The sequence below is a fragment of the Pseudomonas sp. NPDC086251 genome (genome assembly GCF_044746405.1).
In the GTDB taxonomy this organism is placed as follows: domain Bacteria; phylum Pseudomonadota; class Gammaproteobacteria; order Pseudomonadales; family Pseudomonadaceae; genus Aquipseudomonas.
Map to the genome: position 1 here is coordinate 56,635 of NZ_JBIVBY010000001.1, position 55,319 is coordinate 111,953.

The window sequence follows — 55,319 nt, forward strand, 5'->3', positions numbered from 1 at the left end:
ATAGCTGCTCGTCAGTCAGATCGACATCGCTGTCGATTAGGTAGTCACGCAGGCTGTCTTCATCAAAAAAATATCGGTCGCTGTCGATGATCACCAGCGGTACGCCGGCCCACTCTTTGATCGACATCGCTGCGAACTTCTTGACGCCTTTCCTGACGACACACCTTGCAGTAGCTTTTTTACTGCATAAATCTGATGTTCAGGGTTGGCATCGCGGCGGCGATGGGTAGCACCACAATAACGAGCGAGGTTTTCATCGTTCCCGAAGAAGCGGCCCTCTGCGGAATCAAGCCGGTCACCGTTTGGAGGCTGGCTGCTACCGGGCCGTCGAACATAATGATTGGCTTTTGTGCAATCATGACTTTTTCCTTGCCGCTATAGCGGCTGACTTTTTAGATCAGCGCAGAGCACAGGAGAGCATCATGCCTTACAGACCGGACTTATGTCGCGGCGATAGCTGCGGCGAGGGATGGATTACCGGAGTAACCAATCGTCAGTTGGCGCCCAAATTAATTGCGACGATGTCACAATGATGTCACAGCAACCCTTAAACCATATGTGACGTCATGCCTTCGATTGATGATTTTCGTTTCACCGCACATCACCGCCTCCTTGATATCGACGAATCTACAAACCGCCTGATGATGCTCGTTGTGTCCCGCGAAGTTTCGGGCAGTCGTTGGGAAGAAGCAGTGTCCCTCCATAAACGTGCATATGAGGCATGGGCTGCCATTCTCTCCTCCGTTGAAATTGACCCGATGCCGATTCTTGACGGTCGTCCTGTTGAAAGTTCTGTTCACCTTTCTGATTAATCAGCTTCAGCTTGTGGCCTCCCGGGCTTCTTTAGGCTCGCGGATCAACCCAAGACGAACGCCTTCATCGCGGACCATCAGGATGTCTTCTCCATAGCTCCACGGGTTCTCAAATTCGTTGTCCATTTTGCATTGAAAGTAGCCGTCGCGCATTGTCTTGCCATGATGCCAATTGAGGACAGCGAACTTTTGAGCGTGCCGCCATTCAAAAACCGCTTCCCAGCGCGCCTCTTTGGCGACGTTGATGCGCGCACCTGCATAGTCGTTGTGCAACCAGACGATGTACCGCGGCTGTTCATCGACAAATATGCATCGTGACCGGCGCCCGTATTGCGGAAGAAGAACCGACCGCAGTTAGAGATGACCCGCATGAACTCGTTCGCATTGATGATTCGTTCCAAGCGCTGCTGGCTGAGAGTTTCCTTTTCTGTGGGCATGGGGCGTGCTATGCCGGGTCATGCCCGGGCAGTGGCGTGACTCGAGTTTATGGGCTATTGCTAGTTGGCCCGGCATGGAGCCGGATCAAGGAGCGGATATGTCGAACAAATATTGGCAATCAGAGCTTTGGGGTGAAGATCCTTCGGATGTATGCCAAAAGCACGATGCGGAGCGAGGTTTCGTCATCACAGTGAGGGTCAGGCGTCAGAGCAGGCATGAAGGAATAATGTTGACCCAGCTGTTTCATCCAAGCGGTGCGAAACACTCGGAGCATGTTTTCGATATTTCGGACGATTCTGACTATCATGCGATTCAGCACGGTATCGGTCATGGTGAATGGTTAGCTCGCGGAACTCGGCCGAAGTAATCGTTAAGCCCGCTGCAATAGGTGAGGATGAGTCACGCCGCGAGGCGCTGGTAAAGTTCGATGATGTCGGCGGCGTTGGCGCTGACCAATGCCTCCGCCTCATCCGGGCAAACGCTATTGCCGATCAGTCGGACCTGGTCCGTTTTGTCGATGTCGCGCCATTCATCGGCGCCAGTGATCGGGTCGACGAACAAGCCCCGATCGATGATGTAGTCCTTGTCGAAGCCCTGCGCAGCCTTCAGGTCAAGTGTTGGAGCATGCGCAGGGTGCTGCCCACCAGCACATAGCCACCGACCAGGATCTAATCGGACGGGTCATTGAAGTGTTCCGGCAGATACTCATGCATTAAGGCTGCGCAGTGGCGGGCGCATCCCATCTGCTCCGGAGTTAGGGTGTCGGGCACCTGCACAACCTCTACCAGCGCGACACGGTCCTTCGTAGACGGTGTGCATCGGCTTAGTCTGCGAGATGCTGTCCTTCTCGTTGCCTTAATACTTCACTAGATAGGCGTTGACCAGCCGTTGGTTGGCACCGGACGGGCGGATGGTCCATCTCGGGTCATAGGCCGATCAGCTGTCGCCTTTGTAGCATCCGCCGTCCGCCTGCTCGAAGAATGCGGCTGACTCAGCATGGTGGCCGGTGCTGGTAGCGACCACGCCGAGGGGGTTGTCGACATCAGCGCCAACCGAACCTTTTCGCAGATTGACCATGTTTGCCGCGGCCAGCGCGAAGTGTCCGCCTTTGACGTGGGCGAATTGCGTACGCAGCGGCTCGACAGCGCTAAAGTTGCGCTGCGCTGAGCCATAGGCACACTCAGTGAGGAATGGGGCTGCCAATGGTTGCACCAGCGCGTTATGCGTAAGCCGGCGCTGATGGTCGACATTGCTTCGTCCGTACCATGGGTGCTGGTATGCGAATCCGGATGTTCCGCGCATCGGGACAATGAACGGCTTCGCGCTGGTGAGCACATGACGCCCGCAGCCTTTGGCTACTCGGCGCATTGTGTTCACTGCCATCGGCCTTTCGCGGAAGATCGTGCGGCCGAGGTTGATCCAATCAATGCACTCCGCGGTGGTGCCCCATTAGGCTCGGCATCTTCTAATCAACCAGTAATGAGATGCGTCTCTCCAACTTCCTCCAGCGCGCTGTATTGCCCACGCAACTTTCTTAGCTCTTTTGTTCCCATTTTATCCAGGCACAACGAGGCATTTTGCGCTTGATTGCTGGAGCGAATGAGTTCGTCGATTTTTGAGATGCAAAATATCGTTGTCGCGGTTTTGCGTGTTCTGGATCAAGAACACCATCAGGAGCGTGATGATGGTCGTCGAGGTGTTGATGATCAGTTGCCAGGTGACGTTGTAGTGAAAATACTGCCCGGTGAAGGCCCACACCGTGATCAATCCGACGGCGGTGCGGAAAGTTTTCGAACTCCCAGCCCAGTGAGAAAGCGATTGGCAAAATTTTGAGAATTTCATGAGGGCGGTCTCCTGGATGGTTTGGGATAGACCGCCTCCATGCTCTGAATTTTTTTTACGATTGTTCTGTAAGTTCCGATGCGTGCGCGGTGACAAGTGAAATTGCGAAAAGTAAAAACGAGATAACCCCGCGCGGGCCATCTCGCCTCTCTATCACATTTAATCACTGCGCAATTACGGCGTCATCGTCATGGGGCACCGCGAGTGTGTTATCACCGGGTGTGAGTATGACCTTCATGCAATCTTCTTCCTTTTTGTCGAATATCTTGTAGCCCTCAGCCGCCTGTTCCAAACCCAGTCGATGGCTGATGATGACCTCGGGGAAGAGTCGACCGGTTCTCGATATGTTCAAGCAGTTCTGGCAGGAAGCGCTGAACGTGATTTTGACCCATCTTGAAAGTGAGGCCCTTGTCGAAGCATCGCCAAACAGGAATCCGTGAATGAAGCTGAATACACACCAGGCACACTCACCACGCCACCGCGTCTGACCAATGCAATACACTGGCGCAACGCTTTACCGCTACTGCCTTCCAGTTTGAGCGTAGCCAGCACGGTCTCGGTGGTACTGCCTTTGGCTTCAAATCCTACCGCGTCCACGACACCATCGACACCGCGCATCCCTTTGGTCTGGCGAATGATCGTGTTAGCGGGGTCATCGTCTTCATGGAAGTTACCGGTATCACGCCATAGGTTTTCTGTGCTTAAGCCAGACGGTAGGGATGGTGATCGACCATGAAAATCTGCTCGGCACCGAGCATTCTTGCACAGGCGGCACTCAACAAACCGACAGGGCCGGCGCCATAGATGGCGATGCTTGAACCGTTGCCGATACCGGTGTTCGTCACGGCCTGAAAGGCGGTCGGCAAAATGTCCGAGAGGAACAAGACCTTTTCGTCTGACAGGGTGCCCGGCACCTTGAATGGCCCGGTGTTGGCTTTGGGCACACGCACGTATTCGGCTTGCCCGCCAGGTATACCGCCATACATGTGGCTGAAGCCAAACAGGGCGGCGCCCGATGGTATGGCTTTCTTATTCAGTATCGCTCCGCGACCGGTATTAGTGGTTTCACACGCCGCGAACAAATCCATTTGGCAGAAAAAGCAGCTCCCACAAGTGATCACGAACGGGATCACCACCCGGTCACCTGGTTGAACGGCGGAGATCGCGGAACCCGCTTCTTCAACGATCCCCATAAACTCATGACCGAAGATATCGCCATGGTCAACAGTGGGAATCTTTCCGCGATAGAGGTGAAGGTCGGAGCCACAGATCGCCGTGGCCGTGAAGCAGAATGATGTCGTCGCTTTCCTCCATGACCGGATCGGGGACTGTGTCGACTTGGACGCTGTGCGCGCCGTGGTAGGTAAGTGCTCTCATGACCAACAGCCCCTTTCAATTGATGGTAAGTGGGAGAGGGGCAAAGACGGATCTAAGTTCAGAGTGATGGAGAAAAGGCGAGACTGGCGGTCAGAAATTGTCTGCTATGGAGACGTTGGCACCTTCTTTCTTTGAACGTTGCAGCTGGTCTTCTTCTAAGCAGGTACGAGCTGGATTGCTCGTGTGAGTGACCTCATTGCCCGCATGGAGTGCGGGCTCTTCTTGAGCATAAAAACGCCCGGCGTGAGCCGGGCCCCTCTACGTCCTTCAGGCCGCGAGACTTGGATTCGAAAGCGCTTTTTTGTACAGCGCTTTCATTTCTTCCATCTGCTGTCCCAACTCGTTCAGCTTGGTTTTTCCAAGGAGTTTGGTCGCTTGAGGAAACATTTCGGTTTCCTCTTCCTCGATGTGATGTTCCAGCAATTCTTTAACCACTTTCACGCGACCAGAGAACTCTGGCGTACCAGGGGATGTTTGCTTCAAGTCCGGCAGCACAAGGGAGTCCACAGTGCGATGCTCCTCCTTTGCTTCGTAATACATCACGTCCTGTTCTTTACCCCCAGCTTCTTTGAATGCGGGGTAGAGGATTTCTTCCTCTAGCTTGGTATGGATCGTGATCTCCATTTCCAGTTTGGCGAGAAGGTCAGTGCGTTTTTTGACACCGCGCTCGGTCGACTCGCTGAGCTGGGTCAGGATGGCTTTCACGCGCTCGTGGTCTGCTTTCAAGAGGTCAATGGCATTCATGGTGTAATCCTTCGGTCATCACAGTAGACGCGCGTCGATCAACGTGCCAACGCTGCAGGAGTAACCTTCATTGCACTGTCTGTGCCACGCCACGCGCCGATAAATATATGTTTTAAAACAATGGGTTATATATTTAATGGCTAAGCTTATATCGGGTCTTTTGCACGAGTGATTGAAAACCAGCTTGCAGATCGCCGCGAGCAACCAGCAGGTCAGAAGGATGTCACCTCCACAGCGTCAGCTGTGCGCCATTTCGCGTTGGCCGTCATCCGAGAAATTGATTAAACCTCGCTAACAGTCGAAGCGTCGAAAGACATGAACACCATGTAATCCGAAATTCGGTGGTGTGCTATTAGTCCTGGCTCAGGATTGGCGTTCAATCTTGGGGCGCAGGGGCCGCGTTGCGATTCATGTTATCCGGAGTATATCCCCATGAGCAAAACCATCACCGCACGGGATCTGCAGATCAACCTGGAGGCGTTGAACGAAGACGGCTTATTCAAATGGCTGATCGCCAGTTTTTTGATGGGTAAACGTATCCAGGGCGAGATTGCGGTTCGAGCTTATCGAGTGATTGTCGGCAAACATCAGCACGATACACCCAGGAAGCTTGCAGGGTGCTCACATCGCCAGCTTGTAGCGATGTTGGGGGAGGCGCATTACGTGCGTTACGACGAATCGACAGCGCAGCGTCTGTTGGCGTTGGCCAACAAACTCAATCTGGAATACGCGGGGAGGGTGATGAACATGCTGGAGGCAAGCGCCAACCTCAGCGAGTTCGAAAAGCGATTGGCATCCTTTGAGGGCATTGGCCCCAAGACTGTTGAGATCTTCATGCGGGAAGCGGTGAGAGTGATTTCGTGATCAGACCGCCTATTTCGTAGATGTGACTACTTGATAATCGAGGTATGGCCATGTTCCTGATCGAGCTCTTCCTACCACTCAATACGAACGAAGGCGCATGCCAACCTTCCGGGCTGCTGTGTGCTGTGCGTGAGCAGTTAATTGGTGAGTTCGGAGGAGTGACGGCCTTCACGCGTAATCCCGCTAGAGGAACATCACTGCTGGAAGACAATGAAAGATCGGAGGATGACATTGTTGTGTATGAGGTCATGGTGGCAGCGGTGGATCGACTGTGGTGGCAAAACTACAAGCGTGATCTTGAAAGACGCTTTCAGCAGGAAGAGATTTTGATTCGGGTTTGCGAAGTTGAATTGATTTGCTGATCTTTACCCTTGAATTGGAGCTGTAGGCCTTGCAAGAGGTGCGTGCTTGGCAGCATATAGATGCAGCAATCCCAAAGCTAAAAATCACTTGATAGCAATTCAGCTCTGATGAGTGATAGGTAGGATTACTCGGAAAATTGTGCCCAACTCCAGCGTCGATTCGACTTCAATTGTTCCACTATGGCCCTCGACAATTTGAGCGGCGATGAACAACCCCAGCCCTAATCCAGAAGACGCTTTAGGTTCACCCTCAGAGTACCTGGAGTACCGTCCTTCTGGGTCGAATAGAGTGGGCAATGCGCTTGGGGGGATGGGGGCTCCGTGATTTTGCACACAAAAGGTGGCCGTCGTACCATCTCCATCCAACGAGACATTAATGGGGAATTTGGAGTTGCCGTGTCGCACGGCGTTGCCGATGAGGTTCGAGAAAACCTGTGCCATGCGCGAGGAATCGTACTGGCCCATCATTGAGCCTGTATGGGTGAACTTGATTTGCGCTTCGGGATGCGCGGTAGCGAGTTCGTCGACGACGGATTGGCAGACAGCTGTCAGATCCGTTCTTTCCAGTTGTACCGGGATACCGGTACCGAGGTTACACCGAGCCAGGTCGAGTAGGTCAGCCACCATCTCGTTGGCGCTTTGCACGCTGGTGGAAATCTGAGCAATGATTCTTTTGCCACGGCTGCCCAATTCTTCCGTCTGTTTCAGCAAATCCGCACCCAGCGTCACGGCGCTCAACGGAGTACGAAGGTCGTGGCCCAATACGCCCAAAACCGTTTTTCGGGTGTTTTCCACCGCTTGCCCGTAGGACGCAATCGATTCGACCAGCGCTTGATCTATCGCTTCGTTAAAACGAATCACGTCCACAATCTGCTCTTCGTCTCTGGAGAATTCCTGCGCCAACCAGAGTCTGAGTACACTCGACCTTAAAGCTCGGTATTCAGAGACCATCTGATCAAGTGTGAAACCCGCCATCAGCCGCGTAATGGCGTGGCTTTGAGCGGCAGAGTCATCCGCTGCGACAGGCCCATGTCCCTGGGATTTGTCGATTTGCTCTTGAGGGGTTTGGGAGGTGCACATATCCAGCGCGACAGTCCGCAAAATGTATTCGGCATGGTTTCTCAACCCCGGCGGATCCATCGCTGGCATCGGGGTCTCTACCGTCCTGGCGAATTCCTCCCACGCCTGCAAAATAGGCTCAAGGTTTTTGAATATAAAATCTGAAAGTCGCATAGCAATCCTATCCAGTCCCGCGTTCCATTTATGGTAAAGGCATCGGCCAGACCAATTTGTTCGACAGAATCAGACTAGCGGAATACCGAATATCGGCAATTGATTTAGGCAGCACCGCTCGTCTGATGATGGAAACGCCCGGGCGTGCACTAACACTAAATGGTGACTGGATTGGAATCTATGTCATGGCTCATACAGTGCTCATCGTAGAAGATAACGAGATATTTCGCTCAATGATGGCTGAGGCGATTTCGCTACTGGGCGTCAACATCAGTGACTGCGCCACAGCCGATGAAGCTGTCTCCATTCTGGAAAACACGTCTTCGGTAGCGCTGGTGATTACCGACATCTGCATGCCCGGCAGTATGGATGGGCTAGAGCTGGCTAAGTTGATCTGGTTACGTTGGCCTCGGCTCCCCGTCATCATCACCTCTGGCACTCGGATAGTTCCCGACGAATTGTTGCCGTCTCACGCATTGTTTTTGAGTAAACCATGGTCGCTCAAAAGGTTGCATCAAGCGATCAAAGCATTCCTACCGAGTAATGCTCCGGAGTAATGATGGCATTAGCCAAGATCGGGCAATAATCGAGGGCCGCTTATTGAGAAGCAGAGCAGCACCCTTGGTCAGTTTGCGTGAACCGGAAGCGTAGGGGTTTTCCACCTAGAAAACAGGGACACTTCGATGAAAGTCTTCAAAGATCTGCTCACGCCGGAAGAAGAAAACCGACTTCAGGCGTTGGACAACTGGCATCGCACTTTTGAAGACAAGAGGTTGCGGATGGAATGTCCAGATGCTTACCACGAAGAACTGCTTAGACAATCTGACGAAATGGATCGCAGAAGGATTGTAACTTGGGTTGAGTGGCGAGACCTGAGATGCGCAGCGGATCAGGCGTATCTGCAAGCTATCGCCGGCGGAGACTACCACTAAGCCTCACGCTGCTATGTGTGCTCTTGAGCACTAGCCTTACCGTCACACCTCCAATCCTGCCGCGCCTTTTAGTGCTGCAAAAAGAATCTGGAATGATCAGCCTTCCCCAAGGTCAACCGAGCATCAAGCTAGAGGTGCCTCCCATGTCCATTGCTGAGGATACTGTTGATTATCTTCGTGGGCATTCGTTGATTCTGACCACTGCCGAATCCTGCACTGCGGGCAAAATTGTGACGTTGCTCTCCGAGGTCGAAGGCAGTGGTGAATTAATCGAATCCGGCTATGTCGTCTATTCACCTCAAGCGAAGCGACGCCTTTTGCATGTCAGTCCCCTCACCATCGAAGCGTTCAATCTGACCAGCGTTGAAGTCGCTCGCGAAATGGCGCTCGGGGCCCTTCGTGATAGCACTGCGAATGTCGCAGTCGCCACAACAGGTATTCTTGGCCCAGATGACGTCGACGGCATTCCTGCGGGCACGGTTTGTTTTGCATGGGCGTTTCAGTCACAAGTGCGCTGCGTGTTCACCCGCGAACATCGTTTTCTCGGCTCCAGATGCCAGGTACAGGCAGAAGCCTCTGACTACGCTTTGAAATGGCTTCCACACTTCCATCGTCATGCACTGCTAGGTGAACGAGGTTTGGTCTGATGAACGATAACGTCGAGCATTCGGATTTGCGCAGCCGTGGATATCCCATTCGCGAAGACATGTCGTACCAGTTAAAGGTCTGGCGTTTCGAACGGTGCGGTTGGTACTTACTGGTGCTGGTAGTCGTACTGTCTCTGGCGGGTTTGTTTTCCCGGGGCATGCTTAGCTCAAGGGATGTGAGCAGCGTGGATGGCAAACTCAGAGTGGAATACGAAGTTTTTCACCGCAACGGCTCCACCAATTCGATGACAATCAGCTTGCGCGGAGCCCCAGGTACTCCGCTCGAATTTGAGTTGGTGGGTGAGCTTTTGGAGGGCTTCAGTATTGAGACGGTACAACCTCAGCCTATTCGCACCCGCAGTTCCGCAAAAGGCATCCGGTTGTGGGTGCAAGCCGATAACGAAGGGCTTGCCGTTGTTTATTTCACCCTGCGCGGCGACGGGTTAGGCTTGTTCCGCAGCAGCATCGCCTCGCCCGGCTCTAGCAGGGTGAACCTCGATCAATTCATTTACCCTTAGGTGACCTATGGATTCGGTACTGCGGGCTGCGGCAATGTATGTGGCGCTCTTGGTGCTATTCAAAATTGCCGGTCGACGCTCGTTAGCGGAGCTGACAACCTTTGATTTCATTCTGTTGATGATCATCGGTGAGGCGACCCAGCAAGCATTGCTGGGTGATGATTTTTCATTGACGAACTCGATGTTGGTCATCGTGACGCTGATTGCCATCGATGTCGGGCTGTCCCTGCTCAAGCAACGCTCGGGATGGGTGTCACGGCTAATCGACGGTGAGCCTACGGTGATCGTCGAAAACGGCAGGCTGCTTCAACGACGAATGCGATTAGCCCGATTAGTGGAAGCCGATGTCATGGAAGCGGCGCGCTCCAGTCAAGGAATCGAAACCCTGGATGAAATTAAGTTTGCGATCATCGAGCGTAACGGCAAGATATCGATCATTCCCCGTGAAACCTGATCTGTGCACTGCGTCTCGCCGCATGCCGAAATGATTTGAACGCCTTCGTTCTCTGCAGACCTAAGCTATAACGGTCTTTGGAGTTACGATCATGACGGAAGCAACCAGTTATTTCGCGATTGCCATGGCAGTCATCATTTTGCTTGTCGATCTATGGGCAATGATTAGCGTGTTTCGTAGCGACAAACCTGTAGGCGTCAAGGCGGCCTGGGCCATTGGCCTTGTCATCTTTCCCGTGCTGGGCTTGATTGTGTGGGGCGTTGCAGGCCCTCGTGGCATCAAGGAAGGGCCAACGTCACCGGAACACAGCAAGGGGTAATGATGGTGCTTCGTCATCTATGCCAGTGCCAAAACACAGGCGGACTACATCCGTCCGAATTGTGTCGAGATATGAGGCGTTGAGCGGTGAGGAGTGCGACGATCAATCAGATGACTGGCAAACAGAAGCTAGTGCCTACAGGAGGACGAAATGATCGACGACTCATCCATTCGTGAACGTGCCTACGCACTGTGGGAAAAGGACGCATGCCCCGAAGGAGCTGCGGGCTTTTATTGGCAACTGGCTCGTGCTCAACTGGAAGCCCAAGAACAATCAAAGAAGGCGGATAGTTGCGTTGTGGAATTCGTTGGGAGGAAGAGCGAGCTCCATCCTATTTTCGTCTCATTGAAATCTAAAACGCATAAAGCGACTTTCTCTGCGAAAGCCGCATCAGTTCTAAAGAGTGTCTAGGGTACCGAATTCCAAGCTCATGTGTAGCGTGCACGCCTTTCGGCGTGACATGCTTCAGGCATTTTTTGTGTGTTCAAAGCACAACCTCCAAAATATCGACGAAGATAATCATCACGCCAGTCGCATAAGTCGCGGAGCCTAATAAAAACGATGGATGCGACATCAGGCTAGTGAATGATCCAAATCTGCTGCTTCGTGGAAATGACATTGTCTGTATCTCCTATTACTGGCTAAAACTTTCAGGGATGTGCAGAACGACGTTTTGTGCCCGCCGAGCATTATCCAAACCCCTTGAAAAATTGGTGGTCTGCCTTGACTCTCCGCTGTGAACCGTATCGGGTTTACTACGACTACCAATCCATTGGTAATCATTTTGTTGAGGGGATAAGTTGTTTGGCAGAATTGTACCAATGCCGAAAACATTGACGGCCATACTCACTCTTAAGCCCCTACAGGCTTGTCTGCAATCGAGCTCAAAGCCCGCGCTTGCCTCGGCCATGACGCTTTGAAATAAATCGAGGTCTGGTGATTTAAAAGATTTTTTTCCCATGTCCATCACTCCTGAGCAAGGGAGCGACCCCATCATTGGGGCCGCTGTGGCGACGTTATGCATTTTTACCCTGAACAAAACCTGATCCCAGATCCGCGCCAGTCACGGGCTCACTCGAGGGGTCTGATGCGGTGCGAGATTTCATCGCTTCGAGCACATCCAGATCTTCTGGCGAAAGGTTTACGCTGGCCAGGCCATCACCGCCATCAACTGCCGGCTCTGGACTTTCAACGTATTCCCATTCACCACCTTCATTCCATGGGCCACGCACATTAGGCTCGCCAGACATATTGAAATACTTGTGGGTGAACTCTGGCATTCCTGGAAGTTTGCCCTGCGGGAAGTTCGGTTGAATGGAGTGCAACGCTTTTTCAAAAGAGAGTTGATGAGCGATTTCTCGGGTCATTAGAAAGCCGAGCGCTTCTTTCACACCGGGATCACCGGTGAGATTCATCAATCGCTCGTAGACGATTTTTGCGCGCGCCTCGGCGGCAATATTGGAGCGCATATCCGCTGTGGGTTCGCCGATGGTATCGACGTAGGCCGCCGACCAAGGCACGCCAGCCGAGTTGGTAAGTGGCGCTCCAGCGCCGTATAACAAGCTGGTGATGTGTGAATCGTTACCCGCGCCATTGATGGCCCGATACAGTTCGCCTTCTTCTTCCACACCTTCAGCCAATTGGCCTTTGGCGCCTTTGTTCAGCATCACGATAATCGATCCGACGATCTCAAGATGACTGAGCTCCTCGGTAGCGATGTCCATCAGTAAATCCTTCCTTCCAGAATCTTCTTCTGCCAGCGCTTGAGTGAAATATCTCGAAGCGGCGGCTAATTCGCCTTGTGCTCCGCCAAATTGCTCAAGTAAAAGATTGGCCAAACCAGGATTGGGTTGGGCCACGCGCACGGTGTACTGAAGTCGCTTGTTATGTAAGAACATTTTAATTTTCCTCAGGTTAACTAAAGGCGCAATTCACCGTTGCGGGAGTTAGCGCATGCATAAGCTGTGAGGGGTATACCCAGCAGAAATTCTTTTTTTGTTGCTAGCCCAGACCGACGGCACAGCCCTGATAGTTCAAAGAGTTTCTTAGCTGGAGCGGAGTCTTATAGGCGCGGTTATTGGCTGATTTTCGCTTCAAGGTTAATCAAAGTTATAATCCACACCTTTCGCTACCACACGTCGACGCCAGTGAACACCACGCTTGTTCCGTGGTTCTACCGGATACACATGCCTTGGGAATCGTCATCATGTACGAAGATCTAAAAGCGAAAGCGCTTGAGCAATGGCGGTCATTGCTGGCAACGCCTGAGATTCGAATGACTGCTCAAGAGCAATACGAAGAGCTGCTTAGCCTTGCCGAAAAATATTTGAAGCAGGGCCTTATCAACCGTGATGAACGTAAGGTTTTGGTGACCGAGGCGACCCTGAGGTATGCCAAAGCGGTGGAAGGGATTGGCCAAGGAACGTAGCGTATTTCTAAGGCTGCGATTTTTTGATGGGCTACTTCAGCCGGAACTGTATTAGCTTGTGCATACATCGTCTAAAATAACGGACCATGGCATATCCTTATCCAGTAGCACTGACCTGATGCTCACATCGGATAACTTCGGCGACGTAGTACTATTAGTCGCATTTGAGAGTAGGGCGGGGAAACGCCTACAACCACTGCTGCGCCGCGCTGACGAGCAGTTTGATATTCAGCATCACGATAATTGCTGAAATACCCCATGCAATCACTGCCAGCCAGCGTCCAACCACCAGCGAGCCCATTTTTGACGAATCGGTGACGAAGCGTACAAGTGGGATAACTGCCATTGGCAGCTGCATCGATAGAATGACTTGGCTGAACACCAGAAGCTTTGCCGCGCCGTGCTCACCATACAGTGCTGTCACGATCACCACGGGTACGATTGCTAGGCACCGTGTGGTCAGCCGACGCATCCAGCCGGGGATTCGCAAGTGCAAAAAACCCTCCATCACGATTTGTCCCGCGAGCGTTGCGGTGACTGTCGAGTTCACTCCGGAGGCGAGTAGCGCAATAGCGAAAAGTGTGGAAGCAATGCCGACGCCTAACATTGGTGAGAGAAGTTCATGGGCCTTTTCGATCTCCACGACATCTGTTCGCCCTGCGGAATGAAACACCGCCGCCGCAGTGATCAAAATAGCGGTGTTCACGAACAGCGCCAGGCAAAGAGCAATCGTACTGTCAGTGACCGCCCAACGAAGCCCCGAGCGTTTACCGGTTTCACTGCGCTCGTAAGCCCTGGTCTGCACGATAGAAGAATGCAGGTACAGGTTGTGTGGCATCACGGTCGCACCAATGATGCCAATGGCTATGTAAAGCGCGGCGGGGTTAGTGACGATTTCGGACTGCGGGACGAACCCTGACAATACTGCGTTCAGCTCTGGTTGAGACATCACTATCTGGGCAGCAAAGCACGCGGCGATCAGCATAAGCAGTGCGCCCACAAATGCTTCGAGCCAACGGAAGCCCCAACGCATCAACATTAAAATTAAAAAGACATCGGCGGCGCTTAAAATAGCGCCCCATAGCAGTGGGATCCCGAACAGCAATTTGAGCGCAATCGCCGTCCCGATAACTTCTGCCAAATCGCAGGCTATGATCGCCAACTCGCACGCCAGCCACAGGAAAATACGTACAGGCCCGCTGTAATGTGCGCGGCAGGCCTGGGCTAAATCCAGGCCGGTCGCGATTCCCAACCGGGCCGCCAGCGCTTGTAGAACGATGGCCATCAAGTTCGATAACAAGATAACCGAGAGCAGCATATAACCGAATTGCGACCCGCCAGCGAGATCAGTGGCCCAGTTGCCCGGATCCATGTACCCAACGGCGACCATGTATCCGGGGCCTGTGAATGCAAGCAACTGTCGGAACCACCCGCCTTTGCGCGGCACCCTGACGCTTGCGTTTAAATCACCCAAGCTGGGGATCGCACCTGCGCCTTTATGGCCAATTAAGGACGAATCACCATCATTGAAGGTGAAGTTGGCACGGCGTTGAGGCTCCATCAGCGTTAGCTCCCGAGGCGAAATGACTTGCACAGGATTTTGAGCTCGCATTACTTCGGGGTGTTCAGATCAGAACGTTGATACCGATGAGTGGCATTCGGACAATGCAGACAATTTCACAACTTCTAAGTCTTCAGGCTCCTTCAGGACGACCATCCCTTTCCCATAATTCATAAGCTCTTTCCCGTATTTGCGATTCTTCAGTCATCTCCTTTCTCCTATGCTAAGAAAAGACACACGAAAAAAAGCCCGCGCATAGCGCGGGCAACAGGAGTTTTGCATGAGCGGCCTGATGAGGACCTATTATTTGGAGCAGGGCGGTCAGCTGCCGTTCGGTTTATTTATCATGATGACTGAGTGTCGGACAGACGGTCCGTGTTTCCCAAACGCCATCTAACACATGTTTGTCTGAATCGACTAAGACCATGTATTTCGGCCGTCGCGGACGCAGGCTTATTTTTTTGCTTCCAGCTCCGGATCTGCTGAGCGGATGATAAACGCTTGGGTGAGTTCCGGCAGGTGCTGCAGGAGCCATTCGGCCATGGCAATTTCTTGGGGGAGAATCGTTTCGCAGGCCGCTTTTGTTTCCCTGTCCCCCGCCGCTTCCGCTGCCGCAATAAGCACTGTATAGCTTGCAATCTCTACGTTTTCGAACACATAGCCAGCCATCGCGCCTTTTATCACTTCGTCACTCATCAACGAGCCTCCGACGGCCTGTCCGAAGGCCATCAGTTTGCCCGTCATATCTTTTAACGTGGAGGAACTACCCCCCAGACGCTTCAAGCAGCCGTCGACGAGCGCCTGCTGACTCAGCGTTTCTTCAATGTGTCGGTCTATCCGTGCTTTGAGTTTGGGGTAATGCTCCAGCCGTTCTGACTGAGCCCGTAACATTTTCTCGGCCTGCTGCTCCATCGCATGAGCATCCCGCAGCCAGTCCAGTAGATTCTCTTGTGGGGTTGCCATTTCTCAGTCCTCATGGGGTAGGTAAAGAATAGAAATTAAGGCTGCGTCATGAGTTCAGACAATTTGAGGGAGAGTTGCGACCCCTTCAAACAGTAGCCGCTATGGGATGTGAGAATTCCGAAACTCAAATTTCAGTCATGTCAGTCACTGGCCCAGACTGGTTCAGGGTTTTGGTCCACCGGTATGCGCCCTTCATCGGCTGGGGGCAAACGCTTTGAACGCTGGCGTGACGGCGTGTCTCCAAAACCATAGAAGCGCGCAGAACGTGACAACGGGTCACCGGGATCGCCTTTCGACCGCATGAGTTAGCGTCGGAGCCAGATGGTTTTACTGTGCTTCAGATTCTGTTTTGGTAAGTAATGGCCAGCAAGGAAAGATTATGAATCTTCTAGAACAACCTGACTCGCAGTTGACCCCCACGTCCCTCCAGCCTGATCCACAGCTTGCACTGTCCATACGCCCGCTTCTGTTGTGCCTGTCGCATTTGCGCTGGGGCTTTGTCTATCAGCGCCCGCAACATGTGATGTCGCGGCTGGCGAGAAATTACGATGTACTGTTTTTCGAAGAACCGGTTCACGATGCCGGCGACACGCCCTGGCTCGAACAGACCACGCCTACTGAAGGCGTGACCGTGTTGGTGCCGCATATCGCCGGCGGGCTCGATCCGCAACAGATTAACGCGGCGCAGCGTCAGTTGCTCGACGACTATCTGGCTATCCAGGCGCCAGCGCAACTGCTGCTGTGGTATTTCACCCCAATGAGCCTGGATTTCACCTCGCACCTCGAAGGGCAGGTCACGATCTTCGACTGCATGGACGAACTCTCGGCGTTCAAAGGTGCACCCAAGGCGCTGGTGGAAAAAGAGCGGCAGTTGATGAATCGGGCGGACGTTGTCTTCACCGGCGGCTACAGCCTTTGGGAAGCCAAACGCAAACTTCACGTCAATGCTCACGCGGTGCCCAGCAGTGTCGATCGCAACCACTTCGGTGCCGCGCGTCAGGCGCTCCCGGAGCCGGCCGATCAGGCTGACATCGCCCATCCTCGGCTTGGATTTTTTGGCGTCATCGACGAGCGCTTCGACATCGAACTCGTCAGCGAACTCGCGCGCCAGCGTCCACAGTGGCAGATCGTGCTGATTGGGCCAGTGGTAAAAATCGACCCGGCGATGCTGCCGCGTCACCCCAATATCCATTACCTCGGCAGCAAAGACTACGCGCAATTGCCGGCGTACCTGGCCGGCTGGGACGTCGCCTTGATGCCCTTCGCGCGGAATGAGTCGACACGTTTCATCAGCCCTACCAAGACCCCGGAATACTTGGCCGGTGGCTGCGCGGTAGTGTCGACCCCGATTACCGATGTGGTGCGCACCTACGGTGACAGTGGGGTGGTGAAAATTGCCGCGTCGGCCGACGCGTTCATTGGCGCGATCGAGAACATTCTGGCCGACGATCGGGATGCGCTTGCCTTCACTCAGCGCATTGATGCCGTGCTCGACGGCATGTCCTGGGACAAGACGTGCGCGGTGATGAAGGAGCAAATCGAATGCCTCAGATAACCCTGGAATCAGCGGTCTCTGGTTCAACCGCGGCGCGCTACGATTACCTGATCGTCGGTGCCGGATTCGCCGGCAGCGTGTTGGCTGAACGTTTGTCCGCGGGACTGGGCAAACGCGTCCTGCTGATTGACCGCCGTGAGCACATCGGCGGCAATGCCTACGATCATTTTAACGAAGCGGGCATCATGGTCCATCGATATGGCCCACACATTTTCCACACCAATGCCGAGCGCATCGTTCAGTACCTTTCGAGGTTCACCGAATGGCGCCCGTACGAGCACCGCGTGCTGGCGCAAGTGGCCGAGCACCTTGTACCGATTCCGATCAACCTCACCACGATGAATACTTTGTATGGTTTGCAAATGACCGAAGCGCAAGCGGCCGAATTTCTCGCCAGCCGCGCGCAACCAGTGGACAACGTCCGTACCTCGGAAGATATCGTCATCAATCAGGTTGGCCGGGAACTCTACGAACTGTTTTTCCGCGGCTACACGCGCAAACAATGGGGCCTCGATCCGTCGGAACTGGACAAATCGGTGACCTCGCGCGTGCCAACCCGCACAAACGGCGACGACCGTTACTTCGGCGACACCTTCCAGATGATGCCGCTCGACGGCTACACGCGAATGTTCGAGCGCATGCTGGATCAGCCGAACATCGATATCCTCCTGGAAACCGATTTTGTCGATGTTCGTGAGCAGGTGAACTACGGCCATCTGGTGTACAGCGGCCCGATTGATGAGTATTACGACTACTGCTTTGGCAAGCTGCCGTACCGCTCGTTGAAGTTCCAGCACGAGACCCTCAACCAGGCGCAGTTCCAACCGGTGTCGGTGGTCAATTACCCGGACGAAGCAGTGCCGTACACGCGCATCACCGAGTACAAATACCTGACCGGCCAGACCCATCCACTGACCAGCATCAGCTACGAGTTTCCCTGCGCAGACGGTGACCCATATTACCCGGTGCCGCGCGCAGAAAACGCAGAGCTGTACAAACGCTACAAGGCACTGGCCGACAGTGCACCGAACGTCTCCTTCCTTGGGCGGCTCGGCACCTACAAGTACTACAACATGGATCAGGTGGTGGGTCAGGCGTTGGCGCTTTATCAGCGCATTGCCGAAGCGGCGGCCGACGCCAACGCGTCCGCTTGTGGAGCGTCCTCATGATCATCGCCGGCGCGGTCCAGGTTCCATGAGTGCACCGGGGATGTTCAGCAGTTTTCTGTTGGCGGGTTACGAATGCTCATCCCATCGACGCAACGACGGTCGTCGCCTCGACCTGGCCGCCAGCACCGGTCACGCGCGTTGGGTGGAGGGTGATTATCGGCAGCTCGCGGCGACCGGCATTCGCAGCGTTCGCGATGGCCTGCGCTGGCACCTAATCGAAACGCGCCCGGGGCACTATGACTGGAGCAGTTTCCTGCCGATGCTGCGTGCTGCCCGCAGCTGCAATCTGCAGGTGATCTGGGACCTTTGCCATTACGGTTACCCCGACGATCTGGACATCTGGCGGCCGGCGTTCGTTGAGCGCTTCGGCAGATTTTGCGCGGCCGTGGCCCGGCTATTGCGCGAGGAGGGGATCGAGGTGCCGATCTATTCGCCCCTCAATGAAATTTCGTTCTGGAGTTGGGCGGGCGGCGCAGTCGGTTACTTCAATCCATCGGCGCAAGGGCGAGGGCTGGAGCTCAAGCATCAATTGGTGCGGGCGAGTATTGCCGCGATCGAGGCCATTCGCGAGCAGGCGCCGGCCGCTAGGTTTGTGCAGTGCGAACCCTTGATCAATGTCATTGCCGGTACGCACCGGGTCGATCAGGTTAACGCCGCCGAGAATTATCGCCAGTCTCAATTTGACGCCTGGGAATTGCTCACCGGCCGCCAATGGCCAGGGTTGGGGGGGCAGGAGTCCTATCTGGACATCATTGGCGTCAATTACTACCCGCATAATCAGTGGTTCATCAACGGTCCGAAAATTCTCCGCGGTGCCCGTGAATATAGACCGTTGGCAGGCATGCTCAGCGAAGTGCACCAGCGTTACGGACGACCCATGTTTATTTCAGAAACCGGCGCCGAAGGCGATGAGCGGGTGCCGTGGCTGGCTTATATCGGCGACCAGGTAGAATTGGCCAGGCGCCGCGGCGTGCCGATCGAGGGTATTTGTTGGTACCCGATCCTCGATTATCCCGGCTGGGACAACGACCGCTATTGCCCGGCGGGCCTGTTCGGTTACGCCGACGGCGAAGGCCAGCGCGCACCGTGCCATCCGCTCGGAACGGCGATGCAGCAACTGACGCAACGGTTCTCGCCCCCCTGCAGCGCATCCACTTCCGATACCGATCGCCATGGACAGTGAAGAGCACGATCAGGAGCCGACCTTACCCGACCAGCCAATAGCATTTCTCTGGCGCTACGTGCTACGGCGTCCCTGGCATTTCAGCGGCATGCTGTTTCTGGTGGTTGGCGCGGCGAGCTGCGCGGTGGCCGTGCAATACGGCATGAAATTGCTGGTGGATGTCATGACTGTGGGCGATCGCGCCACCGACCATATCTGGGTGCCGTTCTCGCTGTTCATCGGCTTGATCGTGTTGGAGAACATTTTCTGGCGTCTGGGCGGATGGCTCGGTTGTCGCACGGTGGTCGCCAGTTGCGCCGATCTACGCGTCGACCTGTTCAGTCACCTGACGGGCCATCCCATGCGCTATTTCTCGCAGCATTTCGCCGGTGCGTTGGCCAACCGGATTTCTTCGGCAGGGGCGGCCGCGGGCTCGATATACGGCGGGCTGGCGTGGAAAATCATTCCGCCGTGCGTGGACTTTCTCGGTGCAGTGATCGTCCTGTGCACGGTCAGTATCGGCATGGCCGGAGCCTTAATCGCCTGTATGTTTGTGGTTGGTCTGCTGATCACCTTTTTCGGCATTCGCGGGCGCAAACGGCACATCGATTTTGCGTCGCAGTCGGCCCGGGTCGGCGGCGAAATTGTCGACCTGGTGTCGAATGTCTGGACGATTAAAGCGTTTTCCGCGCGCAACCGCGAACGGCAACGACTGGAACGGGCTATCGGCGTCGAGGCCAAGGCGCAGCGCCGCAGCTGGATTTACCTGGAAAAGGCCCGCGTATTGCACGATATCTTTCTCTCGGTGATGGCGGGCGGCATGCTCATCTGGGCCATCAGCCTGTGGCGTTAAGCGGGCATTACGGCGGGCGACGTGGTGATGATCAGTGCGCTGACCTTTCGCATTTTGCACGGTTCACGGGATCTGGCGTTGGCCCTGGTCGACACTTCGCAGCAGCTGGGCGACATTTCCGAAACCTTGCGCATCATCGTCCAGCCCCATGCGTTGTCGGACGAAACGGAAGAAATGCAGGCGCCCCGCGGAGCGATCAAGTTCATCGACGTCAGCTACAACTACCCGGACGGTCGCGAGGTGTTCAAGCATCTGTTCCTCGACATTCCGGCGGGGCAGACCGTGGGCATTGTCGGTTCATCCGGCGCGGGCAAATCGACCCTGATCAATTTGCTGCAACGCCTCGATGACGTGCGCAGCGGCATCATCCTGATCGACGACCGCGACATTCGTTCGGTGAGCCAGGACAGCCTGCGCCGACAGATTGCCGTGGTTCCGCAGGAAGCGGCGCTGTTCAATCGCAGCATCTTCGAGAACATCGCTTACGGACAGCCGAAAGCCACCAATCAACAAGTCATGGACGCGGCGAAACAGGCGTATTGCGATGTGTTCATTCGCGCCTTGCCACACGGTTACGGCACGTTGATTGGTGAACGCGGTGCGATGCTGTCCGGCGGTCAACGACAACGCCTCGGCTTGGCCCGGGCGTTTCTCAAGAACGCGCCGATCCTGGTGCTGGATGAAGCGACCTCAGCGCTCGACTCGCAAACCGAGTCGGTCATTCGCACGGCACTCACGGCATTGATGCGCGGGCGCACGGTAGTCGCGATTGCGCATCGGATGTCCACCGTGGCCAATTTCGACCGGGTCATCGTCCTGCACGAGGGGCAGATTGTCGAAGACGGCATTCCGGACGATCTGCTCAAACGCGATGGGCCGTTCAAAGCGCTGTGGAAAGCGCAGGCGATGGCTACCTGAGGGTTACACGGTCGGCTGTAAAAGTTCGTTCAGCATTAACTAGGGATTACCCTACTGATCGTCAATTACTCGGACCACCAACCTTTCTCTGCTTGTCCATAGTGTGAACCACTGAACCAGCTTTCTAGCTGTACGTCCAAGGTGGTGATTAATGCCAGACTCTCCTGCAGAGGATCCAGGCGATCAGCCTGCTTGCGAGCCCAATCGATCCAGGGCTGTACCATCTTTGGATCTGCTAACGGGGCAATATTCAGCCGATCTTCCACCGCTTTTATGAAGGCTCGTAAGCGCTCGGCGCGCTCCCATTGCTCTGTATGTTTAACGAGGCTTCGTCTGAGGCGACGTTGAGTTTCTGATGTGCGGGCACGTTCAAGACGTCGTCTTTCATCTTCAGCCCATTCACGGTCTCTTGCCTCCTCTTTCTCTCGGAGGACCTTGATAGAAACTGATGCGGAACTCAAGCCCGCCAGGATGCTAGAGAGTTTTTTCTCGAGCGGTGCGGTCTTAGTGTCCTTCCAGTTTTTCCGCTCTCCGTAATCCATCCGCGCTTCGATTTGAAACGTCAATTCACCCGTTGAGGTCCATTCAAACTGTGGGCTTCGCAGGGACATGAAATTAGGCTCCCAAGGAGCACCGGGGCGGCGTTTTGGGGGAGGCGGTGGTGGTAACGCGCGTTTGTCTAATCGCTCTATGAGTCTCAGCCATGGTCTCGCCGTTAACAGTGGTAATGGTTTTTCCTTCAGCGTTGATCTTCCATGAATAACCTTCAGCCTCACCCTCTTTGATCAGTGCATCAAAAAGGATTGCGCAGCGTTCTATCAATGTCGAGGAGATCATCACATTCAAGACACGCTTGCCTGCGTAATCGAGGTAGCCGTCCTTGAACTTCGACGTTTTTGCGCTCTTTAGCCATTGACTCACTAGCACGTGAGGCTCGGATAATTGATAGGGGGCTTCGATCTTCCGCCGGACTATAGGTGAGTTCAAATCAGTGCCAGTCGCGACGAGCGAGTTGTCACGGTCGAGCACTTGGAATCGGACATTGCCTTCGACCTGAGGAGGTTTGGGTTTGCGTTGTCGCTGCTTCTCCGATTTGGCCCAGTGGCCACGCCCAGGGAGAGGGATGCCGGCTTTGCGACAAGCTTTGGCGACGGCGACGTCGGAAACACCAATGTCGTGGGCCAGTTTGACCATGGGCATTTGCCATACTTTTTCGAACAGTTCCGCAGCGGTGAAGCTCACGAATGTGTACATGCAGTCGGTCCCCTTTGCGCATCGCGAATGTAAGGCCACAATATTGGTTGTCGTGGATCTTAAATTCCGGGGAGCGCTGGGTGCAACCGCCTATGAGGGTGTCTGCATCTCTGTCGCCGCGTACGCTGGAAAGGACAACATCGATGTGTTTGGCGTGTGCTCGTAGGTCGAGGACAGCACGGCGCTGAGTCGATCACCCAACAGGTTCCAGGCACACTTCTTCTCTTCGGCATACTCGTGATGTAGGTAATGGCGTCTCACCCGGGAGCCAGCCAATACATGATTTTGGCAGCGATCGATGACGTCCAGGCTGACCCCCAAAGCCTGCATCATGGTCGCGCCCGTGCGGCGCAGGTCATGTGGTGTCCAGTCGCCGTGTTGGCCGTCGGCCAGGACTAGGGTGTCGTCGTGACGCCGTCTGGAGAGGGCCTTACGGTTTTTGAACCGAGCCTGACGATCGCCCACCTGTTTGCTCACCACTTTCACATCCACATGCCCATCATCCTGCTTGTTGGGAAAGCACCATTCAGAGTTTCCCGTCAGCGTCTTGAGTTCCTGAAAGAAATGCAGGGCGAAGGGGGAGAGGAAGACATGGTGGTCCTGTTTCTTGCCGCGCGTACCTTTGACGTTTTCACTGGGGAGGAACCAGGTCTGCTGGTCCAGATCGACATTTTTCCATTCGGCCTGCAGCAACTCGCCAATCCGGCACAAGGTACCCAGGCTGATCCAGAGCGCGAGTTGCGTTTCTTTCTTTAACGGCCGAATGCCCTCGTATTTTTGCCCGGCGGGGAGGGCGTCGTAATCGGTCGTCATTTGCTGGAAGCGGTTGTGCAGTTCCAACAGCTCAGCCGGGGAAAGGATGCGGCTTCTTTCGACTTCGTAGTCGGCAGGAATCAATGGAGTAATATCGACCAGTTCCGTCGGATCGCCCTCGACCAACAAGGCCCGCCAGGGCTGGCGTTTTCTGGCCCAGCCGAACATCTGGGTGAGGTCGGCGAAAAAGCTGATGGCTTGACGGTGAGCGCCGCGGTTGACCACGGTACGGATCAGCGCCGCACATCGTGTTCGGAGACGCTGCTCACCGCGGTCTTGCCGAGTGCCGGAAAAAGGTCCTTGTTAAAACGGCGCTGCAATTCAGCATTGCCATCTTTGCGCGCCACGCCATCCAACAGCCACGCCTTGGCCAGATCCAGGACGGTGAGCGTTTGCACCTTCGTCGTTTATACTTGTTCGGCCTCTACGTTAGCCGCGGCGTATGCCTGTGCCTTGGCGGTTTTCTTGTGCTCGTTAGGATTGATCTGCTCATCAATGAGTGCCCGGGCCTGGTTACGCGCCTTGCGGATGTTCGTCAGGGATTTGCGTGGCCAGGTTCCGCAGGCGTACTCTTTGTTCTGGTCGCCCCAGCGATACCGATAGAAAAAGCTGACCGACACACCGTCCTTACGGACTGAGATTCGACCGGCCAGATTGCCATCCTCCCGGAGGATTCGGCCGGCATCGTTGGTGGTCAGCGACTCGAGTTCTTTGATGGTGATTTTGGCCATGAAACGGACTCCCCCTACTTTTACCCCCACAAAAACGTCGGCTCTTGGTGGACGTTACTGGACTCTCGTAGAGCAGAACACCCCTGGAGCTCAAGTAAATACTAGCTCAGAAAAATCCAGAGTAAAATTTTGGAAGCTTTCAAGAAGTATGAAAAAGGAGATGCGGTGCTAGGGGTCGAGTGTTCGAATCACTCCGTCCCGACCATATAAATCAAGGGGTTGCGAGATATTATTTCGCGCCCCCTTTTTATTTTCTATCGTTTTTACCCCTACAAAACGACTGGCTCTTGGTGGAATCTTCAGTTGATACCAAGGCCAGAGTTCGGGCACAAGCAGTACGTCAATGCGTCCAGCCAGAGCTTGGGGCTGTGGGGCAACGACGGATCGCTCCAGTTAACCTGTTCATCGCCCGGTATGCCGCGCTGCCGAATCGCACCTGCATCGATGATGCTCTGGCGTCCACGGAAAATCCTTCGCTCTTGACCAGGCCAGTGTCATTGGACAACCAGCGAAATAGATATCTGCCCCAAAAACGGCCGTGTCGATTTTTGGAGAACGTCGAATGATTGGGTACTTCATCTTCAAGGCTCAACCGGCAGAACCAGCGATACGCCAGGTTCAAATGGGCCTCTTCGCACAATCGCCGTTCTGAGCGAAGGCCGTAGCAATAGCCCACGATCAGCATGTGGATCATTAGTTCAGGATCAATCGAGCGACGGCCAATCGGGCTATAGAAATCGGGGAGGTAATGGCGCAGGTCGCTCAATCGATACACTGATCAATGCTGCGCAGAAGGTGATTTGCCGGGATGTGATCTTCAAGGTTGAACGAGTAAAACAGTCGCTCCTGCCCACTCGATAACTGTCTCGTCATGCTGCGTGCTTCCCTGGTGGCCAATGCGAAGATTTTGCCGCAGGCCAGACAGCCGATTGCTTCCTGCCGCGAAGGGTCGCAACCGACCCATACTGTGAGAAAACGTTTCAGAGCAAGTTTGACAGTCAGGGCTAGAGCGTAAATCGCGTTCCTACACAAATCTCCGGCCTGCTGATTAACCAACCGCTGGCAGATTTTACGTAGTAACGCGGACTTCAAAGCGGCGCATGCGTTTTCACACAGACTGGACCCAAAGCTGACGATCAAAGCATCAAGCGCCAACTATGATTTACCCTGTTGGCCTCACGCGTAATGGCCTTGCCACCTCCGAAGGATCGCTACTCCCTCCGAGGTGGTCAACACTCAGCCAGTCACACAACCCTGCGGTACTTTCCCGGCAAAACTGTCCACTAGACTCGCCACTACCATCTCGCCCATTCGCGTTCGGGTCTGCAGAGTCGCGCTAGCGCGGTGTGGCTGCAGCACCACTTGCTCATTACCGAACAGCGCTTCGGGCACGTTCGGCTCATCGACAAATACATCCAGCGCCGCACCTGCGATCTCACCGGCAGCAAGTGCAGACACCAGGTCGACCTCGTTGACCAGCTTGCCTCGCGCTACGTTGATCAGATACCCACCTGTGCCCAACGCTTGCAGCACCTCGGCATTGATGATGGCTTCAGCCTTGTCGGCGGCGGCCGCGAGAATCAGCGCATCACTGTCGCTGGCCAGCTGCTTCAGATCGGCGATGAAGGTGTGGTTCACATCGCTCATCGGCTGCAGATCGGTGTAACTGATCGGGCACCCGAATGCCGCGGCGCGGGTCGCCACCGCGCGGCCGACCCGGCCCATGCCGACGATGCCGATGCGCATGCCGGACACCTGACGCGCCAACGGCAACGGGGCCAACGGTGTCGGGCTATGGGGCCATTGCCCCGAACGCACATAACGATCACTGGTGCACAGACCCCGGCACACGGCAATCAACAATCCCATGGCCAGGTCGGCGACGTCTTCGGTCAGCGCTCCGATGGTTGCGGTCACGCGAATTCCGCGATCCCGGGCGTACGCCAGATCCACCGCATCGGTACCCACGCCGTTGACCGCCACCACTTCCAGTTTGGGCAGTTGCGCCATCAGTGCGTGGCTGATCCCGGTATGCCCGCCGGTGATCACCCCGCGAATGTTCGCGCCGTGTTCCTGCAAATAAGCCTGCTTTTCGGCCTGCTGGAAGTAACGTCTGACGCTAAACAGTTCATCGAGCCGCGCGTTGATTTCAGGGATCAGGATCGGGCTGAGCTGCAAGACTTCTGGCTTCATGTAAACCTCGCGTAACGGAATAAAAAGGCCGGTTTAACCGCGACCGGCAAACGGCATGGCACTGGCCATGACGGTCATGTTCAGGACGTTCGCCTCCAGCGGTAGGCCTGCGATGTAACGCACGGCATCGGCCACATGTTTGACGTCCACCATCGGCTCCACGGCGATGGTGCCGTTGGCCTGGCGCACGCCTTTGGTCATGCGCACCGACATTTCGGTCAGGGCGTTGCCAATGTCGATCTGGCTGCAGGCGATGTTGAATTCGCGCCCGTCCAGGGCCAAGGATTTGGTCAGCCCCAGCACCGCATGTTTGCTGGCGGTGTAGGCGCTGCTGAAGGGGCGTGGGGTATGCGCCGAGATCGAGCCGTTATTGATGATGCGTCCGCCCTGTGGCTGTTGCCGGCGCATCAGTCCGAAGGCACCACGGGCACAGAGGAAAACGCCGTTGAGGTTGGTGTCAATCACGTTTCGCCACTGCTCGAATGTCAGCTCATCGAGCGGAACGGCAGGGGCGTTGACCCCGGCGTTGTTAAACACCACGTCGAGGCGTCCGTATACCTCGGTGATAGCGGCAAACAGCGCATCGACACTGGCCGGATCGCGCACATCAGTAGGCACCGCCAGCGCTTCGTGTCCTTCGCTGAGCGCCAATTCGACCAAGGCCTGCAACGGCTCCGGCCGACGTCCGGCCAATACCAGAGTGAATCCGTCGGCCATCAGAGCCAGCGCCACGGCGCGGCCGATTCCGCTACCGGCGCCGGTGACCAGGGCCACTTTCAAAGGACTGGACATGTTGTTATCTCCTTTTTTCAATTCACGAGCGCGTATGTCAGGTTCAAGGTCGCTGACCGACGCGCATTTCCAGTTGGCCGATGCCGTCGATCCCGGCGTTAATGATGTCGCCCGGTTGCAGCACATCGACGCCTGCCGGGCTGCCGGTCATGATCAAGTCACCGGCCCGCAGCGCCACCGACTGCGAGATACGGCTGATGATTTCACTGACTGACCAGATCTGGCTGTCGAGGCTGTCGCGTTGGCGCTCTTCGCCGTTGACGTTCAGCCACAAATCGCCGTTCGGGTGTCCGGCGCGAGTCACCGGCACGATGGCGGTCATCGGTGCGGCGCCGTCGAACACCTTGGCGCCTTCCCAAGGCAAGCCATTGCTCTTGGCCAGGCGCTGGACGTCACGTCGGGTCAGATCAAGACCGGCGGCGTAGCCCCAGACATACGCCAGCGCCTGGCTTTCCGGAATGTTGGCGCCGCCTTCACCGATGGCCACGACCAGTTCGACTTCATGAACGAACTCTTCGGTCAACGGCGGGAACGCCACTTCACCGAGGGCATCGACCACGCTGCTCGCCGGCTTCATGAAGAACACTGGCGGCTGACGGGATTGGCCTTGGGTGTCTGGCCAGGGGTAGTTGCGGCCGACGCAAAATACCCGGCCGACGGGAAAGCGTTGCTCACTTGCGGCAACCGGCAAGGTCACAGGCAGATCCGGGGTAAAGACGTATTCGGTCATGTTCATCCTGGTAAAAATCCTGATTGAAGCGTCAGCGTACGGCGGCAATCTTTGGTGAAGTTGGAGAAATACCGCCTCGTGTTGGAGAAAAACGCTTTTCTGAGCTCAGCGCACCTTGAGTTCAATGCGATACAGGCGGCCCAGCAGCAGCGAATAGGACAGGGTGCCGATCAACGCCACGCCGCCGATGAACCAGAAGGCCCAGGCAAACGAACCGGTGGTGTGAACGATGGCGCCAATGACGATCGGGGTGACGATGCCGCCGATATTCGCCGCCAGGCTGGTGACCCCACCGGTCAGGCCGATCAGTTCCTTGGGCGCCACTTCCGACACCGCCGCCCACGACGACGAGGCGATGCCCTGGGCGAAGAAGGCTATGGTCAGCACGGCAATGCAGATCACGTTCGAGTCGGTGAAATTTACCAGCACGATCGACATGCCCAGCATCGAGCCGACCACCAATGGCAACTTGCGGGCAAACGACATGGAGTAGCCACGGCGGATCAGCAGGTCGGAGACGATGCCGGCTAGCAGGATGCCGACGGTGGCGCCCACGAACGGCAGCACCGCGAAGATCCCGGCCTTGATCATGGTCAACTTGCGCTCTTCGATCAGGTAGGTCGGGAACCAGGTGAGGAAAAAATACAGCGCCGAGGTGCTGGCGAACTTGCCGATGCAAATCGCCCAGATCTGACGATAGCTGAACAGCTCGGCGATCTGCCGCCAGTTGAAGCGGGTGCGCTCCTGACTGCTTTTGACCAGCCCGCCGCCGGCTTCGATGTACTTCAGTTCTTCCTTGCTGACTTTCTTGCAGTTCAGCGGATCGCGGTACAGCCACAGCCAGAGCACACCGAAAACAATGCCCAGGCCGCCGGTGCTGTAAAACACGTGGCGCCAGTCATAGGTGGTGGCCAGCCATAACAGCGCGCCGGTAAACAGCGCCGTACCCAAGTATTGGCCGCACACGTAAATGCTGCTGGCCAGGCCCCGTTCGCGGGCCGGAAACCACACCGTGACCGCGCGGCTGTTGGCCGGAAAGGCCGGCGCTTCCATTGCACCGACAGCCAGGCGCAGACCGAACAGGGAAGCGAATCCCGTGGCCAGGCCCTGACAAACGGTGACGGTCGACCAACTGATCAGCGACACCCCATAGGTGAACCGCGAGCCGAATCGGTCAGCGATAAACCCGGCCGGCACCAGGGCGAGGGCGTAGGTCCAGGCGAATGCGGAAAAGATCAGGCCCATTTCGATTTTGTCCAGGCCCAGATCTTTGGCCAGGAAGGGGGCGGCAATCGAGATGTTCACCCGGTCGATGTAGTTGATGATCGTCGCAATCAGCAGCAACGACAGCATGAACCAGCGCCGACGCGAGGGCAGACGCTGGGGCAGCACGGCGTCCTGGACGCCGGCACTGAACGGTGGCGCGGTGGACGGGGAGGTTTGCGAGTTCGACATGGATAGACCTCGTTATTGTTAGAAGAATCGAGATGTTTGCGCGCAGCCGAACCCGTTGCCCCTGATGCCGAGGGCTGAGCAATCGCTACTTGAGTTGGCGGCGCGAAGGGCCGGTGTCAGGCGTTCAGAGGCGCCTGTTGCGGGACCGACCGGGAGGGAAGTCGGAAGGGCCAGCGAGGAAAGCGAACAGATTCATGACGTGCGCACCTATGATTGTTTTTGGAGGGGTGGGGCTGCATTGGCTGTAACAGTGGTCGTACAACATTACAAAATCAACGGATGGGTTAGATCGTTTTTTCTCTTCAATTCATCGCTCAATGCATCTGTCCAAAGAAATTCAGTCGGTAATTTTCCAGGTAATTGCCTAGTTAATTTTTAACCTTTTGATTTATAAAGATTAACTATTTTTATAATCGAACGATTTTTTGGACAAGCGATCTTGCGCACGGCGATACAAATAATTCTCCGTATTTTAATGTCATCCTATGACCTGTTGAGATCGGCGTACTTCGCCTTCACAATCAGCCCTATCGCCGCCTTCTTCGCGAGTGCGGCCACAACCTGTCCATGCGCCTGCCGAGGATCTTCAGGAGATGCCTTCACCGAGCCAAGTCCCCACCTATGTCATGCAGCAACGCAGCGAGCTGACGGACTTCTACATCCGCGACAAAAAGGGACGAAAGGCCGAAACCAGTCCGCATCGACACGAGTACTTCCAGATCCAGGTCAACCTCGGCGGCGATACCGTGCAGCACATCGGTAATGTCGAGCGCCCGTTTCCGCGCAACACCCTGGCCTTCATCCTGCCGCATCGGGTGCACGTGATTCCGCACCCGGCCGACAGCAGTTTCATAGTGATCAACTTTTCCCAGACCTTTCTGCTGCCGCACTTGCAGTGCGACCCGATGGACCTGGAGGAAGTCTCGATTTTGCTGGCGCCCGAGTTGTCGCCGTTTCGCTGTCAGGAACACCTGGATTTCATTCTCGGCGACGAGGATTTCGCCAGGGTCTGTGCCTTGATCGAACAGATGCGCGTGCTGGATGAAAACCGTCAGTTCGGCACCCGCGAGATACTCAAGGGCTTGCTGCTGCAATTGGTGGGCAGCGTCTGTGCCTTGTATGCCGAGCCACTCAAGCGCCTGGCCGAAGAGAATGCCTCCGAAGTCAGCCGACGCGATGCGCTGAGCAGGATGTCCGAATACTTGCGCAAGAATATTGCCGACCCCGATCTCAACCTGATCAAGGTGGCTGCTGCGACTTACCTGTCACCGACGTATCTGACACACTGGTTGCGCAAGGAAATCGGCAAGACTTTCACTGAGCTGGTGCTCGAGCGCAGGATGCACGCGGCACGCAATTATTTGCTCAATGGAACGCGGCCGGTGGGGGAAGTGGCGAGATTGTGTGGCTTCGCCGACGAGGCCTATTTTTCGCGACGCTTCCGTCAGATCCACGGCCAGCCTCCAGGGCAATTCAGGCGTCAGCAACTCAATCCTGATACGCCGCAATCGCCGTCCAACACGTGATTGTTCATCGCTTACATTGCAGCGCAAACTCGACGGCGCTCAGAAGGGCATCGCCACTGAAGGGTTTACGCAAGCATTCGATGGGCTCATAGCGGCTGGATTCGGCCAGTGTCGCTTCATCCCAGTGTGCCGACATGCAAATCACTGGGAATTTTCTGTCCTTGAGCGTCAACGCGCGCATTACGTCCAGCCCAGACAGGCCGTTCATTTTTAAATCCAGCAGCAGACACGCGACATCATCAAAGTTTTCGAGGGCCAGGAATTCGTTGCCCGAGGCGAATACCCGAGAACGGTATCCAGCCGACCGGAGCAGGTTGGCCAGGCTTTTGCGCACGGACGCATCGTCGTCCACGATGCAGACGATGATCATGGCGCTACGGGATGATTCGTGTGGGGCGCAGCCAGTCTCCATAGTCATGAAGAACCCTGCATGCCAAACGCTGGCTCCGTGCTGATCAAGCCATACAGCTTGACCAGATTGACCAGCGAGCGCGTCTGCATCTTCTCCATGATGTGTTTGCGATGGACCTTGGCGGTGACTTCACTGGTGCCCAGCTGGTTGGCGATGTGCTTGTTGGACAGACCCGCGACGATCAGCGGCAGCACTTCGCGCTCACGGGGGGTCAACAGGGCGGCCCTTTGACGGGCACTCTGTATGCATTGCCATTGCTCGAACGCCGTCGCTGCACGCTGACGGGTGGTGCGCAGGGTGTCCAGCAACTGGTCGTCGTTGAATGGTTTGGTCAGGAACTCCACCGCACCTGCTTTCATGGCCTGCACCGACATCGAGATGGTGCCGAAACCGGTCATGAAAATGACCGGCCACGGATGCCCGCGCTGTCCGAGCGCCGATTGAAGTTCCAGGCCTGTTGCCTCGGGCAGACTGACGTCAAGCAACAGGCAAGCGGGGCCGATGTCGAGGTCAGCGTTGAGAAATTCTTCGGCCGAGGCGAATATCCGGTGCGCGATGCCTTCGGCCCGCAGCAGTCGGCTGAGTGCTGTACGCACGGTCGCTTCATCATCCACGATGAACACCGGCACGCTGTCAGGATCGATCGTCTCCTGAACTTCGGACGCCAAAGGGCCCGGTGCCACCGGATGGAACAGGGGCAGGGGCGGTTCACGTTCTTTCAATAATCGGTAACCTCGGCGCGAGACCGTCTGGATGAGTTCTTTTTCTCCGAGCAACTTGCGCAGTGAGGAAATCTGCACCTGCAGATTGTTTTCCTCGACGACGGTGTCGGGCCAGACCTGTGTGATCAATTCATCTTTACTGACAATCCGGCCATCGGCCCGCATCAGCACCGAGAGGATTTCGAACGCGCGGCCCCCGACACGCAGCGGCCGTCCATCAAGAAAGGCTTCACGTCGCTCCAAGGAAATAGTGGCTTGGCCGAGTCGGATCATACGTTCCTCTGCACTGCGTTGATGGGGAGTGACGCCGGAACGTCGTTTCATCAGGGCTACACGCTAGGGGACGGCCTCGCATAATGCAATTATCCCGAGGGATAACACGCAGCGATTTCAGTGCGCAAAAACCACAGGCCGCGGGGGCCCTCAACTGCCATCCTGGTGTCGATAACGGACAGGATTGCTCAAGCGCAGCCATCGGGCTAGAGCCTTGCGTATACTCACCGGCTCAGCCCGAAACGAATCTTCAGCGGTGATTGTTCATGCCCAGCAACTCTATCTCAGCATCCGGTTCCCAAAGTCTTGATGTCTCACACGATGAAGCCTGGCTTGAACGTTGCACCTTCGTAATACTGCGCCGGGAAAACGACCTGACCTGGTTCACGCTTCAGGATCGGCAATCGGGCACACGCTGGCTCGCCGCGCGGGCGCCGATTCAGCGGCCCGCCGTATGCCAGCGGCTGGAGCGCGATTTTCACCTGCGCCTGGATCCGACCTGGGCGATTGCCCCTGTCGCGTTCATCCGCTCGGCCGAAGGGCCTTTGTTGATCTATCCCGCGCATGGGGCGCCGCTGACTGATTTGATGGGTGACACAGGGATGCCACTGGCGCGCGTGCTGGTCATCGCCGTAACCGCAGCCAACGCGCTCGCGAGCGCCCAGAAGATGGACGTGCGACATGCCAGTCTGCTACCCCACCACTTGGTGGTGGACGCCGCTGACTCGGTCAGGCTACTGAGTTTTCACAGCCATGCCGGGGAGGCGCCGGCCGTTGAACTGCCCGGCCTGGAGCAATGGCCTTATCTGGCCCCGGAGCAGGTCCGACGCGATGCCGCCAGTTTTGATGCGCGCAGCGATGTCTACGCGCTGACCGCGATTATTTATCAAGCGCTGACCGGCCGACTACCGCTCACCGCCCGCGACCCATCCCAATGGCTGCACGTGCACGCCGCTGTCCAGCCGGATTCACCAGCGATCCATGTCGCCGATCTGCCGGAAGGCATCTGCCGAGTGCTACTCAAAGGCCTGGCCAAAGAACCGGGTGCCCGCTACCAGAGTGCCGAATCAATGGCTGCGGATCTGGCCTGGTGCCAACAGCAGTGGCTGGAACATAAGCGTATCGATGCGTTCCGCCTGGGCGCTTTCGACGCGTTGCCTTCCTTGGCCCGCAGCGATGTGCTGTTCGGTCGAGAGGCCGAACGTACGCAGTTAGTCGAGTTGATGCATCAGGTTGGCAGCGATGGCATTGCGCGGGCTCTGCTGGTCGGTGGCGCGCCGGGTGCCGGCAAGTCGACGCTGATCCATCAGGGTGTCCGGCCCCAGGCGCCTGGCTACTGGGCCAGCGGCAAGAGCAATCTGTTGCAGCAGGAAATTCCATTTGCACCCTTGGCAAAAATCTTCAAGTCACTGATGACCCAGTTGCTGGGCAAGCCGGCTCTGGAGCTGCAGACGCTGGGCGAGCAACTGGTCGAACGGCTTAAGGGGCGGGGCAGGCTTCTGGTGGAACTGGCGCCCGAGGCCGAGCTGGTCATCGGGGTCACACCTGAGCTGCCGAACATGCCAGCCCGACATGCGCTCGATCGCGCCAACCGGACCCTGCTCGATGTATTGGAAGTCTTCGCTCAGCCGGGACGCCCCCTGGTGCTGTTCGTGGATGACGTGCAATGGGCGGACGATTCGACGCTGTCGTTTTTGCAGGCCTTCGTCGCCCGGCGGCCCCGGCATCTGGTGCTGATCCTGGCGTATCGCGAGGCGGAGTCGCAGGCCCTCGAGCGCGAGGAGGGATTGCTCGAGGTGCTGGGCCGCGAGCAATCGTTGCCCTGTGCAAGCGTCATGCTGGGGCCATTGTCGGTGGCCGCGGTCGCGGAGCTGATCGCCGCTGAGCTGGACACCGACCCCAGGGAGATTGAGACGCTCGCGCAAGTCGTGCATCACAAGACGGCCGGCAACCCTCTATTCGTCAGTCAAGTGTTGCGCGCATTGATCGATGAACGTCTGGTGCGCTTCCACGTGCAGGGTCGCCGCTGGGTCTGGAATCAACAGGAGGTGGACGGTTATCGCTACGCCGACAACGTCGCGGACTTGATGGTACTGCGACTCGAACGCCTGTCACCGATGGAACGCGAGGTGCTGCGCACGGCTGGCTATGTCGGGGGGCGCTGTGATGAATCACTGCTGCATCGGCTATTGCCGTGTGAGCGGCAACAGATCACTCATGATGTGCAAAGCCTGGTCGATGCAGGTTTTCTGCTGCGTGAGCACGAGCAACTGGTGTTTCTCCATGACCGTGTGCTTGAGGCGGCCTGTCAGCTTGCGGCACCAGCGGGACGCGCCGCCGAGCATGCGCGTATCGCCGGCGCCATGCTTGATCATTGGGGTGAGCAGATCCATGAGCACGTATTCGAAGTCGCCAGCCAGGTCCAGCGCATTGACGCCGATGAACTGGAGGCGCATCGCCGCGCCGCGTTTGTCGAGCTGTTGGTTGAAGCCGCCGAACGCGCCCGGGACACCGCCGCTGTCGAGCAGGCCGTGGGCTATCTTCGCACGGCCGAAAGTCTGCTCGGCCAGACAGGTTGGTCGAGCCTCTACACCCAGGCGTTCGCCACCCAATGGTTGGCGGCCGAGTGCGACATGCTCCTGGCCGATCTGACCGGTGCCCAACGCCGTCTCGACGACTGCCTGACCCACGCCACCACAGCGCTTGACCGCGCGAAATCCTTTCGGTTGTTAGCCACCTTGCGCACGCTGCACTCCGATTACGAGGGGGCGATCACCGAGGCGTTGAACGGTATGGCCCTGCTGGATATTCCCCTTCAGCGCAGGCCCTCACAGAACGACTTGACCCTGGCATTTACCCAGGTTCGTGAGCTTGTCGGCGCACGCCGCATCACCGATCTGGTGCATTTGCCCGAGGCCGATGACCCGCCTGTCGAAGCGGCCATGGAGTTGCTCAGTACGTTGACTTCTTCGTTCTTCGTCGACGACGACATTCGTTTTCTGCATTTGGCGAAAATGGTCGAACTCACGCTGCTGCATGGCACCACGCCTAGCAGCGGTTACGGGTTTGCCTGGTTTGGCGTGATGATTGCCGAACGCTATGGCGAGTATGTGGACGGGCTGGCCTTCGCCGAAGTGGCTCTTGAACTCACCGACAAGCACGGCTACGAAGCAGGGCGCACAGGCACGCTGGTGGCGCTCGATCAGGTCAGCCCCTGGACCCGACCGATGGCGTACGCTCGACAGAAGGCCTTCGCCACATTCGAGTGCGGCCAGGCCGGCGGCGACCTGGGCATGTCCTGTTACGCCTGCAACCACATTGGTTCCGACCTGCTGTTCATGGGCGAACCCTTGCAAGGGGTGCTGAACGAACTGGAGCATGGGTTGGCTTGGGTGCGGCAATTTCATTACATCGATATCGAGCGCATCCTGCTGGCGCAACAGGCATTCGCCACCGATCTGCGCGATGGGCGCCAGCATCGGCCGTTGGCCGAACTGGATGGCATCGAACATGACCGTTTCGGCCCCATCGACCGTACCCGTGTGTCGCAGCCGACGCTGTTCTGGTCATGGCTGTATTCAGGTATGTCGGCGTTTTATTTCGGCGATATCCCTTACGCATTGCGACGTTTCGAAGAAGCCGCCGCGCTGGCCTGGTCCATTCCGGCGCATATCAATCTCGCCGATTACTACCTGTTCTATTGCCTGGCGCTGGGCAGCGCGCAAGCGCCGGGCGAGGTGGCGGAAAAACTGGAAAAACTCGAGCGGCAACGTCTGCGGTTTCTGCCGTGGGTCGAGCTCAACCCGACAACCTTCCGCAACAAACTGCTGCTGATCGAGGGGGTCATCGCCCGCTTGCGCGGTCAGGAACTGGTAGCTATCCGTTGTTTCGATCAGTCGCAGATCGCTGCTGCGGCGGCCGGTTTCATCCATGAGCAAGCGCTGGCCCATGAACAGCTGGCCGATATCTGCCTACCCAACGGGCTGGTGTCGGGTGCCAACCACCACCTGCGTGTCGCGCGCGATTGCTACAACTTGTGGGGCGCCAACAGCAAGGCGCGCCTATTGGAAACCTTGCACCCGTTTCTGTGTGCGCAGCCATCGTTCGAACCCGTCCGGCCCATGACCCAGGTCCGCCTCGATCTTGAAGTGGGGATCGAAGCGGCGCGTGCACTGTCGCAGGAGGTTCTGCTCGAGCGACTGGTCGAAACCCTGATGAATCACTTGATGATTCAGGCCGGTGCCGACAATGGCGTGCTGATGATGGTCAGCGGCGCCGAACTGCAACTGGCTGCGACGGCTTCGGTCGAAGCCGGCAATGTGCGGGTCACTCTGGACTGCGCGCAACCGCTCGAACAGATCGCGCCGGCCTCGGTGCTCAACGCCACGATGCGCACGCGCACGACCCTGGTGCTCGACGATGCCCGGGCCGATTGTCCCGAGGCCTACAGCACCGATCTGCAACAGCGCCAGGTGCGGTCGGTGTTATGCCTGCCGTTGCTCAAACAGGGCCTGTTGATCGGCCTGGTCTATCTGGAAAATCGCCTGGTCCCCAAGCTGTTCAACGCCCAGCGCCTGACCATGTTGGAAATTCTCGCCTCTGCGGCCGCGGTGTCACTGCAAACCGCCAGGCTGTACGAACAGCTGGTCGAGGATAACCGGCTACACGCGCAAATGGAGGCGGATTTGCGCAGTTCCCGCGCGGAACTGGCGCGTAGCTCGCACCTGAAGGTCATGGGCGAGCTTTCTGCTTCGATTGCCCATGAAATCAGCCAGCCGCTGCTGGGCATCGTATCCAATGCCTCGGCCAGCCTGCGCTGGCTCAAGCGTGATCAGCCCGATCTGGAGGAGGCGATTCAGGGGCTGGAAGACATTCGCTCGGACAGCGCCCGCGCCGCAGACATTGTCCAGGCGCTTCGCGTACTCGCCAAGCAGGCGCCGTTACAGCGGTTGCCGGTACAAATCGATAGCTTGATCGCAGAGGTCGTGCGCTTGAGCGCCACCGACCTGGCTAACCGCAACGTGCGCCTGGAAACCCGGCTCGATGCTCAATGCCCCGTGCCGGTGGACGAGGTGCAGATCCAGCAGGTGGTGTTCAACCTGATCACCAATGCGCTGGAGGCTATCGCCGGAGCAGGGTTGCCCAATGGATGCATCAACATCAGCTCAGCGGTGAAGGACGCTCATGTCCAGGTCTGCTTCCAGGACAACGGCCCCGGAATTGACGCACACCAGCGCGAGCAGATCTTCGATGCGTTCTACACCACCAAAGGCAGCGGCATGGGAATGGGCCTGGCCATCTGCAGGTCGGTGATCGGCGCGCACGGTGGGACGCTGGTGGTCCAGGACTGCCAGCAGGGCGCCCGGATCTGCTTCAGCCTGCCCCTGGCACCTGCCAGCACGGGATAAAAAAAGGCCGCATAAGCGGCCAAGGGGGAGGAGTTCTTTTTGTCGACCTCGATCAGTTCACGGCGTGCAGTTCCTACGCGCGCGACTGTCCCATGCTGTCGACCAGGCTATCGCGAATGCTCCAGTGGGGTGTGTACCAATCAATCACGGGTGGCGGGGTGGAGTGGCTCGTTGCCTGATCAAAGGCCCGGCGCCATGCCTTGGGTGTCATTCCTTCCAGGCGGCTGAAGGTGCGGGTGAAGTGCGAGTGGTCCGCGAAACCGCATTCATAGACGACATCGGTGATCGGCATCGAAGTGATCAGCAGGCTTTTTGCTTTTTCGATTTTCATCATCACCAGCCAGCCTTGCGGCGAGTGGCCGGTAACCTTTTTGAACGCCCGGGAAAAATGGCTACGGGACAGGTTGCAGTGTTCGGCAATCGCGCTGATGCGAACGCAGCTGTCCATGTCACGCAGCATCAGTTCCTTGGCCCGGCGCTCCTGCCAGCCGGACAGGGCGCCCAACGGCCGTACAACAGGGCATGGATGGTTTGTATTCACCGATGGCGGGTTCATGGTGGCTCTCCTGATCATTCAGGAAAGTCTGTCCGCCGGCGACATTTAAAGTCCTTAAGCAAACCTTAAGAGTTATGAAGCGAGCCTCGTCACAGGCGTTGAACAGCACACCGCTATAGGCGGTTGAACCGTTGCAGATTTTCGACAGATCGGATGATCAACGTCCACTCACATGCAGTGTTCATACCCCTTCGCTAAATCAGCACATCGCTGCAATTTTCACGGTGTTGGGCTGGGCATGATCGAATTTACTCGGCTGAGGTGATTAGCCGTTTTCTGACTCGATCAAAGGTGAGGCATGAAGCATTCTCTGGTTTGCACACTGCGTGGATTAAGCTTGGCATTCGTACTGACATCGGTTGGCGCCCAGGCTCAGGCGCCGATTCAGGCCACTCAGGTCCCCGGCTACTACCGGTTGGCGGTGGGGGATTACGAAGTGACGGCGCTGTTCGACGGTTACAACGATCTTTCACCGAAGCTGCTGAAGGGCATGAGCCAGAGTCAGATCCGCGCGCTGCTCGCCCGTCGTGCGATTGAAACACCGGGCGTGCAAACGGCGTTCAACGCCTTCCTGGTCAATACTGGGAAACAACTGATCCTGGTCGACACCGGGGCAGGGCAGTGCATCGGTGCAACCGCCGGCCAGCTCTCGGCCAACATGCAGGCCGCCAGTTACAAACCGGAGCAGGTCGATGCCATCCTGCTTACGCACTTGCATCTGGATCATGTCTGCGGTCTGGTGGATGGTCAGCAGCAGCCGATCTTCGCCAATGCCTCGGTGTATGCCGCCAAGGCTGAAGCCGATTACTGGCTAGACCCGCAGGCGCTGGCCAAAGCTCCAGAGGCAGCCAAAGGCTTCTTCAAGATCGCGCAGGACTCCACCGCACCTTACATCGCCGCGGGGCGCTTCAAAACCTTCGCCCCGGGTCAGTCGCCGTTGCCGGGTGTGGTCGAGGCTCAACTGGAGAGCGGACACACGCCGGGCAGCAGCACGTACCGCTTCACCTCCCAGGGGCAGAGCATCCTGTTCATGGGGGACCTGGTGCACAACCTCGCCGTGCAATTCCTGCACCCGGAGGTGTCGATCGGGTTCGACGTTAACAATCAGCAAGCCATCAAGAGTCGCAATCAGGTCTTCAGTGCCGCTGCCGCGAGCAAGACCTGGGTGACGGCCGCGCACTTGCCGTTCCCCGGTATTGGTCATATCAGCGCCGTGGACAAGCATTTCGAGTGGATGCCGGTGGAATACTGGCCGTACAAGCGAGCGGCCAACGTTCCGCTAATCGAGTAACGCCCGCTGTACCTGCGCCGACTCAACAACTTGCCGGCGCTGTTTCTAGATATTCAAACTCAAATAACTAAAAAGGATTACTCATGGACTTCATTCAGAAAACGCTGGCCATCACCCTTCTGGCTCTTTCCATAGATAATGCCATTGCCGCAGGCAGTCCGGGCGTCGAACACAATACCCTGGCCTTCCTTGATGCCCTGGCGGCCGGTGGCGGAAAACCGCTGGAGCAACTGAGCCCGAAGGACGCACGTGCGGTTCTGACCGGTGCACAGGCCTCGGTGAAGGTTGATCTGACTGGCGTCGAAGTGAGCGATCGTTCAATCCAAGCGGGGGAGATGAGCATCAAGCTGAAAATCGTCCGTCCGGCCAAGGTCAAAGGTGAGTTGCCAGTCTTCATGTTTTTCCACGGGGGCGGCTGGGTCTTGGGCGACTTCCCAACTCACCAACGCCTGATTCGCGACCTGGTTGTGGGCTCCGGCGCCGTCGCGGTGTACGTCGATTACACGCCGTCCCCAGAGGCGCAGTACCCGACTGCGATCAATCAGGCCTATGCCGCGACCCGTTGGGTGGCCGAGCATGGCAAGGACATCGGTGTCGACGGAAAGCGGCTGGCGGTAGCCGGCAACAGTGTTGGCGGTAACATGGCGGCGGTCGTGGCGTTGATGGCTAAGGAGCAACAAGCCCCGGCCCTGCGCTTTCAGTTACTGATGTGGCCGGTGACCAACGCCGGGTTCGACAATGGCTCGTATCAGCAATTTGCCGAGGGCCACTTCCTGACGAAGGGCATGATGCAGTGGTTCTGGGACAACTACACCACCAACCCGGCGGAGCGCGCACAGATCCATGCCTCGCCGCTCAACGCCAGTGCCGAACAGCTTAAGGGCCTGCCGGCTGCCCTGGTGCAAACAGCCGAGTTCGACGTGTTGCGTGATGAAGGCGAAGGTTATGCCCACCACCTGGATGCGGCCGGGGTGCCGGTCACCTCAGTGCGCTACAACGGCATGATCCATGACTTTGGCTTGCTCAATCCGCTGAACTCGATTCCCGAGGTCAAGGCTGCGGTGCGTCAGGCAGCACTTGAGCTCAAAACGCATCTGAACTGAGCCCCCAAAATGGAGCCTGCCGTGCCGGCAGGCTGACGGCTCACGTCAGTCAGATGCCCGCGAAATGGGAATTGCTCGACACCAAGGGGAGTATGTGGCGAAGATCGCCGCAAAACTTATTGGGGCTTGAATGACATTGTCAAAACCCGACTGAAAAGTTGGTGATAACGCCCATCAGCCTAAAAGCCCAGCCCCGCTGGGCTTTTCATCGGTCACGCTTACGTTCGCTCGAAAAGCACCTTTGGTACTGGGGATGTTGATGTCCACCACCATGGTCGCCTGCAATTATGTCGATGCCGAGTGGATGATCGTGGCAATCATGGCACTGGCCTATTTCGGTGTCCCTTCCAAATAGAGGTCGCAGAATAAGTGTCGACTGCCCGCGTCATTTCCAACTCGAATGGAAGCATGTCTGTCAGATTCTCGATGCCAGTCCCGGCTGGCGTTGAAAAAGAACCGTGATCGTACTTAGTGACCAGGCTGGTGTCGGTAATGGAGGTTGAGTCAATAGGGAGTGACTGCTAATGGCCGATTTCTGCCGTTTCCGGCAGGCAGCTATCGGCCGTTTTCTCACGACTGCGGAAATGACTCGACGCTACCCCACCTCATCCCCGCCACGCTGGAGCTGGGCGACAAGTCGGCGGATAACGCGTTGGGCTTACTGAAAAGCATGGCGCATGATGGTTTAGTCGTAACAAGAGGAGGCACGTCATGGTCAAAGTAGCGTTGTTCGTTCGTCTGGAAGCAAAACCCGGGAAAGAGAAAGAGGTAGAGAGCTTTCTCTTGGGTGGACTTACTTCACAGGTAATCTTCAAGACCAGCTTCGAGTCGGATGTATCTACGAACGTATGTCAGCCAGCGCTCCGCTGGACGTGAATATAACGATGCTTGAGATACGCCACCTTGCTATTAGGCGCGAGTCGACAGAACCTTCGCAGGTGTGCGCTTCCATAACCTCAGCGGCCCGATGCAACGGAAAATCCAAAGCTTCGTAAACCAGCTTCAACGTGAAGCGCTCGGAAATCATCCGAACTAATTCAGGCACCTGATTCAGGGTCACTCGCAGGCATCCCGCGAGCCTCCTTATCGTTTTCGTCCTGGTCATTCATCTGTGGGTCGTTGTCCGGATTATCAACGTGGCTGTTCGTACCCGCTTTTGGATGCTCGCTCAATACCGAATCAGTCGCCGCCACATCAACCATATCTTCATCGACAGGAGCTTCATCGTCGGGCGGTAACGGAACTTCGTACTGATTCCAACTCGGGTCGTGGCCAGCTTCGTTGTCTGTGGTGCGTGTTTCGCGTTGCTGCGATTTATTGCCTGGTGCGTTCTCGTCAATTTCCATGGTGGCTCTCCGATCTACTGCACGGGATTTCCGTGCTTAAACATGTGAAGCGGTCGTGCGCTGCAAGTGCCTGCCACTGGACAGACGGCGAACACAAAAAACCGGCCAATAGCGGGAGTTCGCTGAATGACCTACGCTCAGATTCGGCATTAAACAAGCTGGAGTCTCGACGTGTTCAATCGCAAATCAAGACAGCCAGGGCAGAGATGATTTTGGTCAGGAGCGATGAACGATGAAACCGGAATATTCAACCTACTTGAAATGGATCGCCATCGCTTCCACTGCGGTGGCGCTTGTCTCAGGCTGTGCCAGCAGGCACGATCCCGTGACCCAGGCCGAGAAAGCAGATCAAGCCCAAGGCATAGCTGCGCCCAGTCTCGCCGAGACGAAGTCCATCGCCGAGGATGCCTTCATCTACGGGCTACCGATCGTAATGAATTATGCGGTGATGTATGAGTACGCCGTGGATAAAAACGGTCCGCAGTTCAAGGCACCTTTTAATCAGATCAAGAATGAGCCCCGCGTGTTCACTTACCAGGACACGGCCATCGTCACGCCCAACAGCGACACCCCCTATTCATTTCTCTGGTTGGACCTTCGCGCCGAGCCCATGGTGCTTTCGGTACCGGCAGTGGACAAAAAACGTTACTACTCAGTGCAACTGATCGACGGCAATACCTACAACTACGGCTACATCGGCAGTCGTACCACGGGTAACGGCTCTGGCAATTACATGGTCGTCGGACCTGACTGGAAGGGGGCGGTGCCGGCAGGTATAAGCAAGGTTTTCTATTCGACCACACCGTTCACAGTCGCCGGCTATCGAACCCAGCTCTTCAATCCCAAGGACATGCCGAATGTGATGAAGGTGCAGTCAGGGTACAAAGTGCAGCCGCTATCAGCGTTCTTGAGCAAACCAGCGCCGCCTGCATCGCCGGTCATCAATTTCTCTTCGATCAGCACTGCGGAAATCAAGGAGAATTTCTTCGAATATCTGGATGCCGCACTGCAATACGTGCCGCCAACACCGGAAGATCAGGAGGTTCGGGCTCGAATCGCGAAAATCGGCATTGGGCCGGGCAAGAGTTTTGAGTTCAAAGACCTCTCGCTCGAACATAAGGCTGCAGTCCTGCTGGGCATGAAGGAAGGTGACGAGAAGGTGGACAAGTGGTTGTCCGGAGGACTCAAGAATGTCAATGGCTGGGGCATTGGTTCGTACTTTGGCGACCGCCATTTCTACAATGGAGATTGGTTGAAACGCGCGGGCGCGGCCAAAGGCGGTATTTACGGCAACGATGCAGTGGAAGCCACTTATCCCATCACCCGCACCACCGCGACCGGCGAGCCGTTGGATGGCAGCAAACATAACTACACTCTCACCTTCCCACCGGGGCAACTACCCCCCGTGAACGCCTTCTGGTCGGTGACGATGTATGACGGTAAAACCCAGCTTTTAATCAAGAACCCGATCGCCCGCTATCTACTGAACTCGCCCATGCTGCCCGATATGAAGAAAAATGCCGACGGATCGCTGACGCTCTATATCCAACGGACCTCACCCGGCAAGACACTGGAAAGTAATTGGTTGCCCGCGCCCGACGGCCCGATTTATTTGGTGATGCGCCTCTATTGGCCCAAAGAGACGCCCCCTTCAGTCCTGCCAGCGGGAGAAGGAACCTGGAAGCCAGCGGGTATCGTGGTATCGAAATAAACCTCCCGCAGTTCCCCCGGCATCTGTCGGGGGTTCTCTTTTCTTGCACCGGCAAATATCGCTTCCACCGATTCCAGCCGATGCTGACCGGCAGCTTTGGGTCCAGGCTGTGTGAAAACGCCTGCGATTGTCTAATCTTCTGATCGTCTAGATCGTGGCGGGGACGATCATGAAGCGATTCATCGAAGGTGAGGCTCGGACGCAAGTCACGTTGCGGCCAGAGTGCCTGGACGATTATGTTGCCGAAGAAAATCCAGTGCGAGTGGTCGACGTTTTCGTCGATGAACTCGACCTGCGGGCACTTGGATTTGAAGGTGTTGATCCTGCTGCAACGGGTCGTCCGGCCTACCATCCAGCGATCTTGCTGAAGCTCTATATCTACGGCTATCTCAATCGGATTCAGTCCAGCCGTCGGCTTGAACGTGAGGCCGAGCGTAACGTCGAGTTGATGTGGCTGACGGGGCGTTTGGCTCCTGACTTCAAAACCATCGCCGACTCTCGCAAGGACAATGGCAAAGCCATTCGCAGCGTATGCCGCCAGTTCGTAGTGCTTTGTCGCAACCTCAATCTCTTCTCTCAATCGATCATCGCCATCGATGGCAGCAAGTTCAAAGCCATCAACAACCGTGACCGTAACTTCACCCAGGGCAAAGTGAAGGCGCGCATGCAACAGATCGAGCAGAGTGTTGGCGCCGATGTGATTTTGACCCAGTCTGCCGATTTTGACTGACCTAAATTCTGTCTCTTTAATCCCGCGCTTAGACATCGTTTGCTGATGTATTCGAGTGGGTCAATGATTTCCGGCAGCCTGGGTCAAAATCATATCAGCGCCAACAGCATAGGGACTGCCAGCCCGTTTACCAATGATCCCTTCCATTTCCATTTTGCAGACGTTTGCCATGAAATGATGGGGATCGACATCAAGAGTTTCTGAAAAACGAACGTGTTCGAGCGAGCTGTCATCGATCAGTTCACTCAGCCGTTCCCGCCGTAACTCAACCGGCAAACTGCGCATATCAAGACCATTCAGATACATCAGGTCGAAGGCGAAAAATAATGAGCTCATCGGTTTCGCCGGTGCTGAAAGCCGACTGCAACGGCTGGAACACGGGGCGGCCGTCTTTATCCCGGACAATAATCTCACCATCAATCCAAGCCGAGACGATCTTTAGCGTTTCCAGTTCTTTAACCAGGCGGGGCATGCGCTGGGTCCAGTCGAAGCCGTTGCGTGTACACAGCCTGACGCATAACGGGCCACCATTCTGTAGCCGTCGAATTTTATTTCGTAAAGCCAGTCCCCCCACGCGGCGGGGTATTGGCCAGCGTGACCAACTGCGGGGCGATATTTGCAGGGCAAGGAGACGTTTTTGCGCGAGCCATTGCAAATCCCCTAGTCGAGATAGCTGCACCGTTAACAATGGATTCGTAAAGAGATGGAAAGGTCACTTGAACATTCCGCGGCTATATTCAAGCGACAAGAAAAATCTGAGGTGCGGAAATGAGACAACGGGGAGAGCGATATTGGGCCTGGGCCGACCCCTCGCTTCACTGCCGAACGCATGATGAAACGCTCGATGATGCGACGACCATAGATGTACAAGTGAGGCTATCCAAAGAGGGCAGCACTCAAATGTTCATCGGATTGTACGCGTCTAGCGGCATGAGCCTTTTCGAAGAAGCCTGTGATTCCCGCCCTGGCGAGTCGATGACTCGGGCTCTAGCTTGGGGTGTTGGGCGCGCTCGTCGTATGGCAATCGAGCTGGCACAGCACAAAGGCATAAATGAACAGTGATAAATGACTTGCTGGGCCAAAGCGGCTCGTAAGGTCCACGCTTTCCTAGTCAAATTGTCTGAACTCATGACCAAGCCAAATCTCTACTCTTTACCTTCCCCATGAGGACAGTGATATGGCGACCCCACAAGAGAATCTATTGGATTGGCTGCGTGATGCTCACGCGATGGAGCAGCAGGCCGAGAAAATGTTACGGGCTCAGTCTGAACGGCTGGAGCATTACCCCAAACTCAAAGCACGGATAGACCAACACATTGAAGAAACCCTGAGTCAGCAGGCGCTCGTCGATGGCTGCTTGAAGCGTCTGGGGGGTAGTTCCTCTACGTTGAAAGATATCACTGGGAAACTTATGGCCTTCGGACAGGCTGTGGGTGGCTCCTTGATGAGCGATGAAGTAATCAAAGGTGCCATGGCTGGCTATGTATTCGAAAATGTAGAGATTGCCAGCTACACAGTGCTCATCGCAGCAGCGGAAGCGGCGGGCGATAGGGAAACGAAAGCGGCCTGCGAAACGATTCTTCCCCAAGAAATCGCCATGGCTGAATGGCTGTTGCAGCACCTCCCGGAACTTACCCAGGCGTTTATCACCCGTTCAGCAGATCCGGAGCTGGAAGCAAAAAAATAAGCCTTCGCCTACGACGGACGCCCTCGAGGCAATCAAGTTAGTTGAGTAACCCTCTTGGGGGTGTCCGTCGCCGCTCAAAGTCCTCCCAGCGCTCCGCTGGTCGTTGCTCCCCGCATCTGAGGCAGACAAAGTCGTCCCCGGGCAACCCCAGGTAATAACCTTTTCGGATGAAGGGATGGGGACAGTCGGTCGGTTTTACCTTCATTAGCTCATCCATCATGCACCTCGCCAAAAAACTCGGTTTTGTCGACTTGATATGCATTACTTCGCGTTTTGGAGTTGGCTGACCGCCTGTCTGACATTCAGCTCGTTCCTCTAAATAAACCGAACGGGGAAGCTCGCCCTGGCTCCAAATAATAGGTCCTCATCAGGCCGCTCATGCAAAACTCCTGTTGCCCGCGCGAAGCGCGGGCTTTTTTTGGCTTCTGAAATTCACCCTGCGTACCGCTAGTTAATGGTCATCCGTGGATCTGTTCGTGTGCGGAGCTGTAGATTTTGATTAAGCATCACGTGTTTCGACAGGCGCAGAGCGTCCCGCTCAAAGGAGTCCGCCGTGAGCGTGAATAAACGTGAGAAGTCCGAAGGTGACTCAGCGCTGAAATTTCTGCGATTCGAAATCATGTCATTACCCCTGTTAACGGTGGAAATCGCACGCCGGAGGCGTGCGATGGGTAAATTAAGCCTTTGGCTCAGCTAGTTGCACGCCTGCGCCCAGATCTGCTCCGGTAATGGGATTGCTATCGGGATCAGACATCGTGCGGGCTTTCATGTCCATCAACAGCGCTTCGTCTTCAGCGCTCAGCTCGACACTGGCGGTACCATCACCGCCGTCAACGGCAGGCATGGGTTCTTCTACAAATTCCCACTCTTCACCCTGGTTCCAGGGACCACGGGTGCTGCCTTCACCTTGAGACATATTGAAGTAGACGTTGGTGAACTCCGGCATACCGGGAAGCTTGCCTTGAGGGAAGTTCGGCTGGATCGCATGCAAGGCTTTTTCGAAGGAAAGCTGATGGGCGATCTCGCGCGTCATCAGAAAACCCAGCGCCTCTTTCACCCCAGGATCGTCAGTGACGTTCATCAAGCGCTCATAGACGATTTTGGCGCGGGCTTCGGCGGCGATGTTGGAACGCATATCGGCCGTAGGCTCGCCTATCGTGTCGACATAAGCTGCCGTCCATGGCACCCCGGCTGAGTTGGTCAGCGGTGAACCGGCCCCGTACAGCAAGCTGGTGATGTGTGAGTCATTACCGGCGCCATTGATGGCGCGATATAACTCGCCTTCTTCTTCGACGCCCTCGGCCAGGCGGCCTTTTGCCCCCTTGTTCAGCATTACGATGATCGAGCCGACGATCTCCAGGTGACTGAGCTCTTCGGTGGCAATGTCCATCAGCAGATCCTTTCTCCCAGGGTCATCTTCGGATAACGCTTGGGTGAAGTAGCGTGAGGCGGCTGCCAGCTCGCCTTGCGCACCGCCAAATTGCTCTAGCAGCAGATTGGCTAGCCCAGGATTAGGTTGGGCCACACGGACGGTGTATTGAAGTCGTTTGTTATGTAAAAACATGACGAATCTCCTCAGGCCAAACAGGCGCCGATACTCATCTGGTGAGATCACCAAACGCGGCGCCTATGAGTATCTGAAGGACGAGGACGGACAAAAATTTGAAAAAGATTAGACGCTAGCGATGAACGGCACTGCTCAGCTTCAAACCCGTATTTATGAAGCCCGCATCCAAGGCGGACATGGAGCAGTTCACCAGAGCAGGGCTTGTCTCAGGCGAGCGGGCAGTGGCGGAGGGATAGGCTGGGTGAAGCGAGACTTGCCCAGTGGCCACGCCCATAAGGCGATTTATTCCATCTGCAACGTATCCAGCTGCTTTACTTAACAAGTTGTACAAGTGACGTGGCATAGCCGCAGCATTGAAAGTATCTCCACGTCGTAATAACGCTCACCAAGGAGAATGACCATGACTGAAGAATCAAAAATACGGGAAAAAGCTTACGACTTATGGGAAAAGGATGGCCGTCCTGAAGGTGCTGAAGAGTTTTATTGGCGTCTCGCTCAAGATCAGCTTGAAGGTGAAGTGAAATCTTCTGATACCCCTGAGCCGGGCTCCCCAGTTCAATCATTCTCTCAGGCTGACGACGGCGCACCTGATAGTGAGTGGCCAGCCAAAGGGGAAGCTAGCCGCTATGAGGGCACCTAATACGGATAGCTTGAGCGGCCGCCATTACCGGCCCGGATGAAGATGCGTGTGCTTACTACCAGTTTCTGGCTGGGGACTCATGGAACATCCAGTCAGGACCGCCTCCCCTCGGCGCTGGCTTAAAGCCACTGCTGCACAGCACTGATCAGTAGCTTGATGTTTAACGCCACGATGATTGCGGTAATGCCCCAAGCCAGCGCCGCCAGCGCGCGACTGATGACCAGCGAGCCCATTTTCGAGCGATCGGTCACGAAACGTACCAGCGGAATAACCGCCATGGGCAGTTGCATGGAGAGGATGACCTGGCTGAACACCAGCAACTGGGATGTGCCGCGCTCGCCATACAAGGCGGTGACAATGACCACTGGAATGATCGCGATGGCCCGGGTGATCAGGCGGCGCGCCCAAGCTGGAACGCGCATCTGCAGGAAGCCTTCCATGACTATTTGTCCGGCTAGCGTGGCAGTCACCGTGGAATTCACCCCGGAGGAAAGCAGCGCCACGGCGAACAGCGTGGAGGCCATGCCGATCCCCAGCATGGGCGACAACAACTCATGAGCCTTTTCGATATCCACCACGTCGGTACGTCCTGCCGTATGAAACACCGCCCCGGCGGTGATCAGAATCGCCGCGTTGACGAACAGGGCCAGGCTCAACGCAATAGTGCTGTCTGTGACTGCCCAGCGCAGCCCCAGGCGTTTGCCGGACTCGCTGCGCTCGTACGCCCGGGTTTGCACAATGGACGAATGTAAATACAGGTTATGCGGCATCACAGTGGCGCCAATGATACCAATAGCCAAATACAACGCCGCGGGGTTGGTGACGATTTCCGGTTGCGGCACGAACCCCTGCAACACGGCTGCAAAGGACGGCTGGGACATCACAATCTGCACGGCAAAGCACACGGCAATCAGCGACAGCAGGGCCACGACGAAGGCTTCGAGCCAACGGAAACCGCGCTGCATCAGCAGCAGAATCAAGAACACATCAGCCGCGCACAGAATAGCGCCCCAGAGCAGGGGAATGTCGAACAACAACTTTAGGGCAATGGCCATACCGATGACCTCCGCCAGGTCACAGGCAATGATCGCGAGTTCGCAGGTCAGCCAAAGGCCGACGCGCACCGGCGCGCTGTAATGGGCGCGACACGCTTGGGCCAGGTCCATCCCGGTAGCGATGCCCAAGCGTGCCGCTAGCGCCTGCAGCACAATGGCCATCAAGCTGGACAGTAAAATGACCGATAGCAGCATGTAGCCAAACTGTGAGCCCCCGGCGATATCCGTGGCCCAATTGCCGGGGTCCATGTAGCCGACGGCGACCATGTAACCGGGACCGGTGAAGGCCATCAAGCGCCGCAACCAGCTGCCGTGACGCGGCACACTGACGCTGGCGTTCAGCTCACCCAAGCTTGGCTGAGGCCCGAGGCCTAAGCGGCTGAGGACGAAGGGCTCGCCCTCACCACGAAAGTTCGATGGATCTTCGGGCCCGGTCACGGTTCAGCTCCCCATGATAAGAGAACGCACTTAGGCTTTGACCGCGCGGATCCGAGGTGTTCCATCCCTCTGTGGCCCGCTGGTGAGCTTTGTTTGGGCGCCGGCAATAGGCGTTGCTCGGCGTTTGCTAGCCATTTGATTACGGCAGATACCGTCTGACTGCTTGATGCAAGGTATTCAATGAACAGGGTTTGGGCAGGAGCATGACATGGGCAGGCAACCGTTCCTCGGATACCGCACTATTGCCCGACGTGATGATGACAGGCAAGCTGGGCCAGCGAGCCCAGATCAATTGGGCCAATTCGATCCCGTCCATACTGCCCGGCATGTTCACATCGGAGATGACCAGGCTAATAGCAGATGTTTCGAGCAAGGGCAGTGCGTCATCGGCGGAGGCACAATCCATCACGTTGACATCCAACAGGGAGATTGCCTCCACCATCAGGGAGCGGAGGATTTCAGCATCTTCTACAATCAGTACTGTTGACATCATCAACATCCAGAGCAGCTTCCAAGGCTTAGGGTGTTGGCAACACATCCTTGTTTCGACCAACTGACGATCGGTTTCGGTTCGCATATTGCTTTACCGCTAGGCTACTGCAATGGCGATTGGCTTTGGCTGATATTCTCCAGTGAACAAACGCCTAAATATGTAAATAGGATCTCCATGAGACTGTCAGATTTCATCCTTGCTAATCTGGACCCCATTCTGCAAGCGTGGGAAGACTTCGCCCGCACAGTCGAAACGCCGTTGCCGGCCATGGATGCCAAAGGTCTGCGAAACCATGCCGAGTATATTTTGCGGACTGTTGCGCTCGATATGCGCACCGCGCAAACAAACCAGCAACAAATTGACAAGTCCCATGGGCTAGGGCCAGTGACTGAAGACGAAACGGCGGCGCAAACCCACGCGCTGCAGCGCTTGATGTCGGGTTTCACCCTGGACCAGTTGGTCTCCGAGTATCGCGCGCTACGATCAAGTGTACTTCGCCTGTGGCTAGCTCAAGGTATTATCGGAGACAAGCATGAACTGGCGGATATGATCCGCTTCAACGAGGCCATTGATCAGGCGCTGGTCGAATCGATTACCGCCTATGGCCAAGCCGTAGATGCCACTCGAAAAACCGTTTTGGGCGTGTTAGGCCATGACCTACGCACTCCGTTGGGCGCCGTGACGCTGGGGGCCGACTTGCTACGACAGACGGAGGAATTGGGCAGCCGTGGAAGAAAAATCATTGCGCAGATTTCTACCAGCGTGCAAAGCGCGAATCAGATGGTGAATGATCTGCTTGACCTGGCGCGTTGTAACCTGGGCACCGGCCTCCAGGTAAAACCAGAAACCACTGACCTCACATCGGTGTGCCAAGCCGTCGTGGCAGAGCTCACGATTGCTCATCCAGTCGCGAAACTTGTATTCAACGCTCAAGCAGCGGTAACGGGCCAGTTTGACCCCTCGCGCATGGCCCAGGTGTTCTCTAATTTGATTGGTAACGCGGTGCGACACGGCAACTCACAATTGCCCATTAACGTCACGTTAAATGGGAACAGCGCTACTGCCTTTTTTTGCGTGCAAAATTACGGCGAGCCTATTCCTCCCGAGGCCTTGCCCTCTCTCTTCGATCCAGAAGGACGTTATTCCCGGTACTCCAGCGGCGACCAGGGCAACTCTATGGGTTTAGGACTGGGACTATTCATCGCCGCTCAGATCGTAGAGAGTCACGGAGGGACGATTGAAGTTGAGTCATCGCGGGAGCAGGGCACGATTTTTCGCGTGGCATTACCCACCGGCCGATAAATAAATAGCGGCAGGGACGAAGGTTTAAGGTCAAACTTTTCCGGCGCTGCTATTGTTACCAGCGGTGCCGCTGGGCCGTCATCCCGGGCCCAACAGCAGTAAAAGTGAAAGAGAACCCCCGGCAGGGCCAACCTCCGGGGTTTTTTTCGCCTGTCGCACTGATGGAGCGTAGGGTCGTCTTCGATGATGAGTGATCACTGCGTAAAACCAATGATAATGAGGCTGTCGCTGCCGGTAAGACGTCAATTAGTTCATGAAACGACCTTTCAATACCAACCAAGCCCCGAAAGTACCCGGGGCTTGGTTTGGATCAAGAGGCATCACGATTTACGATTTCCACCACCGCTTTGTTCACCTCCTTTACGCCCCGCTTCTGAGGCTTTTTCCCGATCATTGGCAAAGTTGCCGCCGCTACCGCTTCCTTGGCCACCACTTGATTGATCAGTTTTGCTTGATTGGCGTCCACCAGATGCCTGATCACCTTTTTGGCCGGCCTCCGATGCTCGTTGTGGATCATTGGCAAAATTACCGCCTGATGCTGCTCCGCCTTTCTTGCCTGCTTCAGAAGCCTTTTCACGGTCATTAGCAAAATTGCCAGGGTTATCATTTCCTGAATTGGCCATTTCTGTACACCTCAGTTAGTTAATACGAGCTCGTGCTCGTCTAATACCGACGATGCGAAAAAACTAAAGTTTGAAGCAATATAAGGGAGTCACGACGGGCGGAATTACGTTATTAGTTCCATCGAAAAGGTAGGGTTCGACTGGCGGTATCGAGTGCAGGGAACAGACCTCTGAACTATGCCGTTCATCACAGAAGAACGAGCCTCAACGGGTTGAAGAACATAAGTCTATACTCGAAGGACTACCGACAAGCGCGATGTTTTGGAATAAGCCATGGACAACCGATTTGCCGTTCCGGTTGCCAGACAACGAGCGCGTCCAATACCCTCGGCTAGAGCCCTGAGAAAATTTACTTTGGTAAATGCGCTTTAACCGCATGATGCAACAAATAATTGACCCGTGCTAATCGCCTGGATTTTCTTTAAATAAGAGGGGACGCGAAACGGCCTGAAGCGTCCGCTTTTGGCCGGTTTCTGCCTTTCGTGAAGGGCATAAATCGATTGCTGCCTGTCGCATGGACGGAAAACAACTCGTAGCCTGGCACGGCTGGGCGGGCGAGGGCGACACTCGCTTGAATGTGTACCATGCTTGGCTAATCGAAGATTTGTCGGGTGGTCGAGTTCGAATCCTCACCCAAGAAACCCAGAAGGGAAAACTCGCCAAAGAACTCGCCATGGCGCGGCCGAACCCAATGATCAATGGGCATCAAGATTGGCTGGAGGGGTTGGTCAGCGCTGCGCGTCTGGTCAAAAAGAGATAAAACGAAACTGAGTCCATTATCTTTGCTGATTTTTTGACCGTTAACATATAGTTACTTTCAACGCTGACTGGACGCGATGCTAGATCACGCTCAAATTAGGGCTTCAATTCCTTGATTCCCTATGGATCCCATCAAAGGCCAACAATGTCGCAGAAATATTTTTACCGTCGTCGGGCGCTGTCTGAGCGGCTCACTAAGCTGATAACGCAAGTGGCGGTAGGCAGTGCCGCTGCGTCAGGTGTCTTCATGACAGCGCCACGCCGCACCGGGAAGTCCACTTTCGCCCGCGAAGATTTGTGGCCTGCCTTGGAGGACGCCGGAGCCATTGTGTTGTACGCCGATCTTTGGAAGGATCTGACGAAAGATCCAGGAGCTGTCATCGTCGAGACTGTCCGAGAAGCTATTGGACTTAACGAGAAACTCATCAGCCAATTGGCGGAAGCATCCGGGCTGGAAACGGTAGGTGTCGCTCGCGTTAATTTTGACGTGAACAACATTGGGCTCGGGAAGGAAATTGATCTTACCAAGGCGTTTGAAGCACTGTCCGATGAGTCGAAACAACTCATAGTGCTGATAATCGACGAAGCCCAACATGCGATCACGTCAGAGGAAGGCGTCGCAGCGCTTTTTGCGCTAAAGGTGGCCAGAGACGAACTTAACAGTTCGCAGCATTATGGTCTCCGTATTGTTTGCATCGGATCGAACCGAAACAAGCTTGCCATGCTTCGAAACAGCAGCGATGAGGCGTTTTTTGGGGCTTCAATGGTGCAGTTCCCAATGCTGGATGAAGACTTCGTTGACTGGCACTGCAAGGGACTTGACCTTCCACAGGATCTCGACCCTTCAGATGTATTCCAGTTGTTTCAAGAGAGCGGCTATCGGCCTGAGCTTCTCAGCGCAGCCGCAGACGGTATCCGCTTCGATCTCACCGTGGACCCTAAAACCATCTTGGTGCGTTTTGCCGAGCTTGTCCGAGCGCAAGCTGTAGCACTCCATGCGAATCTTAAGACGGTGATTCGTAGCCTCACTCCATTGCAGTCTGCAGTCATTCGTGTGATGGGTGCGAAGGGCGATGGTTTCGCGCCCTTCGAATGCTCGACTATGGAGTTGTATGCCAAAGCGATACAGAAAGCTGGCATAGCCACAAGCGAGCCGAAGGTTGAACTGCCAGATGTGCAGCTAGCGCTCATGGCACTGCAAGAAAAGAAACTGGTCTGGAAAACGTCTCGTGGTGTCTATACGATCGAAGAACAGGAGATAGTTGACCTTCTACGCGAAGATGGTCTGTTGGATGGCTTGGTGTGAACCTCATCAATAGTGTTTCCTGCGTTACACAACGGTAGGTGAGTGCACCCTTGTATGGTCACAACACGGTTGGCTTCCGCAAACTAACGCTTCAATAGAGTTCAGGCGCTGGAATTCAGTCTATTAGTTACCATTTTTCGACTATTTAGTTTGTAGAGCTAGCGTGGCGTTTCACTTCTCGTTATCGAGGCAGCTAAATCGGTGTGGCCGTGGAATTGGTGAGTTGCCACGTAGAACCGCTTTGATATGTTCCGCTGCGAGCTCAAGGCTTTCACGATCTGCTGCGTACCCCGCATCAACAAGCCTGTCCCTGGCTCGACGCTTGATCATCAATATCTCGTCAAAACTAGCTTCTCCTGAATGCTTGTTGCGATTACTCATGTGATGCCTCACTCGCTGATTGACTAAAGCCTAAGCTGATGGGATGCCAGAGCGCTCCAGCTTGAAAGAGAGCGCAATGCGTTCTCTCCTGGATTTCACTGACCGTACACAAGATTCCGGTGGTTTTATTTTTTTTGGAGTTGACGTACTTTGAAGATAGCGTCGAAATACCGCAAAAGCGATCACTTCAATCGTTATGCCGGAGTTTCGTGTACGGTCATTTGACCTATCAAAGTCAACCCACGCAGGAACTCTGAACGATGACCGATAAGCCCGTTGGATGTCGTCCCTATAGCCGGTTTGAAGATGGGTACGAGGATCTTCCACTCGATTCAAACGAGATCGAGGTGCGCCTGGCTATCGCTGACTATGTGATTCGCCGAGTTGCTGGCACACCCACGGGTGAAAGCATTTTCAAGGGGTTGGTCAGGGATTTTGAGAATCGCTACCCACACCATAAATTACTCGCTCTTTATTTGACTAGCCCTGAGTCTTTGGTGCCTGAGGACGGGGACAGTGAGTCAGACGCGGAGGTTGATGACGGCGAGGCTCTCCAAGCACTCGATAAACTCAATAAACTGGATCACGATTTACGGGAAAGATTGCTCCATTGTCATCCAGATCAAGAACCGTGTGGCCCACTCGCAGGATTGAGTTTTGATTTCACTGAACAAGAATCTCGTCTCCGAAAAAAGTGACGTTTTTTTGGATGTTAGGAGGTGATGTCATCCAAAATCCTCGAAACGTGTATCGAATGCGCGGACAAGGTGTCCATCAGGTTTTTTACGTATCGGTGCTTTGAAAAGGTGGCAAAGAATGAGCGCTAAAGTCGATAGCGATACAGCAGCTACTGCCCGAGCCAAGCTTGAGC

Annotated in this window: 54 protein-coding genes and 10 pseudogenes (2 of these 64 only partly in view); 31 read left to right on the forward strand and 33 right to left on the reverse strand. The window is 55.9% G+C overall.

The features are described from left to right. On the reverse strand, positions 1-127 hold the beginning of the coding sequence (locus tag ACIPL2_RS00270; RefSeq protein ID WP_401351761.1) for a hypothetical protein. The gene continues 239 nt to the left of window position 1, outside the view; 127 of the gene's 366 nt are visible here — the first part of the coding sequence; it begins with the start codon at positions 125-127; its stop codon lies beyond the left edge, outside the window. Positions 128-179: 52 nt separating this feature from the next. After that, positions 180-359 carry a hypothetical protein gene (locus ACIPL2_RS00275; RefSeq protein WP_401351764.1) on the reverse strand — a complete coding sequence of 60 codons (180 nt, stop codon included), beginning with the start codon at positions 357-359 and terminating at the stop codon, positions 180-182. Between the two features lie 207 nt (positions 360-566). On the opposite strand from ACIPL2_RS00275, the gene ACIPL2_RS00280 reads away from it, so the two are divergent. Then, positions 567-812 carry a hypothetical protein gene (locus ACIPL2_RS00280; RefSeq protein ID WP_401351767.1) on the forward strand — a complete coding sequence of 82 codons (246 nt, stop codon included), beginning with the start codon at positions 567-569 and terminating at the stop codon, positions 810-812. Positions 813-818: 6 nt separating this feature from the next. On the opposite strand, the gene ACIPL2_RS00285 is transcribed toward ACIPL2_RS00280, so the two are convergent. Then, the gene (locus ACIPL2_RS00285) at positions 819-1,085 is read right to left on the reverse strand and encodes a hypothetical protein (RefSeq protein ID WP_401351770.1); all 267 of its coding nucleotides are present in this window, start codon (positions 1,083-1,085) and stop codon (positions 819-821) included. A 262-nt stretch (positions 1,086-1,347) separates the two neighbouring features. Between ACIPL2_RS00285 and ACIPL2_RS00290 the strand changes: the two genes are divergently transcribed. Beyond that, positions 1,348-1,617, forward strand: a complete 270-nt coding sequence (locus ACIPL2_RS00290) for a hypothetical protein (RefSeq protein ID WP_401351773.1) — start codon at positions 1,348-1,350, stop codon at positions 1,615-1,617. Between the two features lie 32 nt (positions 1,618-1,649). Here the strand turns inward: ACIPL2_RS00290 and ACIPL2_RS00295 are convergent. The 4 genes and pseudogenes from ACIPL2_RS00295 to ACIPL2_RS00310 all read right to left on the reverse strand — a co-directional run. Then, positions 1,650-2,699, reverse strand: a pseudogene (locus ACIPL2_RS00295) (DNA cytosine methyltransferase); the annotation flags it as partial. Between the two features lie 20 nt (positions 2,700-2,719). Further along, positions 2,720-3,092, reverse strand: a pseudogene (locus tag ACIPL2_RS00300) (low affinity iron permease family protein). Positions 3,093-3,255: 163 nt separating this feature from the next. After that, positions 3,256-4,469 (reverse strand): annotated as a pseudogene (locus ACIPL2_RS00305) (zinc-dependent alcohol dehydrogenase). Between the two features lie 267 nt (positions 4,470-4,736). Then, the gene (locus tag ACIPL2_RS00310; RefSeq protein WP_401351776.1) at positions 4,737-5,213 is read right to left on the reverse strand and encodes a hemerythrin domain-containing protein; all 477 of its coding nucleotides are present in this window, start codon (positions 5,211-5,213) and stop codon (positions 4,737-4,739) included. A gap of 432 nt (positions 5,214-5,645) precedes the next feature. Between ACIPL2_RS00310 and ACIPL2_RS00315 the strand changes: the two genes are divergently transcribed. Further along, positions 5,646-6,077 carry a DNA methylase gene (locus ACIPL2_RS00315; protein WP_401351779.1) on the forward strand — a complete coding sequence of 144 codons (432 nt, stop codon included), beginning with the start codon at positions 5,646-5,648 and terminating at the stop codon, positions 6,075-6,077. A 50-nt stretch (positions 6,078-6,127) separates the two neighbouring features. Beyond that, on the forward strand, positions 6,128-6,439 hold the full coding sequence (locus tag ACIPL2_RS00320; RefSeq protein WP_401351782.1) for a hypothetical protein: 312 nt from the start codon (positions 6,128-6,130) through the stop codon (positions 6,437-6,439). A 99-nt stretch (positions 6,440-6,538) separates the two neighbouring features. On the opposite strand, the gene ACIPL2_RS00325 is transcribed toward ACIPL2_RS00320, so the two are convergent. Next, positions 6,539-7,672: a sensor histidine kinase gene (locus ACIPL2_RS00325; protein WP_401351785.1), complete on the reverse strand. Its 1,134-nt coding sequence runs from the start codon at positions 7,670-7,672 to the stop codon at positions 6,539-6,541. A gap of 185 nt (positions 7,673-7,857) precedes the next feature. Here ACIPL2_RS00325 and ACIPL2_RS00330 point away from each other — a divergent pair, with 185 nt between their 5' ends. From ACIPL2_RS00330 to ACIPL2_RS00360, 7 genes are all read left to right on the forward strand, one after another. Then, a complete protein-coding gene (locus tag ACIPL2_RS00330) occupies positions 7,858-8,229 on the forward strand; it encodes a response regulator (RefSeq protein WP_401351788.1) in 372 nt (123 codons plus the stop codon). 126 nt (positions 8,230-8,355) lie between these two features. Further along, positions 8,356-8,604, forward strand: a complete 249-nt coding sequence (locus tag ACIPL2_RS00335; RefSeq protein ID WP_401351790.1) for a hypothetical protein — start codon at positions 8,356-8,358, stop codon at positions 8,602-8,604. A 143-nt stretch (positions 8,605-8,747) separates the two neighbouring features. Next, positions 8,748-9,251, forward strand: coding sequence for a CinA family protein (locus tag ACIPL2_RS00340; protein ID WP_401351791.1), 504 nt, complete (start codon positions 8,748-8,750; stop codon positions 9,249-9,251). Further along, positions 9,251-9,769 (forward strand): hypothetical protein, encoded by a 519-nt coding sequence (locus tag ACIPL2_RS00345; RefSeq protein WP_401351793.1) that lies wholly within the window; start codon positions 9,251-9,253, stop codon positions 9,767-9,769. The genes ACIPL2_RS00340 and ACIPL2_RS00345 overlap by 1 nt, the downstream gene beginning before the upstream one ends. Before the next feature lie 7 nt (positions 9,770-9,776). Further along, complete coding sequence (locus ACIPL2_RS00350; protein WP_401351795.1) at positions 9,777-10,223, forward strand: DUF421 domain-containing protein; 447 nt, start codon at positions 9,777-9,779, stop codon at positions 10,221-10,223. Positions 10,224-10,314: 91 nt separating this feature from the next. Continuing rightward, complete coding sequence (locus tag ACIPL2_RS00355) at positions 10,315-10,542, forward strand: PLD nuclease N-terminal domain-containing protein (RefSeq protein WP_401351797.1); 228 nt, start codon at positions 10,315-10,317, stop codon at positions 10,540-10,542. A gap of 150 nt (positions 10,543-10,692) precedes the next feature. Then, positions 10,693-10,953 carry a DUF2934 domain-containing protein gene (locus tag ACIPL2_RS00360; RefSeq protein WP_401351799.1) on the forward strand — a complete coding sequence of 87 codons (261 nt, stop codon included), beginning with the start codon at positions 10,693-10,695 and terminating at the stop codon, positions 10,951-10,953. 223 nt (positions 10,954-11,176) lie between these two features. On the opposite strand, the gene ACIPL2_RS00365 is transcribed toward ACIPL2_RS00360, so the two are convergent. Then, positions 11,177-11,503: a hypothetical protein gene (locus tag ACIPL2_RS00365; protein ID WP_401351801.1), complete on the reverse strand. Its 327-nt coding sequence runs from the start codon at positions 11,501-11,503 to the stop codon at positions 11,177-11,179. Between the two features lie 55 nt (positions 11,504-11,558). Next, positions 11,559-12,440, reverse strand: a complete 882-nt coding sequence (locus ACIPL2_RS00370; RefSeq protein ID WP_401351803.1) for a manganese catalase family protein — start codon at positions 12,438-12,440, stop codon at positions 11,559-11,561. Positions 12,441-12,619: 179 nt separating this feature from the next. Between ACIPL2_RS00370 and ACIPL2_RS00375 the strand changes: the two genes are divergently transcribed. Next, positions 12,620-12,970, forward strand: coding sequence for a hypothetical protein (locus tag ACIPL2_RS00375; protein WP_401351805.1), 351 nt, complete (start codon positions 12,620-12,622; stop codon positions 12,968-12,970). 187 nt (positions 12,971-13,157) lie between these two features. On the opposite strand, the gene ACIPL2_RS00380 is transcribed toward ACIPL2_RS00375, so the two are convergent. The 3 genes from ACIPL2_RS00380 to ACIPL2_RS00390 all read right to left on the reverse strand — a co-directional run bounded on the left by ACIPL2_RS00380 (position 13,158) and on the right by ACIPL2_RS00390 (position 15,494). Further along, positions 13,158-14,531: an Nramp family divalent metal transporter gene (locus ACIPL2_RS00380; protein WP_401351807.1), complete on the reverse strand. Its 1,374-nt coding sequence runs from the start codon at positions 14,529-14,531 to the stop codon at positions 13,158-13,160. A 133-nt stretch (positions 14,532-14,664) separates the two neighbouring features. Then, the gene (locus tag ACIPL2_RS00385) at positions 14,665-14,739 is read right to left on the reverse strand and encodes a DUF2934 domain-containing protein (RefSeq protein WP_401353310.1); all 75 of its coding nucleotides are present in this window, start codon (positions 14,737-14,739) and stop codon (positions 14,665-14,667) included. A gap of 245 nt (positions 14,740-14,984) precedes the next feature. Next, positions 14,985-15,494: a ferritin-like domain-containing protein gene (locus ACIPL2_RS00390; protein ID WP_401351809.1), complete on the reverse strand. Its 510-nt coding sequence runs from the start codon at positions 15,492-15,494 to the stop codon at positions 14,985-14,987. Positions 15,495-15,873: 379 nt separating this feature from the next. On the opposite strand from ACIPL2_RS00390, the gene ACIPL2_RS00395 reads away from it, so the two are divergent. The 4 genes and pseudogenes from ACIPL2_RS00395 to ACIPL2_RS00410 all read left to right on the forward strand — a co-directional run bounded on the left by ACIPL2_RS00395 (position 15,874) and on the right by ACIPL2_RS00410 (position 21,151). Beyond that, on the forward strand, positions 15,874-17,049 hold the full coding sequence (locus ACIPL2_RS00395) for a glycosyltransferase family 1 protein (RefSeq protein WP_401351812.1): 1,176 nt from the start codon (positions 15,874-15,876) through the stop codon (positions 17,047-17,049). Next, positions 17,037-18,218: a UDP-galactopyranose mutase gene (gene glf, locus ACIPL2_RS00400; RefSeq protein ID WP_401351814.1), complete on the forward strand. Its 1,182-nt coding sequence runs from the start codon at positions 17,037-17,039 to the stop codon at positions 18,216-18,218. Before ACIPL2_RS00395 ends, glf begins: the two co-directional genes overlap by 13 nt. A 40-nt stretch (positions 18,219-18,258) precedes the next feature. Further along, a complete protein-coding gene (locus tag ACIPL2_RS00405) occupies positions 18,259-19,401 on the forward strand; it encodes a beta-glucosidase (RefSeq protein WP_401351816.1) in 1,143 nt (380 codons plus the stop codon). Next, positions 19,391-21,151, forward strand: a pseudogene (locus tag ACIPL2_RS00410) (ABC transporter ATP-binding protein). Before ACIPL2_RS00405 ends, ACIPL2_RS00410 begins: the two are co-directional and overlap by 11 nt. A gap of 65 nt (positions 21,152-21,216) precedes the next feature. Here ACIPL2_RS00410 and ACIPL2_RS00415 read toward each other — a convergent pair. The 8 genes and pseudogenes from ACIPL2_RS00415 to ACIPL2_RS00450 all read right to left on the reverse strand — a co-directional run bounded on the left by ACIPL2_RS00415 (position 21,217) and on the right by ACIPL2_RS00450 (position 29,119). Beyond that, positions 21,217-21,762, reverse strand: a complete 546-nt coding sequence (locus tag ACIPL2_RS00415) for a hypothetical protein (protein WP_401351819.1) — start codon at positions 21,760-21,762, stop codon at positions 21,217-21,219. 4 nt (positions 21,763-21,766) lie between these two features. Beyond that, on the reverse strand, positions 21,767-22,405 hold the full coding sequence (locus ACIPL2_RS00420; RefSeq protein WP_401351822.1) for a hypothetical protein: 639 nt from the start codon (positions 22,403-22,405) through the stop codon (positions 21,767-21,769). A 90-nt stretch (positions 22,406-22,495) separates the two neighbouring features. After that, positions 22,496-23,949: pseudogene (locus tag ACIPL2_RS00425) on the reverse strand (tyrosine-type recombinase/integrase). 380 nt (positions 23,950-24,329) lie between these two features. Then, positions 24,330-24,822: pseudogene (locus ACIPL2_RS00430) on the reverse strand (transposase); the annotation flags it as partial. 363 nt (positions 24,823-25,185) lie between these two features. After that, positions 25,186-26,142, reverse strand: a complete 957-nt coding sequence (locus ACIPL2_RS00435) for a 2-hydroxyacid dehydrogenase (protein ID WP_401351825.1) — start codon at positions 26,140-26,142, stop codon at positions 25,186-25,188. Positions 26,143-26,175: 33 nt separating this feature from the next. Next, positions 26,176-26,934 carry an SDR family oxidoreductase gene (locus tag ACIPL2_RS00440; protein ID WP_401351827.1) on the reverse strand — a complete coding sequence of 253 codons (759 nt, stop codon included), beginning with the start codon at positions 26,932-26,934 and terminating at the stop codon, positions 26,176-26,178. A 43-nt stretch (positions 26,935-26,977) separates the two neighbouring features. Further along, the gene (locus ACIPL2_RS00445) at positions 26,978-27,670 is read right to left on the reverse strand and encodes a fumarylacetoacetate hydrolase family protein (protein ID WP_401351830.1); all 693 of its coding nucleotides are present in this window, start codon (positions 27,668-27,670) and stop codon (positions 26,978-26,980) included. A gap of 99 nt (positions 27,671-27,769) precedes the next feature. Then, complete coding sequence (locus tag ACIPL2_RS00450; protein WP_401351833.1) at positions 27,770-29,119, reverse strand: MFS transporter; 1,350 nt, start codon at positions 29,117-29,119, stop codon at positions 27,770-27,772. Between the two features lie 593 nt (positions 29,120-29,712). On the opposite strand from ACIPL2_RS00450, the gene ACIPL2_RS00455 reads away from it, so the two are divergent. After that, entirely contained in the window at positions 29,713-30,645 is a 933-nt protein-coding gene (locus ACIPL2_RS00455; RefSeq protein ID WP_401351836.1) for a helix-turn-helix transcriptional regulator, read from the forward strand. A gap of 4 nt (positions 30,646-30,649) precedes the next feature. Here the strand turns inward: ACIPL2_RS00455 and ACIPL2_RS00460 are convergent, their stop codons facing one another. Together ACIPL2_RS00460 and ACIPL2_RS00465 are read right to left on the reverse strand one after the other, a co-directional pair. After that, positions 30,650-31,015 carry a response regulator transcription factor gene (locus ACIPL2_RS00460; protein ID WP_401351839.1) on the reverse strand — a complete coding sequence of 122 codons (366 nt, stop codon included), beginning with the start codon at positions 31,013-31,015 and terminating at the stop codon, positions 30,650-30,652. Positions 31,016-31,059: 44 nt separating this feature from the next. Beyond that, positions 31,060-32,052, reverse strand: a complete 993-nt coding sequence (locus tag ACIPL2_RS00465; protein WP_401351842.1) for a response regulator — start codon at positions 32,050-32,052, stop codon at positions 31,060-31,062. 353 nt (positions 32,053-32,405) lie between these two features. On the opposite strand from ACIPL2_RS00465, the gene ACIPL2_RS00470 reads away from it, so the two are divergent. Next, a complete protein-coding gene (locus tag ACIPL2_RS00470; RefSeq protein ID WP_401353312.1) occupies positions 32,406-37,460 on the forward strand; it encodes an AAA family ATPase in 5,055 nt (1,684 codons plus the stop codon). 73 nt (positions 37,461-37,533) lie between these two features. Here ACIPL2_RS00470 and ACIPL2_RS00475 read toward each other — a convergent pair whose 3' ends face one another. Continuing rightward, positions 37,534-38,016 carry a helix-turn-helix domain-containing protein gene (locus ACIPL2_RS00475; protein WP_401351845.1) on the reverse strand — a complete coding sequence of 161 codons (483 nt, stop codon included), beginning with the start codon at positions 38,014-38,016 and terminating at the stop codon, positions 37,534-37,536. A 298-nt stretch (positions 38,017-38,314) separates the two neighbouring features. Here ACIPL2_RS00475 and ACIPL2_RS00480 point away from each other — a divergent pair, with 298 nt between their 5' ends. The 3 genes and pseudogenes from ACIPL2_RS00480 to ACIPL2_RS00490 form a co-directional block, all read left to right on the forward strand. Beyond that, positions 38,315-39,307, forward strand: coding sequence for an MBL fold metallo-hydrolase (locus tag ACIPL2_RS00480; RefSeq protein ID WP_401351848.1), 993 nt, complete (start codon positions 38,315-38,317; stop codon positions 39,305-39,307). 83 nt (positions 39,308-39,390) lie between these two features. After that, positions 39,391-40,410, forward strand: coding sequence for an alpha/beta hydrolase (locus ACIPL2_RS00485; protein WP_401351851.1), 1,020 nt, complete (start codon positions 39,391-39,393; stop codon positions 40,408-40,410). Positions 40,411-41,121: 711 nt separating this feature from the next. Next, positions 41,122-41,205, forward strand: a pseudogene (locus ACIPL2_RS00490) (antibiotic biosynthesis monooxygenase); the annotation flags it as partial. A gap of 242 nt (positions 41,206-41,447) precedes the next feature. Here the strand turns inward: ACIPL2_RS00490 and ACIPL2_RS00495 are convergent. Further along, positions 41,448-41,756 (reverse strand): hypothetical protein, encoded by a 309-nt coding sequence (locus tag ACIPL2_RS00495; RefSeq protein ID WP_401351854.1) that lies wholly within the window; start codon positions 41,754-41,756, stop codon positions 41,448-41,450. Between the two features lie 232 nt (positions 41,757-41,988). Here ACIPL2_RS00495 and ACIPL2_RS00500 point away from each other — a divergent pair, with 232 nt between their 5' ends. Both ACIPL2_RS00500 and ACIPL2_RS00505 read left to right on the forward strand, forming a co-directional pair. Next, the gene (locus ACIPL2_RS00500) at positions 41,989-43,467 is read left to right on the forward strand and encodes a DUF1254 domain-containing protein (RefSeq protein WP_401351857.1); all 1,479 of its coding nucleotides are present in this window, start codon (positions 41,989-41,991) and stop codon (positions 43,465-43,467) included. Between the two features lie 169 nt (positions 43,468-43,636). Then, positions 43,637-44,188: pseudogene (locus tag ACIPL2_RS00505) on the forward strand (transposase); the annotation flags it as partial. Between the two features lie 69 nt (positions 44,189-44,257). Here ACIPL2_RS00505 and ACIPL2_RS00510 read toward each other — a convergent pair. Both ACIPL2_RS00510 and ACIPL2_RS00515 read right to left on the reverse strand, forming a co-directional pair. Next, positions 44,258-44,533, reverse strand: a complete 276-nt coding sequence (locus ACIPL2_RS00510; protein WP_401351859.1) for a hypothetical protein — start codon at positions 44,531-44,533, stop codon at positions 44,258-44,260. Further along, complete coding sequence (locus ACIPL2_RS00515; RefSeq protein ID WP_401351862.1) at positions 44,484-44,669, reverse strand: hypothetical protein; 186 nt, start codon at positions 44,667-44,669, stop codon at positions 44,484-44,486. The genes ACIPL2_RS00510 and ACIPL2_RS00515 overlap by 50 nt, the downstream gene beginning before the upstream one ends. 296 nt (positions 44,670-44,965) lie before the next feature. Here ACIPL2_RS00515 and ACIPL2_RS00520 point away from each other — a divergent pair, with 296 nt between their 5' ends. Continuing rightward, positions 44,966-45,259 carry a hypothetical protein gene (locus ACIPL2_RS00520; RefSeq protein ID WP_401351864.1) on the forward strand — a complete coding sequence of 98 codons (294 nt, stop codon included), beginning with the start codon at positions 44,966-44,968 and terminating at the stop codon, positions 45,257-45,259. A gap of 115 nt (positions 45,260-45,374) precedes the next feature. Beyond that, positions 45,375-45,884, forward strand: coding sequence for a ferritin-like domain-containing protein (locus ACIPL2_RS00525; protein ID WP_401351867.1), 510 nt, complete (start codon positions 45,375-45,377; stop codon positions 45,882-45,884). Positions 45,885-46,560: 676 nt separating this feature from the next. On the opposite strand, the gene ACIPL2_RS00530 is transcribed toward ACIPL2_RS00525, so the two are convergent. Next, positions 46,561-47,448, reverse strand: a complete 888-nt coding sequence (locus ACIPL2_RS00530) for a manganese catalase family protein (protein WP_401351869.1) — start codon at positions 47,446-47,448, stop codon at positions 46,561-46,563. A gap of 403 nt (positions 47,449-47,851) precedes the next feature. On the opposite strand from ACIPL2_RS00530, the gene ACIPL2_RS00535 reads away from it, so the two are divergent. Continuing rightward, the gene (locus tag ACIPL2_RS00535) at positions 47,852-48,091 is read left to right on the forward strand and encodes a DUF2934 domain-containing protein (protein WP_401351871.1); all 240 of its coding nucleotides are present in this window, start codon (positions 47,852-47,854) and stop codon (positions 48,089-48,091) included. Between the two features lie 119 nt (positions 48,092-48,210). Here the strand turns inward: ACIPL2_RS00535 and ACIPL2_RS00540 are convergent, their stop codons facing one another. Together ACIPL2_RS00540 and ACIPL2_RS00545 are read right to left on the reverse strand one after the other, a co-directional pair. Then, positions 48,211-49,497, reverse strand: a complete 1,287-nt coding sequence (locus tag ACIPL2_RS00540) for an Nramp family divalent metal transporter (RefSeq protein ID WP_401353314.1) — start codon at positions 49,495-49,497, stop codon at positions 48,211-48,213. Positions 49,498-49,723: 226 nt separating this feature from the next. After that, positions 49,724-50,161, reverse strand: a complete 438-nt coding sequence (locus ACIPL2_RS00545; RefSeq protein ID WP_401351874.1) for a response regulator — start codon at positions 50,159-50,161, stop codon at positions 49,724-49,726. A 90-nt stretch (positions 50,162-50,251) separates the two neighbouring features. Here ACIPL2_RS00545 and ACIPL2_RS00550 point away from each other — a divergent pair, with 90 nt between their 5' ends. Continuing rightward, the gene (locus ACIPL2_RS00550; RefSeq protein WP_401351876.1) at positions 50,252-51,379 is read left to right on the forward strand and encodes a sensor histidine kinase; all 1,128 of its coding nucleotides are present in this window, start codon (positions 50,252-50,254) and stop codon (positions 51,377-51,379) included. Positions 51,380-51,699: 320 nt separating this feature from the next. Here ACIPL2_RS00550 and ACIPL2_RS00555 read toward each other — a convergent pair. Together ACIPL2_RS00555 and ACIPL2_RS00560 are read right to left on the reverse strand one after the other, a co-directional pair. Continuing rightward, positions 51,700-51,780, reverse strand: a pseudogene (locus tag ACIPL2_RS00555) (KGG domain-containing protein); the annotation flags it as partial. 60 nt (positions 51,781-51,840) lie between these two features. After that, positions 51,841-52,002, reverse strand: a pseudogene (locus ACIPL2_RS00560) (general stress protein); the annotation flags it as partial. A 514-nt stretch (positions 52,003-52,516) separates the two neighbouring features. Between ACIPL2_RS00560 and ACIPL2_RS00565 the strand changes: the two are divergent. Continuing rightward, complete coding sequence (locus tag ACIPL2_RS00565; RefSeq protein WP_401351879.1) at positions 52,517-52,762, forward strand: hypothetical protein; 246 nt, start codon at positions 52,517-52,519, stop codon at positions 52,760-52,762. A 246-nt stretch (positions 52,763-53,008) separates the two neighbouring features. Next, complete coding sequence (locus ACIPL2_RS00570) at positions 53,009-54,067, forward strand: ATP-binding protein (RefSeq protein WP_401351881.1); 1,059 nt, start codon at positions 53,009-53,011, stop codon at positions 54,065-54,067. A gap of 171 nt (positions 54,068-54,238) precedes the next feature. Here ACIPL2_RS00570 and ACIPL2_RS00575 read toward each other — a convergent pair whose 3' ends face one another. Further along, on the reverse strand, positions 54,239-54,448 hold the full coding sequence (locus tag ACIPL2_RS00575; RefSeq protein WP_401351883.1) for a hypothetical protein: 210 nt from the start codon (positions 54,446-54,448) through the stop codon (positions 54,239-54,241). Between the two features lie 260 nt (positions 54,449-54,708). Between ACIPL2_RS00575 and ACIPL2_RS00580 the strand changes: the two genes are divergently transcribed. After that, positions 54,709-55,146, forward strand: coding sequence for a hypothetical protein (locus ACIPL2_RS00580; protein WP_401351884.1), 438 nt, complete (start codon positions 54,709-54,711; stop codon positions 55,144-55,146). A gap of 118 nt (positions 55,147-55,264) precedes the next feature. Further along, positions 55,265-55,319: the 5' portion of a hypothetical protein gene (locus ACIPL2_RS00585; protein WP_401351887.1), read on the forward strand. The gene runs 140 nt beyond the window's last position; only the first 55 of its 195 coding nucleotides appear in the window; it begins with the start codon at positions 55,265-55,267; the stop codon falls past the right edge of the window.

Coding starts and splice junctions, on each gene's coding strand:
- ACIPL2_RS00275 (WP_401351764.1), bottom strand. CDS start 359: ATGATTGCACAAAAGCCAATCATTATGTTCGACGGCCCGGTAGCAGCC.
- ACIPL2_RS00280 (WP_401351767.1), top strand. CDS start 567: ATGCCTTCGATTGATGATTTTCGTTTCACCGCACATCACCGCCTCCTT.
- ACIPL2_RS00290 (WP_401351773.1), top strand. CDS start 1,348: ATGTCGAACAAATATTGGCAATCAGAGCTTTGGGGTGAAGATCCTTCG.
- ACIPL2_RS00310 (WP_401351776.1), bottom strand. CDS start 5,213: ATGAATGCCATTGACCTCTTGAAAGCAGACCACGAGCGCGTGAAAGCC.
- ACIPL2_RS00315 (WP_401351779.1), top strand. CDS start 5,646: ATGAGCAAAACCATCACCGCACGGGATCTGCAGATCAACCTGGAGGCG.
- ACIPL2_RS00320 (WP_401351782.1), top strand. CDS start 6,128: ATGTTCCTGATCGAGCTCTTCCTACCACTCAATACGAACGAAGGCGCA.
- ACIPL2_RS00325 (WP_401351785.1), bottom strand. CDS start 7,672: ATGCGACTTTCAGATTTTATATTCAAAAACCTTGAGCCTATTTTGCAG.
- ACIPL2_RS00330 (WP_401351788.1), top strand. CDS start 7,858: ATGGCTCATACAGTGCTCATCGTAGAAGATAACGAGATATTTCGCTCA.
- ACIPL2_RS00335 (WP_401351790.1), top strand. CDS start 8,356: ATGAAAGTCTTCAAAGATCTGCTCACGCCGGAAGAAGAAAACCGACTT.
- ACIPL2_RS00340 (WP_401351791.1), top strand. CDS start 8,748: ATGTCCATTGCTGAGGATACTGTTGATTATCTTCGTGGGCATTCGTTG.
- ACIPL2_RS00345 (WP_401351793.1), top strand. CDS start 9,251: ATGAACGATAACGTCGAGCATTCGGATTTGCGCAGCCGTGGATATCCC.
- ACIPL2_RS00350 (WP_401351795.1), top strand. CDS start 9,777: ATGGATTCGGTACTGCGGGCTGCGGCAATGTATGTGGCGCTCTTGGTG.
- ACIPL2_RS00355 (WP_401351797.1), top strand. CDS start 10,315: ATGACGGAAGCAACCAGTTATTTCGCGATTGCCATGGCAGTCATCATT.
- ACIPL2_RS00360 (WP_401351799.1), top strand. CDS start 10,693: ATGATCGACGACTCATCCATTCGTGAACGTGCCTACGCACTGTGGGAA.
- ACIPL2_RS00365 (WP_401351801.1), bottom strand. CDS start 11,503: ATGGGAAAAAAATCTTTTAAATCACCAGACCTCGATTTATTTCAAAGC.
- ACIPL2_RS00370 (WP_401351803.1), bottom strand. CDS start 12,440: ATGTTCTTACATAACAAGCGACTTCAGTACACCGTGCGCGTGGCCCAA.
- ACIPL2_RS00380 (WP_401351807.1), bottom strand. CDS start 14,531: ATGGAGCCTCAACGCCGTGCCAACTTCACCTTCAATGATGGTGATTCG.
- ACIPL2_RS00390 (WP_401351809.1), bottom strand. CDS start 15,494: ATGGCAACCCCACAAGAGAATCTACTGGACTGGCTGCGGGATGCTCAT.
- ACIPL2_RS00395 (WP_401351812.1), top strand. CDS start 15,874: ATGAATCTTCTAGAACAACCTGACTCGCAGTTGACCCCCACGTCCCTC.
- glf (WP_401351814.1), top strand. CDS start 17,037: ATGCCTCAGATAACCCTGGAATCAGCGGTCTCTGGTTCAACCGCGGCG.
- ACIPL2_RS00405 (WP_401351816.1), top strand. CDS start 18,259: ATGTTCAGCAGTTTTCTGTTGGCGGGTTACGAATGCTCATCCCATCGA.
- ACIPL2_RS00415 (WP_401351819.1), bottom strand. CDS start 21,762: ATGTCCCTGCGAAGCCCACAGTTTGAATGGACCTCAACGGGTGAATTG.
- ACIPL2_RS00420 (WP_401351822.1), bottom strand. CDS start 22,405: ATGTACACATTCGTGAGCTTCACCGCTGCGGAACTGTTCGAAAAAGTA.
- ACIPL2_RS00435 (WP_401351825.1), bottom strand. CDS start 26,142: ATGAAGCCAGAAGTCTTGCAGCTCAGCCCGATCCTGATCCCTGAAATC.
- ACIPL2_RS00440 (WP_401351827.1), bottom strand. CDS start 26,934: ATGTCCAGTCCTTTGAAAGTGGCCCTGGTCACCGGCGCCGGTAGCGGA.
- ACIPL2_RS00445 (WP_401351830.1), bottom strand. CDS start 27,670: ATGAACATGACCGAATACGTCTTTACCCCGGATCTGCCTGTGACCTTG.
- ACIPL2_RS00450 (WP_401351833.1), bottom strand. CDS start 29,119: ATGTCGAACTCGCAAACCTCCCCGTCCACCGCGCCACCGTTCAGTGCC.
- ACIPL2_RS00455 (WP_401351836.1), top strand. CDS start 29,713: ATGCCTTCACCGAGCCAAGTCCCCACCTATGTCATGCAGCAACGCAGC.
- ACIPL2_RS00460 (WP_401351839.1), bottom strand. CDS start 31,015: ATGATCATCGTCTGCATCGTGGACGACGATGCGTCCGTGCGCAAAAGC.
- ACIPL2_RS00465 (WP_401351842.1), bottom strand. CDS start 32,052: ATGATCCGACTCGGCCAAGCCACTATTTCCTTGGAGCGACGTGAAGCC.
- ACIPL2_RS00475 (WP_401351845.1), bottom strand. CDS start 38,016: ATGAACCCGCCATCGGTGAATACAAACCATCCATGCCCTGTTGTACGG.
- ACIPL2_RS00480 (WP_401351848.1), top strand. CDS start 38,315: ATGAAGCATTCTCTGGTTTGCACACTGCGTGGATTAAGCTTGGCATTC.
- ACIPL2_RS00485 (WP_401351851.1), top strand. CDS start 39,391: ATGGACTTCATTCAGAAAACGCTGGCCATCACCCTTCTGGCTCTTTCC.
- ACIPL2_RS00495 (WP_401351854.1), bottom strand. CDS start 41,756: ATGGAAATTGACGAGAACGCACCAGGCAATAAATCGCAGCAACGCGAA.
- ACIPL2_RS00500 (WP_401351857.1), top strand. CDS start 41,989: ATGAAACCGGAATATTCAACCTACTTGAAATGGATCGCCATCGCTTCC.
- ACIPL2_RS00510 (WP_401351859.1), bottom strand. CDS start 44,533: ATGAGCTCATTATTTTTCGCCTTCGACCTGATGTATCTGAATGGTCTT.
- ACIPL2_RS00515 (WP_401351862.1), bottom strand. CDS start 44,669: ATGCCCCGCCTGGTTAAAGAACTGGAAACGCTAAAGATCGTCTCGGCT.
- ACIPL2_RS00520 (WP_401351864.1), top strand. CDS start 44,966: ATGAGACAACGGGGAGAGCGATATTGGGCCTGGGCCGACCCCTCGCTT.
- ACIPL2_RS00525 (WP_401351867.1), top strand. CDS start 45,375: ATGGCGACCCCACAAGAGAATCTATTGGATTGGCTGCGTGATGCTCAC.
- ACIPL2_RS00530 (WP_401351869.1), bottom strand. CDS start 47,448: ATGTTTTTACATAACAAACGACTTCAATACACCGTCCGTGTGGCCCAA.
- ACIPL2_RS00535 (WP_401351871.1), top strand. CDS start 47,852: ATGACTGAAGAATCAAAAATACGGGAAAAAGCTTACGACTTATGGGAA.
- ACIPL2_RS00545 (WP_401351874.1), bottom strand. CDS start 50,161: ATGCGAACCGAAACCGATCGTCAGTTGGTCGAAACAAGGATGTGTTGC.
- ACIPL2_RS00550 (WP_401351876.1), top strand. CDS start 50,252: ATGAGACTGTCAGATTTCATCCTTGCTAATCTGGACCCCATTCTGCAA.
- ACIPL2_RS00565 (WP_401351879.1), top strand. CDS start 52,517: ATGGACGGAAAACAACTCGTAGCCTGGCACGGCTGGGCGGGCGAGGGC.
- ACIPL2_RS00570 (WP_401351881.1), top strand. CDS start 53,009: ATGACAGCGCCACGCCGCACCGGGAAGTCCACTTTCGCCCGCGAAGAT.
- ACIPL2_RS00575 (WP_401351883.1), bottom strand. CDS start 54,448: ATGAGTAATCGCAACAAGCATTCAGGAGAAGCTAGTTTTGACGAGATA.
- ACIPL2_RS00580 (WP_401351884.1), top strand. CDS start 54,709: ATGACCGATAAGCCCGTTGGATGTCGTCCCTATAGCCGGTTTGAAGAT.